This window comes from Pseudomonas gozinkensis (assembly GCF_014863585.1).
In the GTDB taxonomy this organism is placed as follows: Bacteria; Pseudomonadota; Gammaproteobacteria; order Pseudomonadales; family Pseudomonadaceae; genus Aquipseudomonas; species Aquipseudomonas gozinkensis.
Genome location: NZ_CP062253.1, coordinates 1005515 through 1063061 on the forward strand (window position 1 = coordinate 1005515; position 57547 = coordinate 1063061).

The following is a 57547-nucleotide window of genomic DNA, read 5'->3' on the forward strand; positions in this document are numbered from 1 at the left end:
CACGACGATGTTCTCTTCGATGGTCATGTTCGGGAACAGACCGATCTGCTGAATCACGTAGCCGATGTTGCGACGCAGGGTCACTTCGTCGAGGTCGGTGGTGTCTTCGCCGTTGATCAGGATCTTGCCCGAGGTGGGCTTGATCAGGCGGTTGATCATCTTCAGCGTGGTGCTTTTGCCGCAGCCCGATGGCCCGAGGAACACACAGATTTCGCCTTCATTGACGGTCAGGCTTACCGAGTCCACGGCTTTCACGTCTTTGCCGTTGCTTTGGAAGGTCTTGCTGAGGTTTTGAAGTTCGATCATTTGAGGAGTCCTTTTGGAGTCAGCGAACGTTGCAGCCACTGCAAAATGAGGTCGGCGAAGATCGCCAGAAGACTGACCAGCAGCGCGCCGACGATGAGCATCGACATGTCGCTGCGGCTGATAGAGGCGAGTATCAGCACGCCGAGGCCGCCGGCGCCGATGGTCGCGGCGATGGTCATCACGCCGATGTTCATCACTACCGCGGTGCGCACGCCGGCGAGGATCACCGGCACTGCAATCGGCAACTCGACCATGCGCAGGCGCTGGCCGAAGGTCATGCCGATACCGCGCGCGGCTTCACGGATGCCCGGTTCGACGCCGGTCAGGGCGAGGTAGGTGTTGCGCATGATCGGCAGCAGTGAATAAAGGAACACGGCGGTGATCGCCGGCATCGGGCCGAGGCCCTGGCCGAATTTCGAGTAGAACGGCAGCAGCAGTCCGAACAGCGCAATCGACGGCACGGTCAGCAGCACCGTGGCACTGGCCTGCAAGGGACCGGCGAGACTCGGGAAACGCGTCATCAGGATACCCAGCGGCACGCCGATGAGGATCGCCAGGCTGACGGCGATGCCGACCAGCGTGATGTGCTGCCAGGTCAGGTGCATCACCTGCTGCCAGTCGAGGTGGGAAAAGGCGTTCAGGAATTCCATGACTTTTCCTCCTTTAGTTCAGTGGATGCTGGCGCAGGAAATCGGCAGCGACTTTCGACGGGCTCTCGTGATCGACATCGACCCGTGCGTTGAGCTGGCGCATGGTTTCGTCGTCGAACAGTTCGGCCAGCGGCTTGAGTTGCTCCGCCAGTTGCGGGTGGGCGTCGAGGTAGGCCTGACGTACCACGGGAGCAGCGGTGTAGTCCGGGAAGTAATGCTTGTCGTCTTCCAGCAGCTTCAGCCCGAACGCGTTGAGGCGACCGTCGGTGGTGTAGACCAGACCGGCAAACACCTGACCGTTACGCAGGGCGGTGTAGACCAGGCCTGCGTCCATCTGCCGGATGTTCTGGCGGGTCAGGTTCATGTCGTAGAGCTTGACCATGCCGTCCAGACCGTCGGAGCGGTTGGCAAACTCGGTGTCCAGCGCCACCAGGTGAATGGTCTTGGCTTCAGCCTTCAACACGTCGTTCAACTGGCTGATGTTGTGGATTTGCGGGTATTGCTCCGCCACTTTTTTCGGCAGGGCGAGGGCGTAGGTGTTGCTGAATTTCGATGGCGTGAGCCAGACCAGGCCTTTTTTCGCGTCGAGTTCTTTCACCCGGGCGTAGGACTGTGCGCTGTCGAGTTTTTCGGTGACGTGGTTGTAGGCCACCAGCGACACGCCGGTGTATTCCCAGAGCATGTCCAGCTGTCCGGTTTCGTGGGCGCTGCGGGCCAGGTTGCTGCCAAGTCCACCGGTGATCTGCGCGTCGTAACCTTTGCTACGCAGGTATTGCGCGGTGATTTCTGCGAGCAAGGTCTGCTCGGTGAACACCCGGGCGCCGAGGCGAATCACCGGTTTTTCGGCGGCTTGTGCCAACCCTGCGAACAGCAGGACGCAACTCAAGATCAGGCTAAGTCGTTTCATATTCATTCCTTCGCAAAAGCCTTAAGACGGGCGCAAACCGCGTTCCAGCCAGAGACGGCTGGCGAGGGTGACCACGCCATCGAGCAGCAGGGCCAGCAGCGCGGTGCACGCGGCGCCGAGCAGCAGTTGCGGCTGATTGTTCAGGGCGATGCCGGGGAAGATCAGGCTGCCAAGGCTGTTGGCGCCGATCAGGAACGCCAGCGGCGCCGTACCGACGTTGATCGCCAGCGCGACCCGCACACCGCCGACGATGATCGGCACGGCGTTGGGCAACTCGACTTTCCACAGCACCTGACGCGGAGTCATGCCGATGCCGACGGCGGCTTCTTTCAGTGAGCCCTGGACGTTTTTCAGGCCTTCATAGGTGTTGCGCACAATCGGCAACAGCGAGGCGAGGAACAAGGCGAAGATCGCCGGACCGCTGCCGATGCCGAGAATCCCCAGGGCAATCGCGAGCACGGCCAGCGGAGGCACGGTGTTGCCGATGTTGAAGATCTGCATGAAGCGTTCGGCGCGGCCGACCATGGTCGGGCGGCTCAGGAAGATACCGGCGGGAATGCCCACGACCAGGGCGGCCAGCATTGAAGCGAGGACGAGAATCAGATGAGCTTGCAGGTAAAACAACAAATCGTCGCGGTAGTGTTCGATCGTGTTGATGCCGATCCAGTGGACCAGCAGGGCCAGGAGCGCGATCACCACCGCACCTCCCATCAGCCCTTTGCCATAGCGGATAGCCACAGGCGGACTCCTTTTTTTTAGTCGGCGAACGCAGTCCCGTGTGGCATGCCGTACATGGCTGCCGGGAGAGTCGTTCGCGAGAAGCAGCTTTTTTTCAGCCCGGCAAAAGCGGTCTGAAAGCGAGCCATGAGCGCAGCCTCGTCAGGCTAACTTGCTGATTTTTCAGCCCCCGACGAATTGTCGTAACAGGGGATGGACGTCTCCGTGCTTTAAAAGGTTCCCATCTGAGGCAGCATTTGGCCACCCTTAATGTGCTCAACGGTTCGGTTATTGAATCGAGTTGGGCTATAATCGCCGCCCTTTTTTGAATCACCGCCAGGCGATTTCCCATGACCAGACAGGCCGCCGAAGTCGCGAAACGCCGCACTTTCGCCATTATTTCCCACCCCGATGCCGGTAAAACCACCATCACCGAAAAGCTCTTGCTGATGGGCAAGGCGATTGCTGTGGCCGGTACGGTGAAATCCCGTAAATCCGACCGCCACGCGACATCCGACTGGATGGAGATGGAAAAGCAGCGGGGCATCTCGATCACCACGTCGGTCATGCAGTTCCCGTATCGCGAACACATGATCAACCTGCTCGACACCCCGGGCCACGAAGACTTCTCCGAAGACACCTACCGTACCCTGACTGCGGTTGACTCGGCATTGATGGTTCTCGACGGCGGTAAAGGTGTTGAGCCACGTACCATCGCGCTGATGGACGTCTGCCGTCTGCGTGACACGCCGATCGTCAGCTTCATCAACAAACTCGACCGTGACATCCGCGACCCGATCGAACTGCTCGACGAAATCGAAGCCGTCCTGAAGATCAAGGCTGCGCCGATCACCTGGCCGATCGGTTGCTACCGCGACTTCAAGGGCGTGTACCACCTGGCGGACGACTACATCATCGTCTACACCGCCGGTCACGGTCACGAACGCACCGAAACCAAGATCATCGAGAAGCTCGATTCCGACGAAGCCCGCGCTCATCTGGGCGACGAGTACGATCGTTTCCTCGAGCAGCTGGAACTGGTGCAGGGCGCCTGCCACGAGTTCAACCAGCAGGAGTTCATCGACGGTCAACTGACCCCGGTGTTCTTCGGTACCGCACTGGGCAACTTCGGTGTCGATCACGTCCTCGACGCCGTGGTCGACTGGGCCCCGCGCCCGCTGCCACGCGTAGCCAACGAGCGCACCGTGGAGCCGGTGGAAGAGAAGTTCTCGGGCTTCATCTTCAAGATCCAGGCGAACATGGACCCGAAACACCGCGACCGCATCGCCTTCATGCGTATCTGCTCCGGCAAGTACGAGAAAGGCATGAAGATGCGCCACGTGCGTACCGGCAAGGACGTGCGCATCGGCGATGCCCTGACGTTCTTCTCCTCCGAGCGTGAACAGCTGGAAGAGGCCTACGCCGGCGACATCATCGGTCTGCACAACCACGGCACGATCCAGATCGGCGACACCTTCAGCGAAGGCGAAACCCTGGGCTTCACCGGTATCCCGCACTTCGCCCCGGAACTGTTCCGCCGCGTACGCCTGCGCGATCCGCTGAAATCCAAGCAACTGCGCCAAGGCCTGCAACAGCTGGCCGAAGAAGGCGCGACCCAGGTGTTCTTCCCGGAACGCAGCAACGACATCATCCTCGGCGCCGTCGGTGTGCTGCAGTTCGATGTGGTCGCCAGCCGCCTGAAAGAGGAATACAAGGTCGAGTGCTCCTACGAGCCGATCACCGTGTACTCCGCGCGCTGGATCGAATGCAGCGACAAGAAGAAGCTGGAGGAATTCTCCAACAAGGCTGTGGAAAACCTGGCACTGGACGGCGGCGGTCACCTGACCTACCTCGCGCCGACCCGCGTCAACCTGGCCCTGATGGAAGAGCGCTGGCCTGACGTGAAATTCCGTGCGACGCGCGAGCATCACTAAGCGCTGAAATGTATACGAAAGGGCGAAGCTGTTATGGCTTCGCCCTTTTTTTTGCCTTGGATTTTTCTGGAAAGGTATGAGCGTCATTTAATTCTTTGAAAGAATTTTCGTAATTATTGATTAGTAGGTCCGGCGACTTTTCTGTTTCAGATAAGCGGTAGCATTTTTCGTATTTACCTGTCAGTTCTGATAGTAGATGTCATGGTAAGTGTGGGTATATAACTCGACGGTGTTTGTGTTTTCACTTGGGTCGGTCATGGAAGAAGCTATGGAATCTTTATACTTTGCCGTCTTGCTGAATATTTTGGGTGGGTTTGTTATTTTCTTCAGGTTCTACTTTAAAGAAATATCGGACTTGTTCTGGGCGTGCACATGGTTGGCATCCTCCATGTTGGCGGCCTTATTAGTATGGTCGATAACAGGAGAAGCAGTAGACGTTGCAACGCTGCTGGTCGGGGGGCTATTAGTGGGGAGTTGTATTCGCCTGCTTGTGCCCTATTTCAAGCTGTTCGGCATTGGCTTGTTGATGTGCCGGTTCAGCATGCCGATCGCCCTGGTATTGTTTATCGATGGGGTTTTGGAAACTGTCCAGTTCCCCATGGTTTTGTGGGGAGTCTGGTATTCGATTGTGTTGATGTTTCTGCTTCTGTCCGCAGTGACTCTCATCGGAGAAGCTCTTCTGGATCTGTCGGTATTTACGTTGAATTATCCCCGGCGTGACGGCGCAATAAAATATATTGAGTCAGATGATGGGAGTTTTTATCCGAAGGTTTCCATCCATGTCCCTTGTTATGCAGAGCCGCCAGATTTAGTGATTGCCACGTTGGATGCGATAGATAAGTTGAATTATGATAACTATGAAGTGATTGTTGTTGATAATAATACCCAGGATCCCGATCTCTGGCGTCCCGTAGCTGAGCACTGTAAAAAATTAGGCGAGCGGTATTGTTTTTTTCACGTTGATCCGCTGAGCGGAGCGAAGGCTGGAGCGGTCAATTTCGCGCTGCGCCATACATCACCGGATTCGGAAATCATAGCGGTGATAGATGCTGACTATCTTACAGATGCAGATTTTCTGAATCGGTATGTGCCATTGTTTAAAGAAAAGACCACAGCGTTCGTACAAACCAGTCATGATTACCGTGACTGGCGAGATAATCCGTTTCTCTCCGGTACTTACTTTCATTACATTGTTTCACATAAGACGATGCACCCTGCACTGAGTGAATATGGCACAGGTTATCTGGTCGGCACAATGTGCCTGATCAGGCGTCATTTAGTTGAGCAGGTCGGGGGCTGGGCAGAATGGGCCTTGACCGAAGATCTGGAATTATCCATGAGCATAATGGCACATGGATATACTGGTTATGTGTTCTCTGATACTTTGGGAGTGGGCCTCATTCCTGAGACAATGGATGGTGTAAAAAAACAGCAGTTTCGTTGGTGGGCGGGGGCGAACCAGGAGTTTATATATAATTGGCGTCGATATCTGGGTATTTCCCCTTGCGAGCATTTGACATGGGTGCAAAGGGCTTTTCGTTTTTATGCCGTGCTGAAAGATATGATGAGTGCAAGTTTATTTATTTTTGATTCGTTGATTGTTATTGTCTGTGTCTATCTGGTGTTGAATAAAATGGTTGTGATTGTTCCTGGCGCCCTGCTTGCAGCCATTGCATCAAGCTCGGGGATGGCGTTGCTGATTGGCTGGATTGGCGTGAGGGAGTTGGGCGGGCGGAAAATCAAGGATTACTTTTTAATGGGTATGATGAAAAGTGCGTTGAGATGGGTGGGTATCAAAGCAGTTTTTATACCTTTTTTAAAGTTGAAAATGACTTGGGTTCGAACGGATAAGTTTAAGCAGTCCAGTAGCTTTCATCGGGCGTTATCTTCGTCTTTTGTCGAGACAGTTATTGCGTTGGCGTACTTGATGGCGGGTTCAGTTATGTATTTGTTTGCGGATTTCAGACGTTTTGATTTTTTAGCTCTGGTAAGTTTATGGTGGCTGCTTCAGGGAGTAAGTTTTACTTGCACCTTTATCATGGCGGTTGTCAGTGAAATGGCCTTGGTTGGACAGCAGTTCACTCCTGAGCTGGAAGTCGTCGAAGAAAAACAATGAGTAAGTCTCTCTGCAGGCTCTCTGTGATTCTTTTCTTCAGACGTCGTGGTTCGGCTTTGATTTTTCAATAGCACTTCTATGGCCAGAGACAATTCGATGGTTCATGTCTACTGTCCGGGTAAATGGTTTTCCCGCTAAAGAAACATTGGAATCAATGGCGTGATTGCTAATTTGACGCGTCTCATTCGGCTGGCCGACTACTTCAGTCCGATGGCATGGATGCTCGCTGTTTTGCTGTTCATCAATCGCCTCAGCAGCATGGTCAAGCTGTAAATGGTGCTGTATCTGCATCTGGAACCAGGCTTCGCCATCGAGACCGTTGGCTGGTGTTGGCGGCTTACGATGTCGGGGTTCTATGCTGGGCGGCTTGCATATTCCCATGTCGCACTGGGGGGAACGCTGGGGCGCGCGTCGGCCGTTGATCGGCGATTGTGCTGAGTGATCAGGCAAACCGCATTCGAGCCATACAAGGCGCAGACGCTTAGCCGATCCGGTTATGAGAGTTATTCGAAAGCGGTCTGTCCACGCATGGCATTTCCGGGCATGGGTTAGCGTCCTATCTGGTGAACCCGGCGGATCGGAACTAGATTTCAATCAGCGTCAGGTCAGCATGAATTTCTCACCTGGAACAGGATGGACTCGGCTATGAAAAACAGGTTGCTACGCGTTTTGCTGCTGTTGAAAGTGATGGTGATGCTGTCCCTCGGCACCGCGACGGCCTGGGCCGAGTGCGAGGATCACGATACCCAGGCCTCCAGTGGGCAGGCGGGGCACAGCGCTCTGATGCTGGCCAAGTCCGAGTCCGAGCCGGGCGATCAGGGCCAGGGGGGCAGCGCCGACGATGACGACTCGACCACCGATGAGCCGGACAGTGACGATGCGGATGAAGGTGACAGCCAGACGTAGATTCCGGGCAAAAGAAAACCCCTTCTTTCCCGATCGATGCGCAATCGGGGCAGAAGGGGTTTGGTCAACGCTTCAATTCAGAGAACAACCCAATCCTTGTGGGAGCGAGCTTGCTCGCGATTGCGGTGTGTCAGTTGACCTATATGTCGACTGATCCAGTGCTTTCGTCGGATCGCCGCCCGGAGCAAGCTCGCTCCCACAGTATTTTGTGTCGATCTCCAAATCTGCTCAGGCCGCGCCGTCGAGGAACTGCTCGGCGTAGTGGCACGCCACCTGACGGGTGTCGAGCTGGCGCAGGGCCGGCTCTTCGCTGCTGCAACGCGCGGTGGCGTATGGGCAGCGCTTGTGGAACGCGCAGCCAGGTGGCGGGTTCAGCGGGTTGGGCAACTCGCCGACGATCTTGATTTTCGGCTTGTCCGGATCCGGGTGGATGGTCGGGGTCGCCGACAACAGCGCCTGGGTGTACGGGTGCAGAGGACGGGCGTAGATGTCGTGCTTCGGACCGATTTCCACCGGGCGACCGAGGTACATCACCATCACGTCATCGGCCACGTGCTGCACCACCGCCAGGTTGTGCGAGATGAACACGTAACCCGTGTTGAACTCCTGCTGCATGTCCATGAACAGGTTCAGCACCTGCGCCTGGATCGACACGTCCAGCGCCGAGGTCGGTTCGTCCGCCACCAGCACTTTCGGTTGCAGCATCATGGCGCGAGCCAGCGCGATACGCTGACGCTGACCGCCGGAGAACATGTGCGGATAACGCTGGTAGTGCTCGGGACGCAAGCCGACCTGCTTCATCATCGCCTGGACTTTCTCGCGACGCTCGGCAGCCGAGAGGTTGGTGTTGATCAGCAGCGGCTCGGCCAGTTGATCACCGATTTTCTGCCGTGGGTTCAACGACGCATACGGGCTCTGGAACACCATCTGCACGTCTTTGCGCAGTTGCATGCGCTGGGCCTTGTCGGCGCCGGCCACTTCCTGGCCGGCGATTTTCAGGGAGCCGGACGACGGCTCCTCGATCAGGGTCAGGGCGCGGGCGAGGGTGGATTTGCCGCAGCCCGATTCACCGACGACGGCGAGGGTCTTGCCGGCTTCCAGCTCGAACGACACGCCGTTGAGGGCGCGTACGGTCGCATGGCCCTTGAACAGGCCACGGGAGACTTCGTAGTGACGGGTCAGGTCGCGGGCGGTAAGTACGACGGCCATTACGCCACCTCCTGGTTCAACGGATAGAAGCAGCGGGCGAGGCTGTGGCTTTTCGGGTCAAGGGTCGGACGCTGCGCGCGGCAGCTGTCCTGCACGTACGGGCAGCGCGGCGACAGCAGGCAGCCTTGCGGGCGGTCGTAACGGCCGGGCACGATGCCGGGCAGGGTCGCCAGACGCTCGGCACCCTGGCTGTGTTCCGGAATCGCCTTGAGCAGCGCTTCGCTGTACGGGTGGGCCGGGATGTCGAACAGTTGCGGCACCTGGCCGACTTCAACGGCTTGACCGGCGTACATCACGCACACGCGCTGGGCGGTTTCGGCGACCACGGCGAGGTCGTGGGTGATCAGCACCAGGCCCATGTTCTGCTCTTTCTGCAACGCCAGCAGCAGGTCCATGATCTGCGCCTGGATCGTCACGTCGAGTGCCGTGGTCGGCTCGTCCGCGATCAGCAGTTTCGGCTCGCCGGCAATCGCCATGGCAATCGCCACACGCTGGCTCATACCGCCGGACAGCTGGTGCGGGTAGGCGTCCATACGGCTGGCGGCGCCCGGGATTTCGACTTTTTCCAGCAGTTCGATCGCACGTTTGCGCGCTTGCTTGCCGGACATTTTCAGGTGCAGGCGCAGCACTTCTTCGATCTGGAAACCCACGGTGTAGCTCGGGTTCAGCGCGGTCATCGGGTCCTGGAACACCATCGCCAGGTCTTTGCCGACGATCTGCCGACGCTGGCGGTTGTTCAGCTTGAGCATGTTCTTGCCATCGAAGCTCAGCGCGTCGGCGGTGACGATGCCCGGGTGCTCGATCAGGCCCATCAGCGCCATCATGGTCACGGACTTGCCGGAACCCGACTCGCCCACGATCGCCAGGACTTCGCCCTTGTCGACTTTCAGGTCGAGGCCGTCGACGACCGGGGTAGCGTTCTTGTCGCCGAAGCGAACGTTGAGATTCTTGATTTCTAACAGTGACATGGGAATCTCCTCAGGCGGCGTTCTTGAGTTTCGGGTCCAGCGCATCGCGCAGGCCGTCGCCCATCAAGTTGATTGCCAGCACGCTGAGCAAAATGGTCAAACCAGGCAGACTCACCACCCACCAGGCGCGTTCGATGTAGTCGCGGGCCGAAGCCAGCATGGTGCCCCACTCAGGGGTTGGCGGCTGGACACCGAGGCCGAGGAAGCCCAGGGCGGCGGCATCGAGGATCGCCGAGGAGAAGCTCAGGGTCGCCTGAACGATCAGCGGCGCCATGCAGTTCGGCAGCACGGTGATGAACATCAGGCGTGGCAGGCCGGCACCGGCCAGGCGCGCGGCGGTCACGTAGTCGCGGTTCAGCTCACCCATCACGGCGGCACGGGTCAGACGCACGTAGGACGGCAGCGAAACCACGGCAATCGCGATCACGGTGTTGATCAGGCCAGGGCCGAGGATGGCAACGATCGCCACAGCCAGCAGCAGCGACGGCAGGGCCAGCATGATGTCCATCAGACGCATGATGGTCGGGCCGATCATTTTCGGGAAGAAACCGGCGAACAGACCCAGCAGGATCCCCGGAATCAGCGACATCACCACCGACGACAGACCGATCAGCAGCGACAGACGCGAACCCTGGATCAGGCGCGACAGCAGATCGCGGCCCAGTTCATCGGTGCCGAGCAGGAATTGCATCTGCCCGCCTTCGAGCCACGCCGGCGGCGTCAGCAGGAAGTCACGGTATTGCTCGCTCGGGTTATGCGGCGCGACCCAAGGGGCAAACAGCGCGCAGAAAATCACCAGCAGCATGAACAGCAGGCCGGCGACGGCGCCTTTGTTCTTGGCGAAAGCCTGCCAGAACTCTTTGTACGGTGACGGGTACAGCAGACTTTGATCCACGGCGGTGGCAGCGGTGGCTACTGAGGAAGTTGGAGTGCTCATGGGTATTGACCTCAGCGCTGATGACGGATGCGTGGGTTGGCAAAGCCGTAGAGGATGTCCACCACGAAGTTGACCAGAATCACCAGGCAGGCGATTAACAGGATGCCGTTTTGCACAACCGGGTAGTCCCGGGCGCCGATGGCTTCGATCAGCCATTTGCCGATGCCGGGCCAGGAAAAGATGGTTTCGGTCAGGACCGCGCCGGCCAGCAGGGTGCCGACTTGCAGGCCGACCACGGTCAGTACCGGAATCAGCGCGTTGCGCAGACCGTGCACGAACACCACGCGCGACGGCGACAGGCCTTTGGCCCTGGCGGTACGGATGTAGTCTTCACGCAGCACTTCGAGCATCGACGAGCGGGTCATCCGCGCGATCACCGCCAGCGGAATGGTACCCAGCACGATGGCCGGCAGGATCAGGTGGTGCAGGGCATCGAGGAACGCGCCCATGTCATCGGCCAGCAGGGTGTCGATCAGCATGAAGCCGGTGCGCGGCTCGATGTCGTAGAGCAGGTCGATCCGCCCGGATACCGGGGTCCAGCCCAGGCTTACCGAGAAGAACATGATGAGAATCAGGCCCCACCAGAAAATCGGCATCGAGTAACCCGCGAGGGAGATGCCCATCACCCCGTGGTCGAACAGGGATCCTCGCTTGAGGGCCGCAATCACCCCGGCCAGAAGGCCCAGGATACCGGCGAACAGCAGGGCGGCCATGGACAGTTCCAGGGTCGCCGGGAAGAGGGAGGTGAACTCGGTCCATACGCTCTCACGGGTGCGCAGGGATTCGCCGAGGTCGCCGTGGGCCAGTTTGCCGATGTAGTCCAGGTACTGGGCGTACAGCGGTTTGTTCAGACCGAGGCGTTCCATTGCCTGAGCGTGCATTTCGGGGTCGACCCGACGTTCGCCCATCATCACTTCCACGGGGTCGCCGGGAATCATGCGAATCAACGCGAAAGTCAGCAAGGTGATGCCGAAAAACGTGGGGATCAACAACCCCAGTCGGCGGGCAATAAAACTAAACATCGTGTGTGGTACCTCATCAGCCGGTTAGGCGTGCCCGGCGACCCTGGGGTCAGGGGCGCCGGGAGTTTCTTATCTACTTCACCTGGGTGGTGGCGAAGTTATTGGTTGTCAGAGGGCTGATGTGATAACCCTCTACGTTGTTGCGCATTGCGGTGAACATGCGGGTGTGGGCCATGCTGATCCACGGTTGGTCCTGATTGAAGATGACTTGCGCTTCTTCATACAGTTTGGCGCGTTCGGCCGGATCTACTTTAGCCCGTGCTTCGTCGAGCAGGGTCTGGAATTTCTCGTTGCACCAGCGAGCGTAGTTTTCGCCGTTCTTGGCCGCTTCGCAACTGAGCATAGGCGTCAGGAAGTTATCCGGGTCGCCGTTGTCGCCCGCCCATCCGGCCGAGACCATGTCGTGCTCGCCGGCCTTGGCGCGTTTGAGCATCTCGCCCCATTCCATCACGCGGATGTCGATCTTGATCCCGACTTTCGCCAGGTCAGCCTGCATCATCTGTGCGCCGAGCATCGGGTTCGGGTTGGTCGGGCCGCCGCCGTTGCGGGTGAACAGGGTGAATGTGGTGCCTTCCGGTACACCGGCTTCCTTGAGCAGGGCACGGGCCTTGTCGAGGTCACGTGGCGGGTTCTTCAGGTCGTGGTTGTAGCCCAGCAGGGTCGGCGGGTACGGGTTGACCGCAACGGTCGCGTTACCCTTGCCGAACAGCGCGTTGACATAGGCTTCCTTGTCGAAGGCGATGTCGATCGCTTTGCGCACCCGCACGTCGCTGATGTACTTGTGCTGGGTGTTCATGGCGATGTAGGAGACGGTCATCGCGTCCATTTCATCGACTTTCAGGTTGCTGTCTTTTTTGATGCTCGGGATGTCATCCGGTTTCGGATACAGCGCGATCTGGCACTCATTGGCCTTGAGCTTCTGCAAACGCACGTTGTTGTCGGTGGCAATCGCCAGGATCAGCGCGTCAGCCGGGGCCTTGCCACGGAAGTAATCCGGGTTGGCCTTGAAGCGAACCTGGGCGTCCTTGGCATAACGCTGGAAGATGAACGGGCCGGTGCCCACCGGTTTGCTGTTCAGGTCGCCGGTCTTGTTGGTCTTTAGCAACTGGTCGGCGTATTCGGCCGGGTAGATCGAGGAGAAGGCCATGGCGATGTCGGCCAGGAATGGCGCTTCGCGACGGGTCAGGGTGAACTTGACGGTGTTGTCGTCGACTTTCTCGACGCTTTTGAGCAGTTCCTTGAAGCCCATGCTTTCAAAGTACGGGAAGCCCACGCTCGACAGTTTGTGCCACGGGTGATTCGGGTCCAGCTGACGCTGGAAACTCCAGACCACATCGTCGGCATTCATGTCGCGGGTCGGCTTGAAATATTCGGTGGTGTGAAACTTGACGCCTTTGCGCAGGTGGAACGTGTAGGTCAGGCCGTCTTCGCTGATGTCCCAGGATTCGGCCAGCGCCGGAATCACTTCGGTGGTGCCGGGCTTGAAGTCCGCCAGACGGTTGAAGATGGTTTCGGCCACCGCGTCGGCAGTGACTGCAGTCGTGTACTGGACCATATCGAAGCCTTCCGGGCTGGCTTCGGTGCAGACCACCAAGGGTTTGGCCGAGACGCCGACAGCGACACTCAGCAACGCAGCCGCGATGGCTGCACGTAGGGGAAGCATTTTCATCAAGAACCCTCTGCAATCGGTTGAAGACAAAAAGCCGAACGGCCAACTCGTCACTGAGTCAGCCGTCGGCGTGCGGTTTTACAGGATGTTGAATGGAACGGTGGTCACCAGACGGAACTCGTTGATGCTGCCGTCAGCCTGGTTTTCGCTCGCACGGTGCGCGGTGTAGGTTGCGCGAACGGTGGTGGCTTTCAGAGGACCGCTTTGTACGGCATAAGAGGCGCCGATGCCGTATTCGTAATGGTGCTCGCCGTCCATCGACTGCACGCCATCGTAGCCGCCACCCTTGTAGTGAGTGCCGTCGATGCCCCAGCCGCGGGCCTGGTAGATGTTGAACTTCAGGCCTGGCACGCCGTATTCGGCCATGTTCAGACCGTAGGCCACCTGGAAGGATTTCTCGTTCGGGCCGTTGAAGTCCGACAGCAGGGAGTTGGCCAGGTAGATGCCGTTGGTTTCGTGCAGGTAGTCGAAGTACTCGTTACCGTTCACTTCCTGGTAGGAGAAGGTCAGGGTATGGGCCTGGTGAGTCAGGCCGAACGACAGGGAGTAGGTGTCGTTGTCGATCTCACCCAGTTTTTTCTTACCTTCGTCCACGGTCTTGTAGTAGTTCAGACCGGTGGTCAGAGCCAGAACCGAGCTGTCACCCAGCACGTGGGTGGCGCCGAAGTAGTACTGGTTCCACAGGTCTTCGGCCTGGGTGCCCCACAGGCTGGTGGTCAGGCTGGCGAACGGCTGGTACGAAATGCCGCCGGTGTGAACGTGGTCGGCTTCGGCATCGATCGCGCCGTATTCGGAGCGAAACTTGCTCAGGCTTTCTTCGGTACGCGGCGAAACGCGGTCGAACGTGGCCAGATCGAAGGACAGGTTGTTCAGTTCTTCACTGTGGATCGCGAGACCTTCGAAGCTCGATGGCAGCGGACGGTTGCCGATCACGTCGACCTGCGGGCTGCTGAAGTTCATGCGGCCGGCGGTCAGGGTGGTGTTGGAGATGCGCGCCTTGACGTTGGCCAGGCCGACTTTGCTCCACTGGCCCTGGGCTTCGCCGCCTTCACGGGTCAGGGTACGGTTGTTGCCTGCGCCTGGACGGGTGCCCGGTGCGCCACCGTTGTTGGACGCCAGGTTCTCGCGGTCACGCTCCAGCGCGATGGCGTTGTACGCCGCCACTTCGGTGCTGAAACCGACGGTGCCTTCGGTGAAGCCCGAGTTGTACTTGACGATGGTGCCTTGCACCCAGTTGATACGGCGGTCGGTCGGGGTGGCCACGCCATCCTTGCGATAGGTGAACTTGCCGCCGCGTTTCAGTTGTTCGTTGGCGTACCAGTTACGGGTCGAGCCACTGATCGACTGACCTTCGAGGAAGCCGGTGGCTTCGGCCTGGGCGCTCTTTTCATTGACGGTCACCGGGGTGAACGCCTGGCTTTGGGTTTCCGCGTAAGCCGTGGCGGTGATGCTGCTGATGGCCAGGGCCAATATCGCGGTATTGCTCAGTTTCATGGGTGAAGCTCCTTTACTTTCTTTTTATGCCGGCTTTTTTGGGTTGGCCGGTTATTGGTTTAGAACTCATTCACACATCGCAAACGTTTGCAAAAGGCCTGATTGGCGAATTTCGGCAAAGCGCTTGCGTGAGGGGGTAGACGGCCCCCTCAGCATTGCGGCTAATCGGTTTTTTGTTTAATCGATGCTGACACCCGAAAACACGTTGCGACCGAACGGGCTCACCTTGAACCCTTCGACTTTGGCGCTCAGCGGCTGGTTGACCGTCGAGTGAGCGACAGGCGTGATCGGCACTTGCTGCTTGAGCAGTTGCTGGGCCTGTTTGTAGAGCACGGTGCGCTGGTCGCGGTCGGTGACGACCTTGGCCTGCTTGATCAGCTTGTCGTAAGCCGGATCGCACCACATGGAATAGTTGTTGCCGCCGATCGCATCGCAGCTGTACAGCGTGCCCAGCCAGTTGTCCGGGTCACCGTTGTCACCGGTCCAGCCGATCAGGCTGATGTCGTGTTCGCCATTCTTGGTGCGCTTGATGTACTCGCCCCATTCGTAGCTGACGATCTTCACTTTCAGACCGATCTTGGCCCAGTCGGACTGGAGCATTTCGGCCATCAGTTTGGCGTTCGGGTTGTACGGACGTTGTACCGGCATTGCCCAGAGGGTGATCTCGGTGCCTTCCTTGACGCCGGCAGCCTTGAGCAGCTCTTTGGCTTTCTCCGGGTTGTAGGCGGCGTCTTTGATGGTGTCGTCGTAGGACCATTGGGTCGGCGGCATGGCATTGACGGCCAGTTGGCCGGCGCCTTGATAAACAGCGTTGAGAATTCCCTGTTTATTCACTGCCATGTCCAGCGCCTGGCGCACTTCAAGCTGGTCGAACGGCTTGTGGCGGACGTTGTAGGCGATATAACCGAGGTTGAAGCCCGGCTTCTCGATCAATTGCAGTTTCGGATCGTTCTTCAGCGCCGGCACATCGGCCGGGCGCGGGTGCAGGGTGATCTGGCATTCGCCGGCCTTGAGCTTCTGCACGCGCACCGAAGCGTCGGTATTGATCGCGAAAATCAGGTTCTTCAGCTTCACGCGGCTCGGATCCCAGTAGTGCGGGTTGCCGGTGTAACGGATGTTCGAGTCTTTCTGGTAGCTCTTGAATACGAACGGCCCGGTGCCGATCGGCTTCTGGTTGATGTCGCTCGGCTTGCCTTCGGCCAGCAGTTTGTCGGCGTATTCGGCAGACAGAATGGCGGCGAAGCTCATGGCGATGTTTTGGATGAACGCGGCGTCGACGCTGTTGAGCGTGAACTGCACGGTCAGCGGTCCGGTCTTCTCGACCTTGGCGATGTTCTTGTTGAGGCTCATCCCGTTGAAGTACGGGAATTCGGTTGGATAAGCCTTACGGAAAGGCTGTTGCGGATCGAGCATGCGGTTAAACGTGAACAGCACATCGTCGGCGTTGAAATCGCGCGTAGGTTTGAAGTACGGCGTTGTATGAAATTTCACCCCTTCACGCAGGTGAAAGGTGTACTTGAGACCATCCTCGGAAATATCCCAGCTGGTTGCCAGGCCCGGTACGACATTGGTCGCGCCTTTTTCGAACTCGGCCAGTCGGTTGTACAGCGGTTCGGCGGCGTCGTTATCGGTCGCCGTCGTGTACTGCGCGGTATCGAAACCGGCCGGACTGCCTTCGGAGCAGAACACCAGACTGTTGCTGGCGGCGAAACTGGCGGACGTGGCGGCCAACAGGCCGGCGCCCAGCAATGCGGAAAAAACCAAGGTATGGCGCATGACGCTCCCTCTTTTTTTAGTGTTTTTCAATGCGCCGCGTTCCCGTCCAGGGACGTTGTGGCTGCATCGAGCTCAAACCGAAACGAACAGCAAAACCGAAAGCCCGCGCCGTCACTGGTCAGAACCCGACGGTAGGGGCCGTGGGTCTGGCAGTAAATGCGCAGAGTCCTAAAGACTCGTAGGAAAAGGCGACACGTCCTAAACCATCCCGGTCAGACGGGCTGGAAAAGGTTGTAGGCAAATTCCTAACTTCTCGGCAAAAAAACAGCGGCGACGCTGAAAACGTCGCCGCTGCCTCTTTTATTTGCTGACGCTGACGCCGTAGAAGGAGTTCAAGCCGAATGGGCTGATCTTGAAGTCCTGCACGTTGGCGCGCATGGGTTGATACACCGTCGAGTGAGCGATAGGTGTCATGGGGACTGCATCTTTGAGGACGTGCTGCGCCTCTTTGTAGAGTTCGGTGCGCTTGGCCTGATCAGTGGTGCGCTTGGCTTCTTTCACGAGGCCGTCGAATTTCTTGTCGCACCATTTGGAGAAGTTGTTGCCACTCAGGGAGTCGCAACCAAACAACACGTTGAGCCAGTTGTCCGGATCACCATTGTCACCGCTCCAGCCGATCAGCATGCCCTGGTTCTCGCCACCCTTGGAGCGCTTGATGTACTCGCCCCACTCGTAGCTCTGAATCTTCACTTTCAGGCCGATCTTCGCCCAGTCGGACTGAAGCATCTCGGCCATCAGCTTGGCGTTCGGGTTGTACGGACGCTGAACCGGCATCGCCCACAGGACGATTTCGGTACCTTCCTTGACGCCGGCTTCCTTGAGCAGCTCTTTGGCTTTCTCAGGATCGTACTTGGCGTCCTTGATGGTGGTGTCGTAGGACCACTGGGTCGGTGGCATGGCGTTGACGGCCAGTTGGCCTGCGCCCTGGTAAACCGAGTCGATGATCTGTGGCTTGTTCACAGCCATGTCCAGTGCCTGGCGAACGCGCAGGTCGGCCAGCGGGTTTTTCTCGTCGCTGCCCTTGACCTTGTCCATCACGTTGTAGGCGATGTAACCCAGGTTGAAGCCGGCCTGGTCAGGCATCTTCAGCGTTTTGTCTTCTTTCAGCGCTTTCAGATCAGCCGGACGCGGGAACAGAGTGACCTGGCACTCGTTCTTTTTCAGCTTCTGGATACGTACCGACGGGTCGGTGGTGATGGCGAAGATCAGGTTGTCGATCTTCACGTCTTCAGGCTTCCAGTAGTCCTTGTTCCCGGTGTAGCGGATGTTGGAATCTTTCTGGTAGCTCTTGAACACGAACGGGCCAGTGCCGATCGGCTTCTGGTTGATGTCGGCAGCCTTGCCTTCCTTCAGCAGTTGCGCTGCGTATTCGGCTGACTGGATCGAAGCGAAGCTCATGGCCATGTTCTGGATGAACGCGGCGTCGACTTCTTTCAGAGTGAACTTGACGGTGTGGTCGTCGACTTTATCGATCTTGGTGATGTTGGTGTCCATCCCCATGTCGGTGAAGTACGGGAATTCGGTCGGGTATGCCTTACGGAACGGGTCATCCTTGTTGATCATGCGATTGAAGGTGAACAGCACGTCGTCGGCGTTGAACTCACGAGTCGGCTTGAAATACGGGGTAGTGTGGAACTTGACGCCTTCACGCAGGTGGAAGGTGTAAGTCAGGCCGTCATCCGAGATGTCCCACTTGGTCGCCAGCCCAGGAATCACGGCGGTACCGCCACGCTCGAACTGGGTCAGACGGTTGAACATGGTTTCGGCTGAGGCGTCGAAGTCGGTTCCGGTGGTGTATTGGCCTGGATCGAAACCGGCCGGGCTGCCTTCGGAGCAGAACACCAGGTTAGTCGCAGCGGTGGCGAAAGGTGCGGAGGCTAACAAGCCTGCGCCGACTAAAAACGGAATGACCGCGTGTTTAAGCATGTTGGCCTCATGATTTGTTGTCATTTTTTAGTAGTGAGGTACGACCTCGTGAGTCGTGCCTGCGGATACTTATGCAGGGCCCATACCCAATGCAAGATCCAGAGCGCTCGGCGGCGTCAAAGCGTGGCACGAACGTACCTTAATGTCGCATCCGTATAACTTCTGACGCATTTGACCGTTTGCGGCCGGTTTTTACGGTGCAAATGAAGCCCCAAAACGGTGCGCTGGTCACGATGTGCGCGCCGGATTGGGGCCGGGTGTTACTTATTTATACCCACGCCATAGAAGGGGGTTAGACCGAACGGACTGATCTTGAAGTCGGTGACTTCCTTGCGCAGCGGCTGGAACACCGTGGAGTTGGCGATCGGCGTGATCGGCACCTGCTGTTTCAGGATCAGTTGCGCCTGTTGATACAGTTTTACCCGTTGCGATTTATCCGTGGACACCTTGGCCTGTTGCACCAGCTTGTCGTAGGCCGGATCGCACCATTTGGCGTAGTTGCTGCCTTTTACCGCCGCGCAGCTGTAAAGCACGCCCAGCCAGTTGTCCGGGTCGCCGTTGTCACCGGTCCAGCCATAGATCATCGCGTCGTGCTCGCCGTTCTTGGCGCGCTTGATGTACTCGCCCCATTCGTAACTGACGATGTTGGCCTTGATACCGATCTTCTCCCAATCCTGCTGGATCATCTGTGCCGACATCCGCGCATTCGGGTTCGAGGCGCGCTGCACGGTCATGGCCCACAGGTTGATGGTTGTACCGGGTGCAACCCCGGCTTCCTTGAGTAGCGCCCTGGCTTTTACGGGGTCGTGTGGCGCGTCTTTAATGTTCGGATCGAACGACCATTGCGCTGGCGGCAAGGCGTTCTGCGCCAACTGCCCGGCACTCTGGTAAACCGCTTTGATAATCGCCGGTTTGTCGATGGCCATGTCCAGGGCCTGGCGCACTTTGAGCTGATCCAGCGGCGGGTGAGTGGTGTTGTAGGCGAGGAAGCCGAGGTTGAAACCGGCTTGCTTCAACACCCGCAGATTCGGGTCTTTTTCCATCACTTCGATGTCGGCCGGGCGGGGGTAGCCGCTGACCTGGCATTCGCCGGTCTTGAGCTTTTGCAGGCGTACGGCGGCGTCCGGGGTGATCGAGAACACCAGGTTATCGAGCTTCACGTCCTCGGGCCTCCAGTAGTCCTTGTTCGCCACGTAGCGGATCTGCGCATCCTTCTGGTAGCGCTTGAACACGAACGGGCCGGTACCGACCGGTTTCTGGTTGAGGTCGGCGGCGTGGCCTTCCTTCAGCAGTTGGGCGCCGTATTCGGCCGATTGCACCGAGGCGAAGCTCATGGCGAGGTTTTGCACGAAGGCGGCGTCGACGTTGTTCAGGTTGAAGCGCACGGTGTTTTCGTCGAGCTTTTCCACGGACCTGATCGTGGTGTTCAGGCCCATGTCGTTGAAGTACGGGGATTCGGCGGGGTAGGCCTTGCGAAAGGTGTTGTCCGGGTCGAGCAGGCGCTGGAAGGTGAACAGCACGTCGTCGGCGTTGAAGGTGCGGGTTGGGGTGAAGTAGTCGGTGGTGTGGAATTTTACGTTCTGGCGCAGGTGGAAGGTGTATTGGAGGCCGTCCGGGCTTACGTCCCAATTGGTCGCCAGGCCGGGTTCGACTTCGGTGCCGCCGCGTTTGAATTGGGTGAGGCGGTTGAAGACGGTTTCGGCGGAGGCGTCGAAGTCGGTGCCGCTGGTGTATTGGCTGGGGTCGAAGCCGGCGGGGCTGGCTTCGGAACAGTAGACCAAGGTCGTTGCTGCGTTTGCGAGTGGGGTTATGGCGGTCAGGGCCAGGGTGATCAAGAGTGGTTTGAGGGTGGATCTTTGCATGTCTGGCCCGTGGGTCTGGAGGTGGTTGTTCCTTGAGGTTAGCGGGGATTTGGGGGTGTTCGGAAATATCGTTTTTTGAGGGGATGCGTCTATCTCGGTATATCTGGGGGGATTGTGTACATATCCGTTGCTGCGGTAACGGCTTCTTATGGTTCCGCTTTTACAGCGGGTCACTTTGGCAAACGCCCCAAAGTAACCAAAGGTCTTGGGCCCCGGCGTTCGGCCCCTCGCTGGGGCTCGGGGTTCCTTCGTTCCGGGATTCATCCGGGGGCATCGCCTACGGTTTGCTTCGCTGCACCTCCTCTCGATGTGTTTGGCTTCGCCAAACGGTCGCTGCGCTCCCACCCCCGGATGAATCCCTCCACTCAGCCTGCCGATGGGGCCAAAAGATCAAGAGCTTCACTCGAGCTAACGCTCATCGTGTTGAGTGGTGGGAAGCAGAAAAGCGGAAAGTGGAAAGCAGAAGGTAGAAAGCAGAAAGCAACTGCGGACTGCTTGATCGTTCCCACGCTCCGCGTGGGAATGCAGCCCGGGACGCTCCGCGTTCCATTTTCGAATGTTTAAAGATGTGTGGAATTCACCGAACATTCCCACGAGGTTTTCAGGTTGTCCGTCGGAAGCACGCTCTCTAGTCTTTGGTTGTCGCAGAAAACTCTGTGATTGGGTGTGAGAACCCAGGCAAGCGAGTGTTATTCAAACGTCAGTCCGACCATAATTGCCGCCAGCATTCCTGCTGCCTGTAATTGATTTATGGCGGCTGTGTGCGGGCAGACTTCGGTCTGGCCGGAATCTCCTTGCCCGGTTTCTCACCCCGCACATAGCTGCCACCTCTTCGCCGCGTGAGAACGGCATTTGGTGGCTTCAAGTCAGCAAGGAGTTAATCAATGAACAAGGTTGTCCCCGATCCACCCCTCGAATCACCCACCCCCCTCGAAGAAGCCATGCGCGCCGAAGACCTCGCCCGCAACCGCGAAGCCATCAAACGCGCCCTCGATTTCTATCTCTGCCCCAACCTTTCCAAACCGCGCCCGCCGAGCACGATGTACATGGTCACGCCCAACGTCGACACCGAAAGCCTGCTGGCCAACGCCTGCGAATCCCTGGCGTCGGCCAGTACGATGACCAGCAATTTCGCCAATGAGCTCACCGGCCCGCAGCGCAGTACCGCGCTCGGCATCCAGCAGATCATCATGCTGGCCGAGCTTGCGGTGAACCGCGCGCTGGATCGAGTTGATCCGCGGACTTGAGACCGTGTCACCGTTCATCGCGGGCAAGCCCGCTCCCACAGGGTCGTGCACGATTTCAATAAATCCGCAGAACCGGTGGGAGCTGGCTTGCCAGCGATGACGGCAGAGTTGACAGCACAAAATTCAGGCACAAAAAAACCGGCGATCATCACGGATCGCCGGTTTTTCATTCAGCCGTCACTCAATCACTGCATCAACACTTCGATCGAGCCGTCGGCGGTCAGGCTGACCTGGCTGGTGCCTGCTTCGACTTCAGGCGTCACTGGCGCAGCGTCCATGCCGGCAGCGGCTTTCATCATCATCGGGGCGCGCATGTAGGGTTGCGGGAAGCCGTTGCTGTTGAGGTTCAGATTGACAATTTTGTAGCCCTTGCCGCCCAGGGCGTCGGTGGCCAGTTGGGCGCGGGCCTTGAAGGCGGTGACGGCTTCTTTCAGCAGTTTGTCTTCGCTGGCCTTGCGGGTCGGGTCGGCGATGGCGAAGTCCATGCCGCCCATTTTCAGGTCGGTCAGCAGTTCGCCGGTGAGTTTGGACAGGGCGGCGAAGTCGGCGCTTTCCAGGCGCAGTTCGGCGCGTTCACGCCAGCCGGTGATTTTCTGGCCCTTGGTGTCGTAGATCGGGTAGCTGTTGCGGCTGCCCTGGCGCAGGGTGATGTCTTTGACTTGCTTGGCCTGGGCCAGTGCCTTGTTCATGGTGGTGCTGACGTCGGCGGCGAGTTTGGCCGGGTCAGTGTTTTGCTCTTCGGTGTAGAGGGTCACGATCATCAGGTCGCGGGCCACTTCCTGGCTGACTTCGGCGCGCAGGGAAATCTGGTTGTAGTGCAGCTCATCGGCGGCCAGGGCCGGAAGGCTGGCGACGCTGCCGACGGTCAGGGCGAGAAGGGCGGCGCTGCGGCGAAATGTGTGCATGAAGGCTCCTTGATGAGGGCGCAGGTGATGGTTCGGGGGCCTGCGTGAAACCATCAGACTCTAGCTTTTATGATCCGGTTCGCCCAGTTACAACTTCTATACAGATGTGAGAGTGCGCCGTCCGTCGTATAGGAGGGGATTCCTGTTGGTTCTGACAGTAGACGGATTTCGTCGGCGGATTGAGCATGTTTGTGAGCCGCCATGTCACTCGGCTTCAAACACGACAATTACGAATAAGGAAATCTGAGATGAACGCACAAGAACAGGCCGATGCAAAAAGTCGAGGTTATTCAGTTCAGTTCCAGGAACGGAGTCCCGGCAGTTGGTCGTATTGGGTTTACTTCAATGGCAAACAGACGGATGGGCCCTTTGGCTCAGAGAGTGAAGGGTGGAGTCGCGTGCAGGGATTGATCAATCAACAAACATACGGGATGTGAAATCGACTGATCATGCAAACCGGTAATCAGGAACAGATCGCCGGTTTTTTGAGTATCAGGTCGCCGTGTGCAATGCCGGTGACCACCCTTGGTGAAGGCGCCCTTATAGCCGCAGAAAATCTTTGCGCCATGTGGTCGTTTGCCGCACTTTCGCCTCTCAAGCCCGCGCCTTGGTTATACTCCGTGCGATCCGCCTGGAGCGCTCATCAGGAGAGCTCATGCTCGCCCCCGTACAACTGACTTCCGCCACTCGCCAGAATCTCTGGCGACTGACTTTCATCCGCACCCTGGTGCTCGCCGCACAGGCCGGCTCCGTGGGCCTGGCCTACTGGCTGGATCTGTTGCCGTTGCCGTGGGTGCAACTGGTGATGACCCTCGGCTGTTCGATTCTGCTGTGTGTGTTCACCGCCGTGCGTCTGCGCACTTCGTGGCCGGTCACCGAGCTCGAATACGCGCTGCAACTGGCCTGCGATCTGGTTATCCACAGTGCCTTGCTGTATTTCTCCGGTGGTTCGACCAACCCGTTCGTTTCGTATTATCTGGTGCCGCTGACCATTGCCGCGGTGACGCTGCCATGGCGTTATTCGGTGGTGCTGTCGGGTATTGCGCTGGCCTTGTACACCTTGATGCTGACGCACTTCTATCCGCTGGAAACCCTGCCGGTGGCCCGGGAGAACCTGCAGATCTACGGCATGTGGCTGAGCTTCGCTTTGGCGGCTGCGGTGATTACCTTCTTCGCCGCGCGCATGGCTGAAGAGCTGCGCCGGCAGGAAGAATTGCGTGCGATCCGCCGTGAAGAAGGCCTGCGCGATCAGCAATTGCTGGCCGTGGCGACTCAGGCCGCCGGTGCCGCCCATGAGCTGGGGACGCCGCTGGCGACGATGAGCGTGTTGCTCAATGAAATGCAGCAGGATCATCACGACCCGATGCTCCAGGAAGACCTGAAGGTGTTGAAGGATCAGGTGAAGCTCTGCAAGGAGACCCTGCAGCAGCTGGTGCGTGCCGCCGAGGCCAATCGCCGGATGGCGGTGGAGATGCAGGACGTCACCGAATGGCTCGACGAAGCGCTCAACCGCTGGCACCTGATGCGCCCCGAAGCCAGTTACCGCTTCCAGCGTCTGGGCCAGGGCCCGCTGCCACGTGTGGCGCCGCCGCCGGATCTGACCCAGGCCTTGTTGAATCTGTTGAACAACGCCGCCGACGCCTGTCCGGAAAACCTTCAGGTGACCCTGGACTGGACCGCCGAAGACCTGACCATCAGCATTCGCGATCATGGCGCCGGTGTGCCGCTGGCTATCGCCGAACAGATCGGCAAACCGTTTTTTACCACCAAGGGCAAAGGTTTCGGCCTGGGCCTGTTTTTGAGCAAGGCCAGCGTGACACGCGCCGGCGGCTCAGTGAAACTCTATAGTCATGAGGAAGGCGGCACGCTCACCGAGCTGCGCCTGCCCCACGGCGCCCGAGGAGAGCAACATGAGTGACGAAATCCAAGTAGAAGGCGAAGAACTGCCGCATTTGCTGCTGGTCGATGACGACGCAACCTTCACCCGGGTGATGGCCCGTGCCATGGCCCGCCGTGGTTTCCGCGTCAGCACTGCCGGTTCCGCTGAAGAGGGCCTGACCATCGCCCAGGCCGATCTGCCGGATTACGCCGCGCTGGACCTGAAAATGGACGGCGATTCCGGTCTGGTCCTGCTGCCGAAGCTGCTGGAGCTGGACCCGGAAATGCGCGTGGTGATCCTCACCGGTTACTCGAGCATTGCCACGGCGGTCGAAGCGATCAAGCGCGGCGCCTGCAATTACCTGTGCAAACCGGCTGACGCCGACGACGTGCTGGCGGCGCTGCTGTCCGAACACGCCGACCTCGACAGCCTGGTGCCGGAGAACCCGATGTCGGTGGATCGCCTGCAGTGGGAGCACATCCAGCGCGTGCTGACCGAGCACGAAGGCAACATCTCCGCCACTGCACGCGCCCTGGGCATGCACCGCCGCACGCTGCAGCGCAAACTGCAGAAGCGCCCGGTTCGTCGCTGAACCTGCGCTGAACGACCATCGCCAGCCCTCGCGATAAAGCGCACCGATCATCTATGATCGGTGCGTGTCTGTTCTTTTCTTTATCGAGCCTTTTCCATGAATCAGAACGCTGAATATTCCGCGGTCAACGATACTGTGCGCGGGCAGTTTTTTCGCAAGGTGTGGGCCATGACCACGCCTTACTGGCGCAGCGAAGAGAAGGGCAAGGCCTGGACATTGCTGATTGCCGTGATCGCGCTGACGCTGTTCAGCGTGGCGATCTCGGTGTGGATCAACAGTTGGTACAAGGATTTCTACAACGCCCTGCAAAAGAAAGACGAGGCGGCGTTCTGGCAGTTGATCCTGTATTTCTGCGGCATTGCGGCCGTGGCGATCCTCGGCGCGGTGTATCGCCTGTACCTGACGCAGATGCTGACCATCCGTTGGCGGGCATGGCTCACCGAGAACCATTTCAAGCGCTGGCTCGGGCACAAGAATTACTACCAGCTGGAGCAGGGCGGCTACACCGACAACCCTGACCAGCGTATTTCCGAAGACCTCAATACCTTCACCAGCAACACCTTGAGTCTGGCCCTGGGCCTGATCCGCACGGTGGTCAGCCTGGTGTCGTTCTCGATCATTCTGTGGGGCGTGTCCGGCAGCATCGAGGTGTTCGGCATCGAGATTCCCGGCTACATGTTCTGGTGTGCGCTGCTGTATGCGGCGGTCGGCAGCTGGCTGACGCACCTGATCGGTCGACGCCTGATCGGCCTGAACAACCAACAACAACGCTTCGAAGCCGACTTGCGTTTCTCCATGGTGCGGGTGCGTGAGAACGCCGAAAGCATTGCGTTGTACAACGGCGAACCGAACGAGAATCGTCGTCTGAGCAACCGCTTTGGTCTGGTCTGGCACAACTTCTGGGACATCATGCGCGTGTCCAAACGCCTGACGTTCTTCACCTCGGGCTACGGCCAGATCGCAATCATCTTCCCGTTCATCGTCGCGGCCCCGCGTTACCTGACTGGCAAGATCGAGCTGGGTGAGCTGATGCAGATCAACTCGGCCTTCGGCAACGTGCAGGAGAACTTCAGCTGGTTCATCAACGCCTATGCGGACCTCGCCGCGTGGCGCGCGACGTGTGATCGTCTGCTGAGTTTCCGTCAGGCCATGACCGACAACGAAGAGCGTGCACCGGCCATCGACGTGCAGAATCAGGGCGATGAGCTGAAGGTTCATAACCTTGGTCTGGACCTGGCCGATGGCCGTCACCTGCTGACCAGCGCCGACATGACCGTGGAGCAGGGCGACCGGGTGATGCTCAGCGGCCGCTCCGGCAGCGGCAAGTCGACATTGCTGCGTGCGATGGGCCATTTGTGGCCGGCCGGGCACGGCAGTATTCGTTTGCCGGCCTCGCGTTACCTGTTCCTGCCGCAGAAACCGTATCTGCCGATCGGCACCCTGCGCGATGCCTTGAGTTATCCACAACCGGGCGACACTTACGCGCCTGAGCGCTATGCACAAGTGCTGGAGACTTGTCGTCTGCCGCATCTGGTCGCACGTCTGGACGAAGCCAATCACTGGCAGCGCATGTTGTCGCCGGGTGAACAGCAACGGCTGGCCTTCGCTCGCGCGCTGCTCTACGCGCCGCAATGGCTGTACATGGACGAAGCGACGTCGGCGATGGATGAAGAAGACGAAGCCACGCTGTATCAGGCGTTGATCGACCAGTTGCCGGGGCTGAGCATCGTCAGCGTCGGCCATCGCAGCAGCCTCAAGCGCTTCCATCCACGGCATGTGCGGATCGACGGCGGGCATCTGGTGGAGCAAACCGTGACCGCTTGATATCTCAACGCTTTCCCTGTGGGAGCTGGCTTGCCAGCGATAGCGTCGGTTCAGTCGACATCTTTCTCGACTGATCTGGCCTCATCGCTGGCAAGCCAGCTCCCACAGGATTTGTGTGGAAACGGAAAGTGATCGTACAACCCGCTTGGGCTATGATGCCCCACAAGCCGAATTTTCGAGACCAACGCAGACCATGGAAAACCCGATCGACACCCCGCGCCTCCCTCGCAAGCGCCGCAGCCTGGCTCAGGAACTGGTGACGGTGCTGACCGAACAGATCCGCGATGGTCTGCTCAAGCGTGGCGACAAATTGCCTACCGAGTCGGCGATCATGGACGCCCATGGCGTCAGCCGCACCGTGGTGCGCGAGGCGATTTCACGGCTACAGGCCGCCGGCCAGGTGGAAACCCGTCATGGCATCGGCACTTTCGTTCTGGACACCCCGAGCCCGAGCGGCTTTCGGATCGACCCGGCCACCGTGGTCACTTTGCGTGACGTGCTGGCGATTCTCGAATTCCGCATCAGCCTCGAAGTCGAATCCGCCGGCCTTGCTGCGCAACGTCGCAGCGCCGAGCAACTGGCCGCCATGCGCGCCGCCCTCGATGCGCTGAACGAAAGCGTGGCCCACGCCAGCGATGCGGTGGCGTCGGACTTCCAGTTCCACCTGCAAATCGCCCTGTCCACCGGCAACCGCTACTTCACCGACATCATGACCCATCTGGGCACCAGCATCATTCCGCGCACGCGGCTGAATTCGGCGCGCCTGGCCCATGATGACCAGCAGCACTACATGAATCGCCTGAGCCGCGAGCACGAGGAAATCTACGAGGCCATCGCCCGTCAGGATTCCGATGCCGCCCGCGCGGCCATGCGCCTGCATTTGACGAACAGCCGCGAACGGCTGCGTCAGGCGCATGAAGAGGCGCAGGCGCAGGGGTGAGAAGTCAGGCTTCGACGTAGAGTTTCAATGGTTCGGAACTCGGTTCGAGACTGGCCTCATCAGCAAACTTGTAGCGCAGTTCGACCGTGCTGTTCAGGTACTTTTCCAGCTCGAATCTGGGGATGCTCAATTCAATTCCCGTCATGCCCACCATGTCATCCAGTGCGTCATCCCAGACGCCGGTCGGCTCCGACAAACCCTGCCATTCAGGCTCTTGCGGGTCATCGCCGAGGATCGGGTACACGTCCCAGTTCGGCGGTGTGTTCTGGCCATCGGGTACCTGAACGATCAAGTCGTCATCCAGAGTCGACAGCCGCAGGATGATCGAGTCGCTGGCGTGGTCGGGGAATTGCGGAAGGTGTGCAGCGGCAAACGTCATGCTTCGTTCTCCTTGAAAGATCTGCCGCGATCCTTCGCGGCAGTCGTCGCACTTTACCCGGCGAACTCGTGAGAAGCGCCGGGGCAATCTTGTCCGGGCATTTCAGCTCTGGGGCAGAATCGAACGATCCACCCTGACCGCCAGTTTGCCCGGGCCAGGCCTGACGTCGAACGTTGCCTGGCCATGAGCATCCACAGACGCCCGCGCGATGGCCACGCCGTCGCGCAGCAATTGCAGCGGTGCACCTTTCATCGATTGGCCCGAGGCCAGTTCCACTTTCAATTTAATTGTCATCGAATCGTTCCTTAATTCGTGTTGCCGGTCGGGTGATAGTCCTTGAGCAGCAGGTACGTGCTCCAGCCCCACCAGTCGTCGACGGTGGCGGTGTCGTTGAGGTTGTTGACGTCCTTGCGCCGCAGGACTTTGTTGCCCTGAAGGCGGAACAGTGGCGAGAAGTTGTTGGCCAGACTCATCACGAAAGTCAGATCCGGCAGCCGTTGCAGCGCGTTGAAAGTGGTCGGTACATTGCCGCTGGAGTACGCGGCATAAACCTCGTCCGCCGAATCCTGTACCGCCAGATTCACCTGATTGCGGTTGTCGGCGTCCGTGGCATCGAAGTAGCGCTTGTCACCGAACGCCCGCCATTGCTCGCCGTGTCCGTTGCGTACCTTGAGGCCGAATTTGCTGTCTTCGTCGTGCATGAAGCGCGTAATGAGCGAACCCAGGTCGCTCGGCGTCACTGCGGTGGCCATGGCTTTGCGCGGCACTCGCAAATGCCCGGAGGAGAACAGGTCGGTGAGGTAGTGATCGGCGAATGCGTTCATCGCGTAGGCCCGTTCCAGTTGCAGTTCGTCCTGACTGGCGTGAGCAGCAGCGGCAGTTTGCAGGGCTGCGGTGTGTCCGGCGATGTAGGCCTGGCGGGCCCATTCGCCGAAGTGGTCGGCGTTGTTCGCTGCCAGTTTCAGGTAGCGACCGAGCGGAAACAGCGCCGAGACAAAACTGCCGCCGCCGGTGATTTTGTTCCACTCTTCCGACAACGTATCTCCCAACGCGTCATACGCCTCATGGGGTTGCTTGCCGTCCTTGATCGCCTGTTTAACGGCGTCGATCTCTTTTTGCATGATCGCGAGAATCTGTGGCGCTTCGGCCTTTGATGCCGGCAGGGCAGCGAGGGTGCCGAATGCCGCTGAAAAGCGTTGCAGGCGATCCGCCGGAGTGGCGCCTTCATTGATCGGCCGGTCGACGATTCCGTAGAAATCACCGCCCAGCGCCAGCATCTGGCCGTAGGTCAGCGCCAACCCGTTCGGCAGATGCAGTGGCACGTTTTGAGCGAGCATCGGCTCGGCATTTTCAACGAAGCGCAGCCGGGTGTTGTCGCCGATAGCCGTGTGTTCCGCGCCCTCGAAGCGTAACTGCGGTTTGCCTTTCAAGGCTTGGCCGGGCAGGGCGGTCACGGGTTCGACATCGCTGTGCGAGTCGGCGATGTGCAGCAACAGGTGCGGATTCCCGGCACTGAAGGCGATCCCGCCGGGGGTGAAAAGGTCATCGAATCGGGCGATGACCGGTGTGGGTTTTTCAAGGCATTTTGTTTGTAGACCGGACATTTCTTTCTCCTTGATATGTCGTCGGTGGACGCTTATTTAACTGTATGTATATACAGTTAAATCGAGCCTAGTCGAGAAATCTCCTACGTCAAAAAGAAATCTTGTCCGACAAAAAATGCCTCCCAGCGATGAAATGCAGTTGACGGTTATCTTTTAAGTTGTACGATGACCTACAACTTCGGCGAAGGCTGAACGGTCCACTCACAAAAAAACGTTGCTACCAGGGTGTTCGAATAATGAATCCACAAGAACTGAAGTCCATCCTCTCCGCCGGCCTGCTGTCGTTCCCGGTGACCGATTTCAATGCTCAGGGCGATTTCAACCGCGCTGGCTACATCAAACGCCTGGAATGGCTGGCCCCGTACGGTGCTTCAGCCCTGTTCGCCGCCGGTGGCACCGGTGAATTCTTCTCCCTGGCCGCCAGCGAATACTCGGAAATCATCAAGACTGCCGTCGATACCTGCGCCAGCAGCGTGCCGATCCTCGCCGGTGTCGGTGGTTCGACCCGCCAGGCGATCGAATACGCACAGGAAGCCGAGCGTCTGGGCGCCAAAGGCCTGTTGCTGCTGCCGCACTACCTGACCGAAGCCAGCCAGGACGGCGTCGCCGACCACGTTGAGGCTGTGTGCAAATCGGTCAACATCGGTGTCGTGGTCTACAACCGCAACGTCTGCCGCCTGACCGCGCCGCTGCTGGAACGCCTGGCCGAGCGCTGCCCGAACCTGATCGGTTACAAGGACGGTCTGGGTGATATCGAGCTGATGGTGTCGATCCGTCGTCGCCTCGGTGATCGCTTCAGCTACCTCGGTGGTCTGCCGACCGCTGAAGTCTACGCCGCTGCCTACAAGGCCCTGGGCGTGCCGGTCTACTCCTCGGCGGTGTTCAACTTCATCCCGAAAACCGCGATGGACTTCTACCACGCCATTGCCCGTGAAGATCACGCCACCGTCGGCAAGATCATCGACGACTTCTTCCTGCCGTACCTGGACATCCGCAACCGCAAGGCCGGTTACGCCGTGAGCATCGTCAAGGCAGGCGCCAAGATCGCCGGTTATGACGCAGGCCCGGTGCGCGCGCCGCTGACCGACCTGACCCGCGAAGAGTACGAAATGCTCGCCGCGCTGATCGACAAGCAAGGTGCGCAGTAACACAACCCTATAAACAAGGCCGCTGAGCAATCAGCGGCTTTTTGCGTCAGGAGAATGATTCGTGACCAAGCGCTATGACAACTACATCAACGGTGAATGGGTCGCCGGCAACGATTACTCGGTCAACATCAACCCGTCCGAGCTGAGCGACACCATCGGCGATTACGCCAAGGCTGACCTGGCCCAGGTCAACGCCGCCATCGACGCCGCGCGCGCCGCGTTCCCGGCGTGGTCGACTTCGGGCATTCAGGCCCGCCACGACTCGCTGGACAAAGTCGGCACCGAAATCCTCGCCCGTCGCGAAGAGCTCGGCACCCTGCTGGCCCGGGAAGAGGGCAAGACCCTGCCGGAAGCCATCGGTGAGGTGACCCGCGCCGGCAACATCTTCAAGTTCTTCGCCGGCGAGTGCCTGCGTCTGTCCGGCGACTACGTGCCGTCGGTGCGTCCGGGCGTCAACGTTGAAGTCACCCGCGAAGCCCTTGGGGTGGTTGGCCTGATCACTCCGTGGAACTTCCCGATTGCCATCCCGTCGTGGAAAATCGCCCCGGCCCTGGCCTACGGCAACTGCGTGGTGTTGAAGCCGGCGGATCTGGTGCCGGGTTGCGCCTGGGCGCTGGCCGAAATCATCTCCCGCGCAGGCTTCCCGGCCGGCGTGTTCAACCTGGTGATGGGCAGCGGTCGGGTGGTGGGTGAAGCACTGGTCAACAGCCCGAAAGTCGACGGCATCAGCTTCACCGGCTCCGTCGGTGTGGGGCGTCAGATCGCGGTCAATTGCGTGTCGCGCCAGGCCAAGGTTCAGCTGGAGATGGGCGGCAAGAACCCGCAGATCATTCTCGACGACGCCGACCTTAAGCAAGCGGTCGAGCTGTCGGTGCAGAGCGCGTTCTACTCCACCGGCCAGCGTTGCACCGCGTCGAGCCGACTGATCGTCACCGCCGGGATTCACGACAAGTTCGTCGAAGCCATGGCCGAGCGCATGAAGTCGATCAAGGTCGGCCACGCGCTGAAGGCTGGCACCGACATCGGTCCAGTGGTCTCGCAAGCGCAGCTTGAGCAGGACCTGAAGTACATCGACATCGGCCAGTCCGAAGGTGCGCGCGTAGTCAGTGGCGGCGGTCTGGTGACCTGCGACACCGAAGGCTACTTCCTCGCGCCGACCCTGTTTGCCGACAGCGAAGCATTGATGCGCATCAGCCGCGAAGAGATCTTCGGCCCTGTCGCCAACATCGTTCGCGTGGCCGATTACGAGGCTGCACTGGCCATGGCCAACGACACCGAATTCGGTCTGTCGGCGGGTATCGCCACCACGTCGCTGAAGTACGCCAACCACTTCAAGCGTCATTCCCAGGCCGGGATGGTGATGGTCAACCTGCCGACCGCCGGTGTCGATTACCACGTTCCGTTCGGTGGCCGTAAGGGTTCATCCTATGGCTCACGTGAGCAAGGCCGCTATGCGCAAGAGTTCTACACGGTCGTGAAGACCAGCTACATCGGTTCCTGATCCACGCAATACCTGTGGGAGCTGGCTAGCCAGCGATAGCATCACCGCGGAGTGACTGATACAACGAGTCGCCTGCATCGCTGGCAAGCCAGCTCCCACAACGACCAAAGAAGATCCACCCGCGCATAAAAATAATCAGTGGGAGTACATCTACATGCAATCGTCCAAGCCGACTCACGTCCGCTATTTGATCCTGCTCATGCTGTTCCTGGTGACCACGATCAACTACGCCGACCGCGCCACCATCGCGATCGCCGGTTCCAGTCTGCAAAAAGACCTCGGCATCGACGCGGTCACCCTCGGCTACATCTTCTCTGCTTTCGGTTGGGCCTACGTGGCCGGGCAAATCCCCGGCGGCTGGCTGCTCGACCGCTTCGGCTCGAAAAAAGTCTATGCCCTGAGCATCTTCACCTGGTCGCTGTTCACCGTGCTGCAAGGCTTCGTCGGTGAGTTCGGCATGTCCACGGCCATCGTCGCGCTGTTCATGCTGCGTTTCCTGGTCGGTCTGGCCGAGGCGCCGTCGTTCCCCGGCAACGCGCGCATCGTCGCAGCCTGGTTCCCGACCGCTGAACGTGGCACTGCATCGGCGATCTTCAACTCGGCGCAATATTTCGCCACCGTGTTGTTCGCACCGCTGATGGGCTGGATCGTGTTCACCTTTGGCTGGGAGCACGTGTTCATCGTCATGGGTATTCTGGGCATCGTGTTCTCGCTGGTCTGGCTGAAGGTTATCCACAGCCCGCGCCAACACCCGATGGCCAACGAAGCAGAAGTGAAGTTCATCGCCGACAACGGCGGTATGGTCGATATGGACCAGAAGCAAGGCAAAAAGGCTGACGGCCCGAAATGGGATTACATCCGTCAGTTGCTGACCAACCGCATGATGCTCGGCGTTTATCTGGGCCAGTACTGCATCAACGGCATCACCTATTTCTTCCTGACCTGGTTCCCGGTGTACCTCGTGCAGGAACGCGGCATGACCATCCTCAAGGCCGGTTTCATCGCCTCGTTGCCGGCGATCTGCGGTTTTATCGGTGGCGTGCTCGGTGGGGTGATTTCCGATTACCTGCTGCGCAAGGGCCATTCGCTGACCTTCGCCCGCAAGGCGCCGATCATTGCCGGTCTGCTGGTTTCGAGCAGCATCGTGGCGTGCAACTATGTCGACGTTGAATGGATGGTGGTCGGCTTCATGGCCCTGGCATTCTTCGGCAAAGGCGTGGGCGCACTGGGCTGGGCGGTGGTGTCCGACACCTCGCCGAAACAGATTGCTGGTCTGAGCGGTGGCCTGTTCAACACCTTCGGCAACATCGCGTCGATCACCACCCCGATCGTCATCGGCTACATCATCAGCTCCACCGGTTCGTTCAAATGGGCACTGGTGTTCGTCGGCGCCAACGCGCTGGTGGCGGTGTTCAGCTATCTGGTGATCGTCGGCCCGATCAAACGTGTCGTGCTGAAAGAGCCACCAACCAACGGTGGTTCCGAAGCGACTGGTAAATTGTCTCAAGCGCATTCCTGAGGAGCGGCGTCATGCAGTTGATTGAACATTCCGACTCGCCGCGCTACATCCGCCTGCACGAGCGGGACAACGTAGTGGTAGTGGTGAATGACCAGGGCGTTCCGGCCGGCACCGAATTTGCCGATGGCCTGGTGACGGTGGATTTTGTGCCGCAAAGTCACAAGGTCAGCCTCGTGGATATCCCCGAGGGCGGCACGGTGATTCGCTACGGCCAGATCATCGGCTACGCGTTGCAGCCGATTCCCCGTGGCAGTTGGGTCAAGGAAGATCAACTGCGCATGCCGACCGCGCCACCGCTGGACAGCCTGCCGCTGTCCACCGATGTACCGGCCGCCCAGGCACCGCTGGAAGGCTTCACGTTCGAGGGTTATCGCAACGCCGACGGTACCGTCGGCACGCGCAACATTCTCGGGATCACCACCACCGTGCAATGCGTCACCGGGGTGCTGGATCACGCGGTGAAGCGGATCAAGGATGAACTGCTGCCCAAGTATCCGCACGTCGATGACGTGGTGGCGCTGACTCACAGTTACGGTTGCGGCGTGGCCATCACCGCCACCGACGCCTACATCCCGATCCGTACCGTGCGCAATCTGGCGCGCAACCCGAACCTGGGTGGTGAGGCGCTGGTAATCAGCCTGGGCTGCGAGAAGTTGCAGGCCGGGCAGGTGATGCATGAGGACGATGCGTCGGTGGATCTGAGCGAGCCGTGGCTGTATCGCTTGCAGGATTCCAGTCACGGTTTCACCGAGATGATCGAGCAGATCATGGAGCTGGCCGAAGTCCGCTTGAAGAAACTCGACCAGCGCCGCCGGGAAACCGTGCCGGCGTCCGAGTTGATCCTTGGCATGCAATGCGGTGGCAGCGATGCGTTTTCCGGCATCACCGCCAACCCGGCACTGGGTTACGCCTCGGACTTGCTGCTGCGGGCGGGGGCGACGGTGATGTTTTCCGAAGTCACCGAAGTGCGCGATGCGATCTACCTGCTGACCTCACGGGCCCAGAGCAAAACCGTTGCCGTGGAACTGGTGCGCGAGATGGACTGGTACGACCGTTATCTGGCCAAGGGCGAAGCAGACCGTAGCGCCAATACCACGCCGGGCAACAAGAAAGGCGGGTTGTCGAACATCGTCGAGAAGTCGTTGGGCTCGATCGTGAAGTCCGGCAACAGTGCGATCAGCGGTGTGCTCGGCCCGGGAGAGCGCTTCAAGCAGAAGGGTTTGATTTTCTGTGCGACGCCGGCGAGTGACTTTGTCTGCGGCACTTTGCAACTGGCGGCGGGAATGAACCTGCATGTGTTCACTACCGGTCGTGGTACGCCTTATGGTCTGGCCATGGCGCCAGTGGTGAAGGTCTCGACCCGTACCGAGCTGGCGCAGCGCTGGCCGGATCTGATCGATATCGACGCCGGGCGGATCGCTACCGGTCGCGCGTCCATCGAGGAGTTGGGCTGGGAGTTGTTCCACTACTACCTGGATGTGGCGAGCGGCAAGCAGCAGACGTGGGCGGAGAAGCACAAGCTGCATAACGACATTACGTTGTTCAATCCGGCGCCTATTACTTGAGACCGAGTCGCCTGCATCGCGAGCAAGCTCGCTCCCACAGGGATCTTCTTTGTTACACAAATTGTGTAATCATCAAAGATCAGTGTGGGAGCGAGCTTGCTCGCGATAGCGGTCGACCAGACGCGGGAGAACTTGTGGCTTATCATTAGCCCCCTAACGACGCTCACCTCCAAGGCTCCCCGGCATGTTGGCTATCTTCCTCGAAACCCTGAACATCACCGCGCCGGTGTTTGCCATGCTGTTTCTGGGTGTGCTGCTCAAGCGCATCGACTGGATCAACGACAACTTCATCCATACGGCCTCGTCGCTGGTGTTCAACGTCACCATGCCGGCGCTGCTGTTTCTCGGCATTCTGCATGCCGACCTGCACGCCGCACTGCAACCGGCGCTGCTGATCTATTTCTCACTCGCTACGCTGGTCAGTTTTGCCGTGGCCTGGGGCTGGGCGATTTTGCGCTGCCCGCGCGAGGATCGCGGCATCTACACCCAAGGTGCGTTTCGCGGCAACAACGGGGTGATCGGCCTCGCACTGGCGGCGAGCATGTACGGCGACTACGGGATCTCCCTCGGGGCGATTCTCGCGGCGCTGGTGATCCTGTTCTACAACACCCTGTCGACCATCGTGCTGGCGGTCTATAGCCCGGTGATCAAGTCCGACCCGTGGAGCATCTGCAAAAGCGTGGTCAGCAATCCGCTGATCATCAGCGTGATCGCAGCCGCACCGTTCGCTTATTTCAAGATCGGTCTGCCGGGCTGGCTGGAGACGTCCGGCCAGTACCTGGCGCAAACCACGCTGCCGCTGGCGCTGATCTGCATTGGCGGCACACTGTCGCTGGCGGCGCTGCGCAAGAGCGGCAAGATGGCGCTCAGTTCGAGTCTGGTGAAGATGATCGGTCTGCCGGTGATCGCCACTTTGGGCGCATGGCTGTGGGGCTTTCGCGGGGCGGAGCTGGGGATTCTGTTTCTGTACTTCGGCAGCCCGACCGCCGCCGCCAGTTTTGTCATGGCCCGTGCGGCGCAGGGCAATCATGAACTGGCGGCGGCGATCATCGTACTGACCACGTTGATGGCGGCGATCACCACCAACATCGGGATCTTCTTTTTGCAGTGGGGCGGGTGGATCTGAGACCGGCGCTTATTCAGGCTTCTGGTAACTGTCGATCACTTCCTGCGCCGCACGAAACGCATCGATCGCCGCCGGCACGCCGGCATACACCGCGCAATGCAACAGGGCTTCGCGGATCTCATCGACCGTGCAGCCATTGTTCAACGCGCCGCGCACGTGACCTTTCAATTCCTGCGGGCACTTCAACGCGGTCAGCGCGGCGAGGGTGATCAGGCTGCGGGTTTTCAGCGGCAAACCTTCGCGATTCCACACGCCGCCCCAGGCGTGTTCGTTGACGAAATCCTGCAAGGGTTGGGTGAACTCGGTGGCATTGCCCAGCGCGCGGTCGACAAACACGTCGCCCATTACCTGACGGCGGACTTCAACCCCGGATTTCTTCGATTCGGTCATGGCACATCCCTCTTGTGGTGTTGGCGGCGCCAGGCGCGCACGGACGTGAAAAACAGAAACGTCAGCAGCGTCGGCAGCACATAAAACAGCATCAGTCGCTCGAGTTTGCCGGCCAGTGGCATGCCGGTGGTGAACGACACCACGTGCAACCCGTACGCCAGGTACAAACCTAGCAACAACAAACCTTCGGCCCGGGTCACGCGATAGCCGGAATAGAACACCGGCAGGCACAGCGCCGCGACGCCGAGCATCACCGGCAAGTCGAAATCCAGCGCGTTTGGCGAGATCGACAACGGCGTCGGCGCGATCAGTGCGGTGATGCCCAGCACCCCGAGCAGGTTGAACAGGTTGGCGCCGATCACGTTGCCGACTGCAATGTCCCGCTGACCGCGCAGCGCGGCAATCAGCGAGGTGGCGAGCTCCGGCAGCGAGGTACCGACTGCGACCACGGTCAGGCCGATCACCCGCTCGGAGAATCCCAGGTCAGTGGCGACGACCACGGCTGCACCCAGCAGCAAGTGCCCGGCGAACACCAGCATGCCCAGACCGCCGACAATCATCAGCAGGCTGGTGAACCACGGCGCCTGCGGATCGTGCGGTTGATCGGAATGCGGGCGGGTCGAGTGCCGCGACTGGCGCAGCAACAGACCAAGGTAAAGCGCCAGGGCACCGAGCAGCAGAATGCCGTCGAAGCGCCCGAGTTCTTCATTCCACGCCAGCACGAACACCAGAAGGCTGGCGCCGATCATCAACGGGATGTCGAGGCGCACCAGTTGCCGCGATACCCGCAGCGGAATGATCAGCGCCGACAGGCCGAGGGTGACGAGAATGTTGAAAATGCTGCTGCCGATCACGCTGCTGACGGCGATGTCCGGCGTGTGTGCCTGCACGGCTTGCAGGCTGACGGCCATTTGCGGGGCGCTGCTGCCGAGGGCGACGATGGTCAGGCCGATGATCAGCGGTCGCACATGCAGGCGCGCGGCCAGGCGCACGGCGGCGCGCACCATCAGCTCGGCGCCGACGATCAGCAGGAACAGCCCGCTGAGCAATTCGATCACGCTGATCAGCGGTAAGTCGGTCAGTCCGAAAATGGTGGACGCTCCATCAGTCGTCGAGGGCCTGGATCCGGACCCGGGCGGTTCCACTGCGCAGCATACCGAGCTGTTCGGCCGCAGCACGTGAAACATCGATCAGGCGGCCACGGGTGTGCGGGCCGCGGTCGTTGATGCGGACCACGACGGACTCATCGTTTTTCAGGTTGGTGACCTTCACCCGGGTGCCGAACGGCAACTGGCGGTGGGCGGCGGTCAGGGAATTCTGGTTGAACGCTTCGCCGCTGGCGGTGCGTTTACCGTGGTGTTTGGCACCGTAATAGGAGGCGACGCCGGTCTGGTCATAACCGTGCGGGTCGATGACATCGGTGCTGGCGCAACCGGCCAACAGGGAGAGCAGGGCGCAGCTGATGAATAGACGCTTCATTCAAAGGTTTCCAGAAACCATTGTGGGAGCGAGCTTGCTCGCGATGGCGATCTGACAGTCACTCTTGCTGTGTCTGAAATTGCGCTATCGCGAGCAAGCTCGCTCCCACAGGGATCAGAGCCAGGTTTGAAATCTGGCTCCATTGTGGTCAGCCTTCGAGCTTGCTTTTCAGCAGTTCGTTCACTTGCTGCGGATTGGCCTTGCCTTTGGAAGCTTTCATGGCCTGACCGACGAAGAAGCCGAACATCTTGACGCGCTTGGCTTCGTCTGCCGCGCGGTATTGCTCGACCTGCTCGGCGTTGGCCGCGAGCATTTCGTCCAGCACCGCCGAGATCGCGCCGGTGTCGGTGACTTGCTTCAGGCCGCGCTTTTCGATGATCTCGTCTGCGCTGCCTTCGCCGTTGGCCATCGCTTCGAACACAACCTTGGCGATCTTGCCGGAGATGGTGTTGTCCTTGATGCGCTGCAGCATGCCGCCCAGTTGCTCGGCAGAAACCGGCGAATCCTCGATGTCCAGATTCTGCTTGTTGAGCAGGCTGCCCAACTCGACCATTACCCAGTTAGCTGCCAGTTTGGCGTCGCCGCCGATGGCTGCGACTTTCTCGAAGTAGTCCGCTTGCTCACGGCTGGTGGCCAGCACGTTGGCGTCGTAGGCCGACAGACCGAACGCACTCTGGAAGCGCTCGCGTTTCTGCGGTGGCAGTTCCGGCAGGGTGGCGCGCACGTCGTTGAGGAACGAATCCTCGATGACCACCGGCAGCAGGTCCGGATCGGGGAAGTAACGGTAGTCGTTGGCTTCCTCTTTGCTGCGCATCGGACGGGTTTCGTCCTTGTTCGGATCGTACAGACGGGTCTGCTGGATCACTTTGCCGCCGTCTTCGATCAGGTCGATCTGACGCTGGATCTCGGAGTTGATCGCCTTCTCGATGAAGCGGAACGAGTTGACGTTCTTGATCTCGCAGCGGGTGCCGAATTCAACCTGGCCTTTCGGACGGATCGACACGTTGCAGTCGCAACGCAGCGAGCCTTCGGCCATGTTGCCGTCGCAGATGCCCAGGTAACGTACCAGCGCGTGGATCGCCTTGACGTAGGCCACGGCTTCCTTGGCGCTGCGCATGTCCGGCTCGGAAACGATTTCCAGCAGCGGCGTGCCGGCACGGTTCAGGTCGATGCCGGTGGCACCGCTGAATTCTTCGTGCAGGCTCTTGCCGGCGTCTTCTTCCAGGTGCGCGCGGGTGATGCCGACGCGTTTGACTGTGCCGTCTTCCAGGGCGATGTCCAGGTGGCCCTTACCGACGATCGGCAATTCCATCTGGCTGATCTGGTAGCCCTTCGGCAGGTCCGGGTAGAAGTAGTTTTTACGGGCGAACACGTTGTGCTGACCGATCTCGGCGTCAATCGCCAGACCGAACATCACCGCCATGCGCACCGCTTCCTGGTTCAGCACCGGCAGCACGCCGGGCATACCCAGGTCGATCAGGCTGGCCTGGGTGTTCGGCTCGGAGCCGAACGTGGTGGAACTACCGGAAAAGATTTTCGACCGGGTGGTGAGCTGGGTGTGAATCTCCAGCCCGATCACGACTTCCCATTGCATGTGTGTCTCCTCAGAAGCCGGTTGGGGTGCGGGTGTGCCAGTCAGTGTTCAACTGATACTGGTGCGCAACGTTGAGCAAACGGCCTTCCTGGAAATACGGAGCGAGCAGTTGCACGCCAACCGGCAGACCATCGACAAAACCGGCCGGCATCGACAGGCCCGGCAGGCCCGCGAGGTTGGCGGTGATGGTGTAGACGTCTTCCAGGTAGGCAGCGACCGGGTCGCTGTTCTTGGCGCCGAGTTTCCAGGCCGGGTTTGGCGTGGTCGGGCCGAGGATGATGTCGACTTCATTAAAGGCGGTCATGAAGTCGTTCTTCACCAGGCGGCGGATCTTCTGCGCTTTCAGGTAGTAGGCGTCGTAGTAACCGGCGGACAGCGCGTAGGCACCGACCATGATCCGGCGCTGTACTTCAGGCCCGAAGCCTTCGCCACGGGAGCGCTTGTACAGGTCTTCCAGGTTCTTCGGATCTTCGCAGCGGTGGCCGAAGCGCACGCCGTCGAAACGCGACAGGTTGGAGGAGGCTTCTGCCGGGGCGATCACGTAATACGCAGGAATCGCGTGCTGCATGTTCGGCAGGCTGATTTCCTTGATCACGGCACCGAGCTTCTGCAGCTCCTTGATGCTGTTCTGGATCAGGTCGGCGATGCGCGGGTCGAGACCGGCACCGAAGTATTCCTTCGGCACGCCGATGCGCAGGCCTTGCAGCGAGCCATTCAGACCGGCGGCGTAGTCCGGCACCGGCTCATCGATGCTGGTGGAGTCGTTCGGATCGAAGCCAGCCATACCTTGCAACAAAATCGCGCAGTCTTCGGCGGTGCGAGCCAGGGGGCCGCCCTGATCGAGGCTGGAGGCGTAAGCGATCATGCCCCAGCGCGAAACGCGACCGTAGGTCGGTTTCAGTCCGGTGAGGTTGGTGAACGCGGCCGGCTGACGGATCGAACCGCCGGTGTCGGTGGCCGTTGCGGCAGGCAACAGACGAGCGGCAACCGCCGCCGCCGAACCGCCGGACGAACCGCCTGGGACGTGTTCCAGGTTCCACGGGTTTTTCACCGCGCCGTACCAGCTCGACTCGTTGGCCGAACCCATGGCGAATTCGTCCATGTTGGTCTTGCCCAGGGTTACGGTGCCGGCGGCAGCCAGTTTCGACACCACGGTGGCGTCGTACGGGGCCTTGAAGTTGTCGAGCATCTTCGAGCCGCAGCTGGTGCGAATGCCCTGGGTGCAGAACAGGTCCTTGTGGGCGATCGGCGCGCCAAGCAGCGCGCCGCTCTCACCATTGGCCCGGCGCGCGTCGGCGGCTTTCGCCTGCTCGAGGGCCAGCTCTTCGGTGAGGCTGATGAAACTGTTGAGCTGCGGGTCGAGCTGGGTAATGCGCGCCAGCAGGACTTTGGTCAGCTCTTCGGAAGAAAACTTTTTATCGGCGAGACCGCGGGCGATCTCGGCCAGAGTCAATTGATGCATTGCAGGCTCTTTCCCTTTAGTCGATGACTTTCGGAACCAGGTACAGGCCGTTTTCGACCGCTGGTGCGATGGACTGATAAGCCTCGCGGTTATTGCTTTCGGTCACGACGTCGGCGCGCAGGCGCTGACTGGCTTCCAGCGGGTGGGCCAGCGGCTCGATACCGTCGGTATTGACCGCCTGCATTTCGTCGACCAGCCCGAGAATGCTGTTGAGGGCCGAAGTGATGTGTGGAAGATCGGCGTCATTAAGGCCAAGGCTGGCCAGATGAGCGATTTTTTCCACGTCGGAGCGTTCTAGCGCCATCGGGTTTCTCCAGTGGAAAACAGGACGGACGGCGTCCGTGTGTTAGATTGTCGGAACACTACCGCACTTCTACGGTCATAAGGCCGCGATTGTGGGGCTTGGTGCACAGAAAAGCGGCCAATTTAACATATTGGCGCCTTGCCCAAAATCCCTGTCGTTGTTAGAGTTTGCCGCACTTTTTTACCCACGCGTTGCCTAGGGTCCCTTTCCCATGTTCAAGAAACTGCGTGGCATGTTTTCCAGCGATCTTTCCATTGACCTGGGCACTGCCAACACCCTTATTTACGTGCGCGAGCGCGGTATCGTCCTGAATGAGCCATCGGTTGTGGCCATTCGGACACACGGTAACCAGAAAAGTGTCGTTGCTGTCGGCACCGAGGCCAAGCGCATGCTCGGCCGTACGCCGGGCAACATTGCTGCCATTCGTCCGATGAAGGACGGCGTGATCGCCGACTTCAGCGTCTGCGAAAAGATGCTGCAATACTTTATCAACAAGGTTCACGAAAACAGCTTTCTGCAGCCCAGCCCTCGTGTGCTGATCTGCGTTCCATGCAAGTCCACCCAGGTTGAGCGTCGCGCCATCCGTGAATCGGCCCTTGGCGCCGGTGCCCGTGAAGTGTTCCTGATCGAAGAGCCGATGGCCGCTGCGATCGGTGCCGGCCTGCCGGTTGAAGAAGCACGCGGCTCGATGGTCGTGGATATCGGTGGTGGTACTACCGAAATCGCGCTGATCTCCCTGAATGGTGTGGTCTATGCCGAATCCGTACGCGTTGGCGGCGACCGCTTCGACGAAGCGATCATCACCTACGTGCGCCGCAACTACGGCAGCCTGATCGGCGAATCCACCGCCGAGCGCATCAAGCAGGAAATCGGTACGGCCTACCCGGGCGGCGAAGTTCGCGAAGTCGACGTTCGCGGTCGCAACCTGGCCGAGGGTGTTCCACGCGCATTCACCCTGAACTCCAATGAAGTGCTGGAAGCTCTGCAAGAGTCGCTGGCTACCATCGTTCAGGCCGTGAAAAGCGCTCTGGAGCAATCGCCGCCGGAACTGGCTTCCGACATCGCCGAGCGTGGCCTGGTGCTGACCGGTGGTGGCGCGCTGCTGCGTGACCTCGACAAGCTGCTGGCCCAGGAAACCGGTCTGCCGGTGATCGTTGCCGAAGATCCGCTGACCTGCGTCGCTCGCGGCGGTGGCCGTGCATTGGAAATGATGGACAAGCACACCATGGACCTGCTCTCCAGCGAATAAGTCGCCGGGTGCAATACGTGGGTGAGCGCACAGGCAGCACTTTGCAGTGCTGCCTGTTGGCGTTTATCTTCTGTCAGTCTTCATCCAGGCCGGTTTGATGCCGTATGAATAAACAGAACATTTGCCTGGGAGGAGCGGCTTATTAAACCGCTTTTCGCCAAGGGCCCCTCACTGGGCGTGCGCTTGTTGGTGCTGGCCGTGCTGTCGGTTGCGCTGATGGTCGTTGATGCGCGCTTCAGCCTGCTTAAACCCGTACGCAGCCAGGCCTCTCTGGTGCTGATGGACGCCTACTGGATTACCGACCTGCCCGGACGGTTGTGGGAAGGTATCGCCAGCCAGTTCGGCAGTCGCACCGAGCTCGTCGCCGAAAATGAAAAACTCAAGTCGGAGAACCTGCTGTTGCAGGGGCGCATGCAGAAGCTTGCCGCCCTCACCGAGCAGAACGTCCGTCTGCGTGAGTTGCTCAATTCTTCCGCGCTGGTCAACGAGAAGGTCGAAGTGGCCGAGCTGATCGGCATGGACCCCAACCCTTTCACCCATCGCATCATCATCAATAAAGGTGAGCGTGATGGCGTGGTGCTCGGTCAGCCGGTGCTCGATGCGCGCGGTCTGATGGGGCAGGTGGTCGAATTGATGCCGTACACCTCCCGAGTGTTGCTGCTGACCGACTCCACCCACAGCATTCCCGTGCAGGTGAACCGTAACGGTCTGCGGGCGATTGCCAGCGGCACCGGTAACCCGGAACGCCTCGAGTTGCGTCACGTCGCCGACACCGCCGATATCAAGGAAGGGGACCTGTTGGTCAGCTCCGGTCTCGGCCAGCGTTTCCCGGCCGGTTACCCGGTGGCGACGGTCAAGGAAGTGATCCACGATTCCGGCCAGCCTTTCGCCATCGTTCGCGCCGTGCCGACCGCCGCACTGAACCGCAGCCGTTACCTGCTGCTGGTATTCAGTGACAACCGCACCGCCGAAGAACGCGCCAACGATGCCGCCCAGGCTCAGGAAAACCTCGATGCTTTCGGTGGCGGTCCGGTGATTCCGGCCACGGTGCCGAAAGTCGTCACCCCGCCTGCCGCCGCGACAAGCGCTGCCACGGTGACTCCGTCGGCTGCGCCTGCCGCCAGCACCACGCCGGCCAAACCCGCTGCAAGCAAACCGCCTGCAGCCACACCAGCGGCCAGCAAACCACCGGCGAGTCAGCCTGCTCGACCAGCGGCCAAACCGCCTGTCACTGCGCCGGCCACAACCGGGAGGCAAGAATAATGGTGGGGGCTACCGCATCGCGTAACGGCTGGATTGTCTGGCTGACGTTTATTGTCGGCATACTGCTCAGCGTATCGCCATTGCCCATTTTCATGGAAATCCTGCGCCCGCTCTGGCTGGCCTTGCTCCTGACTTTCTGGGCTTTGTATCTGCCGCATACCGTCGGCATGGTCACGGCGTTCTGCCTGGGACTGGCCGAAGATGTGCTGCAGGGCGATCTGCTCGGTCAGAATGCCTTGATCCTGACCCTGATCACGTTCCTGGTGCTGTCGTTGCAGCAACGCCTGCGAATGTTCCCGATGTGGCAGCAGTGCCTGGTGATTCTGGTGATCTTCGGCCTCGCCCAGCTTGTACAGCTTTGGCTCAGTGCCTTGACCGGCAACCGTCAGCCGACCCTCGCGCTGGTACTGCCGGCACTGGTCAGTGCCTTGCTCTGGCCATGGGTCAGCTTCGCTCTGCGTGGATTGCGCCGGCGCTACAAAATCAACTGATTCGGTCAGGCATTTGCCCGTACCAGTGCCTTGCCTCGCAAATGAGGTTCTTTTTGGGCGAGTGGCTGTTGTTGCCAGACAAGGCGCCGTGACGAGTCATAGCGTGCTATGGCGAGGAGCGGCAACGCAGTATGGCAACAACAGACGCCGACCATAGGGAACAGCATTTGTGAGGCAGGGCACCAAACAGGGAGATGTCTTGATGAAAAAGCTTTACCTCGCCTCAGGATCGCCGCGTCGGCGTGAGTTGCTCACGCAGATCGGCATCCCGTTTACCGCCATCAGCGCGGATATCGATGAAACCCCTCTCGTCAATGAATCCCCATCGGCCTATGTCGAGCGTCTGGCGCGCGGCAAGGCCGAGGCCGGGCGGCGCACCGTCGTTTCCGACGTAGCGTTCTGCGTACTGGGCGCCGACACCGCCGTGGTGCTGGACGGCAAAATTCTTGGCAAACCGGTGGACGAAGCCGATGCATGCGCCATGCTGATGATGTTGTCCGGCAAGGAGCATGAAGTGCTGACGGCGATCGCCGTGCTCGACGGCGAGCGCTGCGAGTCGCGTGTGGTGCGCAGTCTGGTGCGGTTCCGGTCGATCAGCCGCGAAGAAGCCGCCGCCTACTGGGCCAGCGGCGAGCCCCGGGACAAGGCGGGTGGCTATGGCATTCAGGGGCTCGGCGCGGTGTTCGTCGCCGGCCTCAATGGCAGTTACTCGGCGGTCGTCGGCTTGCCGGTGTGCGAAAGCGCAGAACTGCTCGGCCATTTCGGCATACCCTGTTGGCAAACCCTGAACGCGCAATGAGCGTCGAACGGACAAGATGCGGCCATTATCGTGAACATGCCTGAACGAGACCCTGCCATGAGTGAAGAGATTCTGATCAACATCACGCCGATGGAATCGCGCGTGGCGGTGGTCGAAAACGGTGTGCTGCAAGAAGTGCACGTCGAGCGTACGCAAAAACGCGGGATCGTCGGCAACATCTATAAAGGCAAGGTGGTGCGGGTCCTGCCGGGCATGCAGGCGGCATTCGTCGACATCGGCCTGGATCGCGCGGCATTCATTCACGCATCGGAAATTTCCCTGCGCGAAGGCCCGGCGGTGGAAAGCATCAGTTCCCTCGTGCACGAAGGCCAGAGCCTGGTGGTGCAAGTCACCAAGGACCCGATCGGGTCCAAAGGTGCGCGGCTTACCACGCAACTGTCGATCCCTTCGCGCTATCTGGTGTACATGCCGCGCACCGCTCACGTGGGCATTTCCCTGAAGATCGAAGACGAAGCCGAGCGCGAACGCCTCAAGCAGGTAGTCAGCGACTGCGTGGCCAAAGAAGGCATCAAGGAGGCCGGCGGCTTCATTCTGCGCACCGCCGCCGAGGGCGCCGGGGCTGATGAAATCCTGATGGACATCCGCTATCTGCGTCGTCTGTGGGATCAGATCAACGAGCAGATCAAGACCATCGGCGCACCGAGTGTGATCTACGAAGACCTCGGTCTGGCGCTGCGCACCCTGCGCGATCTGGTCAGCCCGAAGATCGAGAAGATTCGCATCGACTCCCGGGAAACCTTCCAGAAAACCACGCAGTTCGTCGCCGAACTGATGCCGGAAATCGCTGATCGTCTGGAGCATTACCCGGGTGAACGACCGATCTTCGACCTGTATGGCGTCGAAGACGAAATCCAGAAAGCCCTGGAACGCAAGGTGCCGCTCAAGTCCGGCGGCTATCTGGTGATCGACCCGGCGGAAGCCATGACCACCATCGACGTGAACACCGGGGCGTTCGTCGGTCATCGCAACCTCGAAGAAACCATCTTCAAGACCAACCTCGAAGCCGCGACTGCGATTGCCCGGCAGATGCGCCTGCGCAATCTGGGCGGGATCATCATCATCGACTTCATCGACATGGAAGACGAAGAGCACCAGCGTCAGGTGCTGCGTACCCTGGAGAAACAACTGGAGCGCGATCACGCCAAGACCAACATCATCGGCATTACCGAGTTGGGCCTGGTGCAGATGACGCGCAAGCGCACCCGCGAAAGCCTTGAGCAAGTGCTGTGCGAACCGTGCAGCAGCTGTCAGGGCCGGGGCAAGCTGAAAACCCCGGAAACCATTTGCTACGAGATTTTCCGCGAGATCCTGCGTGAGGCCCGGGCCTATCAGGCCGAGGGTTATCGGGTGCTGGCGAACCAGAAAGTCGTAGATCGCTTGCTCGATGAAGAGTCCGGTAATGTGGCCGAACTTGAAGGTTTCATCGGGCGCACCATACGCTTCCAGGTAGAAACCATGTATTCCCAGGAACAATATGACGTGGTGCTGCTCTGAACCCCTGCGTCACCCTTTTCCTGAAACGGCTGGCCTCAGCTTTTTGCAGTATTTTTGCCATGGGAGCCAACTGACATGGAACGTCTGACACGCATTTTGGCCGCACTGACCCGCTGGGGTCTGGGCCTGTGCGCGTTGGTTCTGGTATTGATGGCGTTGTACGTCAGTCTCGGCCGGGAACTCACGCCACTGGTGGCCGAATACCGCACCGACATCGAAGACAGGGCCAGTGCGGCCTTGGGCATGCCGCTACAGATCGGCGAACTGGAAGGCAACTGGAGCGGATTCGCCCCGATTCTGCTGGCCCACGACGTGATGGTCGGCAGCGGCGCCAACGCCTTGCGCCTGGATCGGGTACGTGCGGTGCCGGATCTGTGGGCCAGCCTGATGGCCCGCGAAGTGCGCATCGCCCATCTTGAACTCAACGGTCTGAAGATCAGCCTCAAGGAAGGCGAAGACGGCAAGTGGGCGCTTGAAGGGTTGCCGGTGCAGCAGGACCAGCCCATGGATCCCGAACAACTGTTCAACCGCATGCAAATGATTCAGCAACTGTCGGTGCTCGACAGTCAGGTGACCTTACAGCCGCGAGAACAGGCACCGCTGACTCTCACGTATGTCGGCCTCAATCTCAAGACCGGTACCAGCCGTCAGCGTCTCGATGCACGATTGACCCTGCCTGACGGCCAGCCTGTGGCGCTGAGCCTGCGCACGCGGATTCGTCCGAGTCAGTGGCAGAACAGCGAAGTGGAAGGTTATGTCAGCCTGCCGCAGAGCGACTGGTCGAAATGGCTGCCCGAGCGTCTGACCCAGCAATGGAATTTCTCCGAGATCAAGGCCGGTGGCGAGCTGTGGATCAACTGGCGCGAGGGTGCGTTGCAGAGCGCTGCGATCCGTCTCAATGCGCCACAACTGACCGGTGCCTACGCCGAGCGCAAGCCGATCCAGATCAACAATCTAGCGCTCAATGGGTATTTCCAGCGGGGTGCCGAAGGAATTACCGTCACGCTCGATTCGCTGGCGATGAATTTCGGCGAAAACCGCTGGGAATCACATGTCCAGGTCAAACAGACCGCCGCCACTGACAAGTCAGAAGAGCTCTGGCATCTGCAGGCCGACCGTCTCGACCTGACCCCGATCACGCCCTTGCTCAATGCCCTCGGCCCGTTACCCCAAGGTTTCGCCACCGTGGTCGAGCGCCTGAAAGTGACCGGCGGGCTGCGTAACGTGTTGCTGGATTTCCGGCCGAACGCCACCGACGACAGCAAATTCGGCTTCGCCGCCAACCTTGATCAAGTCGGGTTCGACGCCTATCACGGCGCCCCGGCGGCACGGAATGTCAGCGGCAGCTTGAGCGGCAACCTCGGTGGCGGCGAACTGCGCATGGACAGCAAGGACTTCGTCCTGCACCTCGATCCGATTTTTGCCAAGCCATGGCAATACATTCAGGCCAACGCCCGGTTGACCTGGAAGCTCGATAAAGAAGGTTTCACCCTGATCGCGCCGTACCTGAAGGTGCTCGGCGAGGAAGGCAAGATTGCCGGCGACTTCCTGATCCGCCTGCATTTCGACCACAGCCAGGAAGACTACATGGACCTGCGGGTCGGCCTGGTGGACGGCGACGGTCGTTACACCGCCAAGTACCTGCCGCAAGTCCTGAGCCCGGCCCTCGACGAGTGGCTGCGCACGGCGATTCTCAAGGGCGCGGTGGATCAGGGCTTCTTCCAGTATCAGGGGTCGCTGAACAAGAACGCCGGAGAAGCGGATCGCAGCATCAGCCTGTTCTTCAAGGTGCACGACGCCGAGCTGGCGTTTCAGCCGGGCTGGCCGCACGTGAGCAAGGTCAACGGTGACGTGTTCATCGAAGACAGCGGTGTGCGGATTCTCGCCAGCAAGGGCCAGTTGCTCGACACCCAGGTCAGCGACGTCTTCGTCAATATTCCCCATGTGCCGAGCGGCGAGCACAGCCATATGTTTCTCGACGGCACCTTCGCGGGAGGGCTGGGCGATGGCCTGAAGATTCTCCAGGAAGCGCCGATCGGCACCGCCGACACCTTCGCCGGCTGGGAAGGCGAGGGCGATCTGCAGGGCAAGCTCAAACTCGATGTGCCGTTGGCCAAGGGCGATCAGCCGAAAATCCTCGTCGATTTCAAAACCGCCAATGCGCGATTGAAACTGGCGGAGCCGAAGCTCGAACTGAGCCAGCTCAAGGGTGATTTCCGCTTCGACAGCGCCAAGGGCCTGAGCGGGCAGAACATCAGTGCCCGGGCCTTCGACAAGCCGGTCACCGCGCAGATCTTCGCCGACGGCGGCCCCGGCCAACTCAAGACCCGGGTCGCGGCGTCAGGGCAGGTCGAGGTCAAGAAGCTCACCGACTGGCTGGGCGTGACTCAGCCGTTGCCGGTGTCCGGGACCATCCCTTATCAGCTGCAAGTGAACCTGGACGGCGCCGACAGCCAATTGATGGTCAGTTCCAGTCTGAAAGGCGTGGCGGTGGATCTGCCGGCGCCGTTCGGCATGGCGGCCGATGTCGGGCGTGACACGGTGTTCCGCATGACATTGCAGGGACAGGAGCGGCGTTACTGGGTCAATTACGATCAACTGGCCAACTTCACCTTCGCCGCGCCACCGGGCAATTTTGCCGATGGCCGTGGCGAATTGTTCCTCGGTGCCGGCGAAGCCGTGCTACCGGGCAACAAGGGCCTGCGGGTGCGCGGCGTGTTGTCCGAGCTGGACGTCAAACCCTGGCAGGATCTGCTGGACAAGTACGCCGGTCAGGATCCGGGCGGCAACGCGAAGCAGTTGCTCAGCAGCGCGGACTTCAAGATCGGCAAACTCACAGCCTTCGGCACCACGCTGGATCAGGCGGCCGTGCAGGTGAATCGCAAGCCTGGCGCCTGGGCTCTGGCCCTCGACAGTCAGCAGGCCAAAGGCACGGCCGGCATTCCCGACGCCAAGGGCGCGCCGATTGCGGTGAACCTGCAATATGTGCGGTTGCCGGCGCCGGATCCGACGGTGCAGGCCGACGAGAACGCGCCGGATCCACTGGCCTCGGTCGATCCGAGCAAGATCCCGGCGCTGGATATCACCATCAATCAGCTGTTTCAGGGCCAGGACCTGGTCGGCGGCTGGTCGCTCAAGGTTCGGCCGACCGCCAAGGGCATCGCGCTGAACAACCTCGATCTGGGCCTCAAGGGCATTCTTTTGCAGGGCAGTGGCGGCTGGGAAGGAACGCCCGGTGCCACGACCAGTTGGTACAAAGGGCGGATCGGCGGCAAGAACCTCGCCGATGTCCTCAAGGGCTGGGGTTTTGCGCCGAGCGTGACCAGCGAAGAATTCCACATGGATGTCGACGGCCGCTGGCCGGGTTCACCGGCGTGGCTGGCGACCAAGCGCTTCTCCGGCACCCTCGATGCGTCGTTGAACAAAGGCCAGTTTGTTGAAGTGGAGGGCGGCGCTCAGGCATTGCGGGTGTTCGGTCTGCTCAACTTCAACTCCATCGGTCGCCGCCTGCGACTCGATTTCTCTGACCTGTTCGGCAAAGGCTTGAGTTATGACCGGGTCAAGGGATTGCTGGAGGCGACCAACGGCGTGTATGTGACGAAAGAGCCGATCAAGTTGACCGGTCCGTCGAGCAACCTTGAACTGGACGGCACGCTGGATCTGGTGGGCGACAAGGTGGATGCCAAATTGCTGGTGACCTTGCCGGTGACCAACAACCTGCCGATTGCCGCGCTGATTGTCGGCGCGCCGGCAGTCGGCGGCGCTTTGTTCCTGATCGACAAGCTGATCGGTGATCGCGTGGCACGCTTCGCCAGCGTCAAATACACCGTCAAAGGCCCGTGGAAAGAGCCGAAAATCACCTTCGACAAGCCTTTTTGAACAGCCAGCCCTTGAACCGATGGAGTAGCATGGCCGCATACCTCTTGCGGAGTGCGCCATGTCTTTAGCGGTGATTCAAATGGTCAGCCAGAGCGATGTGCTGGCCAATCTGCGCGATGCCCGACGTTTGCTCGAACAGGCAGCCAGCGCCGGTGCGAAGCTGGCCGTGCTGCCGGAAAACTTCGCGGCCATGGGCCGTCGCGACATCGCTGATATCGGCCGTGCCGAAGCGCTCGGCGAAGGCCCGATCCTGCCGTGGTTGAAACAGACCGCCCGCGACCTCAGGTTATGGATTGTGGCCGGCACCTTGCCGTTACCGCCGGTGGGGCAGCCCGAGGCCAAGTCCCATGCCTGCTCGCTGCTGGTGAACGATCAGGGCGAAATCGTTGCACGCTATGACAAGTTGCACCTGTTCGATGTCGACGTGGCGGACAATCGCGGCCGTTACCGCGAATCCGATGACTATGCTTATGGCAGGGGCGTGGTGGTCGCGGACACGCCGGTCGGGCGATTGGGCCTGACGGTGTGCTACGACCTGCGTTTCCCGGAGCTGTACAGCGAATTGCGCGCTGCCGGGGCTGAACTGATTACCGCACCGTCGGCCTTCACCGCAGTGACGGGGGCGGCGCACTGGGATGTACTGATCCGCGCGCGGGCCATTGAAACCCAGTGCTATGTGCTGGCGGCAGCCCAGGGCGGGATGCATCCGGGGCCGCGGGAAACCTTTGGCCACGGGGCGATTGTCGATCCGTGGGGCCGTGTGCTGGCGCAACAGGAGCAAGGCGAGGCCGTGTTGCTGGCCGAACGCGACAGCAACGAACAGGCGTCCATCCGGGCGCGAATGCCGGTGACGGGTCATCGGCGGTTTTTTTCGCAGGGCGCACAGCGACCTGCTTCAGAACACGAATTTAAGGCGTAAAACCTATGAGCGAGTTGTTGTCCTCAGTCAGTGATCACCTGTTGGCGCCCGGCGGCGTGACGATCGAGAGCCTGCAAGGCGTGCTCGGTGATCTGGCGGGTCCAGGCATCGATGCGGCCGACCTGTATTTCCAGGGGCAGATTTCCGAGTCCTGGTCGCTGGAAGACGGCATCGTCAAGGAAGGCAGTTTCAACCTCGACCAGGGTGTTGGCGTGCGAGCGCAGTCCGGTGAGAAAACCGGTTTTGCCTACAGCAACGCGATCACCCTTGAAGCCCTTGGCGCGGCGGCCCGTGCGGCCCGTTCGATTTCCCGTGCCGGGCAGAACGGCACGGTGCAGGCGTTCAGTACGCAGGACGTCGCCCAGTTGTATGCGCCGGATAACCCGCTGGAAGTCCTGAGTCGCGCTGAAAAAGTCGACCTGCTCAAGCGTATCGACGTTGCGACCCGCGCCCTCGACCCGCGTATTCAGCAGGTCAGCGTCAGCATGGCCGGGGTCTGGGAGCGTATTCTGGTGGCTTCGACCGACGGTGGTCTGGCTGCCGATGTGCGTCCGCTGGTGCGCTTCAACGTCAGCGTGATCGTCGAGCAGAACGGCCGTCGCGAGCGTGGCGGTCACGGCGGCGGCGGGCGTACCGACTACCGTTACTTCCTCGCTGAAGACCGCGCCATGGGTTATGCCCGTGAGGCGCTGCGTCAGGCACTGGTGAATCTGGAAGCGATTCCGGCACCGGCCGGCACCTTGCCGGTGGTTCTGGGCTCGGGCTGGTCCGGGGTGCTGCTGCACGAAGCGGTCGGCCACGGTCTGGAAGGCGATTTCAACCGCAAGGGCAGTTCCGCCTACAGCGGTCGCATGGGCGAAATGGTTGCATCCAAGCTTTGCACCATCGTCGATGACGGCACCCTGAGCGGTCGTCGCGGCTCCCTGAGCGTCGACGACGAAGGCACCCCGACCGAGTGCACCACGCTGATCGAAAACGGCGTACTCAAGGGCTACATGCAGGACAAGCTCAACGCGCGGCTGATGGGCGTGGCCCGCACCGGCAACGGTCGTCGCGAATCCTACGCACACTTGCCGATGCCTCGGATGACCAACACCTACATGCTCGGCGGCCAGAGCGATCCGGCTGAAATCATCGCCTCGGTGAAGAAGGGCATCTACTGCGCCAACCTCGGCGGCGGTCAGGTTGACATCACCAGCGGCAAGTTCGTGTTCTCCACCAGCGAGGCGTACCTGATCGAGGACGGCAAGATCACCGCGCCAGTCAAAGGCGCAACATTGATCGGCAACGGCCCGGAAGCGATGAGCCGGGTGTCGATGGTCGGTAACGATCTGGCGCTGGACAGCGGCGTGGGAACATGCGGCAAGGACGGGCAGTCGGTGCCGGTGGGTGTCGGTCAGCCGACGCTGAAAATCGATGCGATCACCGTGGGTGGCACGGGCGCATAAGAAGGGATGGAGCTTCGGGTGGCGCGCAGCGCGGCCACCCGGTGGCGAATATCAGCGCAGACCGCGTTGAGTCTCGTCCAGCTCGCGGATGTACTTGAAGATCTTGCGGCTCGAGGCAGGAGGTTTGTTTTGCGCAACCTCGTGCTGGGCCTGACGGATCAGGGAACGCAGTTGCTGGCGGTCGGCGTCCGGGTAATCGACGACGAATTTCTCCAGCACGGCATCGTCACCGGCGATCAGGCGGTCACGCCAGCGTTCGAGGTTGTGGAAACGCTCGTTGTACTGACGGGTAGAGGCATCGAGTTGATCGAGCAGGGTGAGAATCGCGTCAGTGTCCTGATCGCGCATCAGTTTGCCGATGAACTGCAAGTGCCGTTTACGCGCGATGTTCGCGGTGTGCTTGGGCGCATCGGCCAGAGCCCGGCGCAAAGCGTCGGTCAGTGGCAGTTTTGCCTGCAAGTCGGGCTTGAGCGTTGTAAGGCGCTCGCCAAGGTCAACCAGAGCATGCAGCTCGCGTTTGACCTGGGATTTGCTTTTTTCTCCCGTATCGAGGGAGTCGTCGTAAGAATCAACCATGGTGGCAGTCCGCAAAGAAACGCCGCCATGATAACCAGTCGGGGGCCGCTTGTCCGGCCCGGTCGCTCGAAGGCCCCAGCCGAAAGCAGAATTTGAGTGGAGATGAGCATGAGTGCAGTTGAAAGCGTCGGCCCACAGGCATTGCCGGCACTGCAGGAACAGGTCGAGCAGATCATCGCCGAAGCCAAGCGTCAGGGTGCCAGTGCCTGCGAAGTAGCGGTGTCGCTGGAGCAGGGCCTGTCGACGTCGGTGCGTCAGCGTGAAGTCGAAACGGTCGAGTTCAACCGCGATCAGGGTTTTGGCATCACGCTGTACGTCGGTCAGCGCAAGGGTTCTGCCAGCACTTCCGCCACCGGGCCGGATGCGATTCGCGAGACTGTCGCTGCGGCGCTGGCGATTGCCAAACACACCTCCGAAGACGAAGCCTCGGGCTTGGCCGATGCCGCGCTGATGGCCCGGGATATTCAGGATTTCGATCTGTTCCACCAATGGGATATCACCCCGGAGCAGGCCATCGAGAAGGCGCTGCTCTGCGAAGCCGCCGCGTTTGACGCTGATGCACGCATCAAGAATGCCGATGGCACTACGTTGAGCACTCATCAGGGCTGCCGCGTGTATGGCAACAGCCACGGCTTTATCGGTGGTTACGCTTCGACCCGACACAGCCTGAGCTGCGTGATGATTGCCGAGGCCGAGGGCCAGATGCAGCGCGATTACTGGTACGACGTGAACCGCCAGGGCAGTTTGCTGGCGGATCCGGTGAGCATCGGCCAGCGCGCGGCACAGCGGGCGGCGAGCCGTCTTGGTGCGCGTCCGGTGCCAACCTGCGAAGTACCAGTATTGTTTTCGGCAGAGTTGGCGGGTGGATTGTTCGGCAGCTTCCTGTCGGCGATTTCCGGCGGCAGTCTGTACCGCAAATCGTCGTTCCTCGAAGGCACCCTGGGGCAGAAGCTGTTCCCGGAATGGCTGACCATCGATGAGCGTCCACACCTGATGCGTGCCATGGGCAGTGCGTCGTATGACGGTGACGGTCTGGCGACCTATGCCAAACCGTTCGTCGAGAAAGGCGAGTTGGTCTCGTACATCCTCGGCACTTATTCCGGTCGCAAACTCGGCATGCCAAGCACCGCCAACGCTGGCGGCGTGCATAACCTGTTCGTCACTCATGGCGATGAAGACCAGGCTGCGTTGCTGCGGCGCATGGGCCGTGGACTGTTGGTCACCGAGCTGATGGGCCATGGTCTGAACATGGTGACCGGTGATTACTCGCGCGGTGCGGCGGGTTTCTGGGTCGAGAACGGTGAAATCCAGTTCGCGGTGCAGGAAGTTACCATTGCCGGCAACATGCGCGACATGTTCAAGCAGATCGTCGCGGTTGGTAACGATCTCGAGCTGCGCAGCAACATTCGCACCGGTTCGGTGTTGATCGAGAAGATGACCGTCGCGGGCAGCTAAGCCCCAGGCAGGTACACAAAAGGCGCGTCACCCGATTGGGTGGCGCGCCTTTTTTGTATCCGTAAATTTTCCGGGCAGACGAGGGTAGCTAAAAGCTGCGCTTGTTTTGGTTCTCATTATCATCTAATAATAAATCTCATTATCGGATGAGCCCGAGATCATGAGTTCTGCCTTGCACGAGCAGCCGTACCTCGAAAGCTGGCGCTGGATGAGTCGCCAGATCCGTTGCGCCATGGATCCCGACGAACCACGTCTGATCGAGCATTACTTGGCCGAAGGCCGGTATCTGGCCTGCTGCACGGCGACCTCGCCCTGGACGGTCGCTGAAACTTCTTTCCGCCTGCTGCTCGACACGGCCACCGACATCGCGTTGCCGTGGCACTGGCGCAGCCTCTGTCTCGACCAGGCCTGGCGCCCGTTGCGTGAAATGGAGCGCCTGTCGCTGTGTAAATGCCGGCTCAAACGCTGGCAAAGCTACACCTGGCAGCTCGCCACCTGCGAGTTGCAACCCTCGATTCCTCTTATTGAACTGGTGCAAGGATTTTCAGATGACCAAGACACGTATTGAGCGCGACAGCATGGGCGAACTGCAGGTGCCGGTGGACGCTCTCTACGGCGCGCAGACTCAGCGCGCGGTGGATAACTTCCCGATCAGCGGCAAACCGATGCCGACCCAGTTCATCCGCGCGCTGATTCTGGCCAAGGCGGCCGCCGCTCGCGCCAACGTTGAACTCAACCAGATCAGCGCAGCGCAAGGCAAAGCCATCAGCGACGCTGCTCAAGGTTTGCTGGAAGGCGACTTCATGCAGCATTTCCCGGTGGATATCTTCCAGACCGGTTCCGGTACCAGCTCCAACATGAACGCCAACGAAGTGATCGCCACCCTGGCCAGCCGTTTGCTCGACGAGCCGGTGAACGCCAACGACCACGTCAACTGCGGGCAGAGCAGCAACGACATCATCCCGACCACCATCCACGTCAGTGCCGCGCTGGCCCTGCACGAACAACTGTTGCCAGCGCTGCTGCACCTGGTGCAGGTGATCGAGCGCAAGTCCGAACAAGTCCATCACCACGTCAAGACCGGCCGCACCCATTTGATGGACGCCATGCCGGTGCGCATGAGCCAGGTGCTCAACGGTTGGGCGCAGCAGCTCAAGGCCAATATCGGTCACCTGCAGGACTTGCTGCCAAGCCTGCAATCCCTGGCCCAGGGCGGCACAGCGGTTGGCACCGGGATCAATGCGCATCCGGAATTCGCTGCGCGTTTCAGCCGCCAGCTCAGTCAGTTGACCAACGTCCAGTTCACGCCGGGCAAGGATCTGTTCGCCCTGATCGGTTCGCAAGACACCGCCGTCGCTGTGTCGGGTCAGCTCAAGGCCACCGCCGTCTCGCTGATGAAAATTGCCAACGACCTGCGCTGGATGAACTCCGGCCCGCTCGCCGGTCTCGGTGAAATCGAACTGGAAGGGCTGCAACCGGGCTCGTCGATCATGCCGGGCAAGGTCAATCCGGTGATTCCGGAAGCCACCGCGATGGTGGCCGCGCAAGTGATCGGCAACGATTCGGTGATCACTATCGCCGGGCAGTCGGGCAATTTCGAACTGAACGTGATGCTGCCGATCATCGCCCAGAACCTGCTGAGCAGCATCGAGTTGCTGGCCAACTCCAGCCGACTGCTGGGTGACAAGGCGATTGCCAGCTTCAAGGTCAACGAGTCGCGTCTCAAGGAAGCGCTCTCGCGTAACCCGATTCTGGTCACCGCGCTCAACCCGATCATCGGTTACCAGAAAGCCGCCGAGATCGCCAAGCAGGCCTACAAACAGGGCCGCCCGGTGATCGACGTTGCGCTGGAACATACCGACCTGTCGCGCAGCCAGCTGGAAGAGTTGCTCAATCCCGAGAAACTCACCGCTGGCGGCGTGTAAGCACCGCAACCGCTTTGGAGGTTCACCATGGAGCACTGGAAACGCACGATCGAACGGGCCAATCGCTGCTTCATGCTGGGCGAGCTGATCGATGCCCGCGAGGCCTATCTGCAAGCGCTGGCCCTGGCGCAGGTGTTGTTCGAGCGCTGGGCCGATGCCGACGAAGCGGTG

Annotated in this window: 50 protein-coding genes (2 of these 50 cut by a window edge); 26 read left to right on the top strand and 24 right to left on the bottom strand. The window is 60.1% G+C overall.

The genetic code is table 11. The features are described 5' to 3' along the window. The 4 genes in view from IHQ43_RS04330 to IHQ43_RS04345 are tightly spaced (at most 21 nt apart) and all read right to left on the bottom strand, a layout consistent with a single transcriptional unit that may run on beyond the window. Positions 1-306: the 5' portion of an osmoprotectant ABC transporter ATP-binding protein OsmV gene (locus IHQ43_RS04330; RefSeq protein WP_192563499.1), read on the bottom strand. The gene continues 852 nt to the left of window position 1, outside the view; 306 of the gene's 1158 nt are visible here — the first part of the coding sequence; its start codon is at positions 304-306; its stop codon lies off the left edge, out of view. Then, positions 303-956, bottom strand: a complete 654-nt coding sequence (locus IHQ43_RS04335; RefSeq protein ID WP_007953690.1) for an ABC transporter permease — start codon at positions 954-956, stop codon at positions 303-305. The genes IHQ43_RS04330 and IHQ43_RS04335 overlap by 4 nt, the downstream gene beginning before the upstream one ends. A gap of 13 nt (positions 957-969) precedes the next feature. Next, a complete protein-coding gene (locus IHQ43_RS04340) occupies positions 970-1863 on the bottom strand; it encodes a glycine betaine ABC transporter substrate-binding protein (protein ID WP_192563500.1) in 894 nt (297 codons plus the stop codon). Between the two features lie 21 nt (positions 1864-1884). Further along, positions 1885-2574 carry an ABC transporter permease gene (locus IHQ43_RS04345; RefSeq protein ID WP_172667905.1) on the bottom strand — a complete coding sequence of 230 codons (690 nt, stop codon included), beginning with the start codon at positions 2572-2574 and terminating at the stop codon, positions 1885-1887. 356 nt (positions 2575-2930) lie between these two features. Between IHQ43_RS04345 and IHQ43_RS04350 the strand changes: the two genes are divergently transcribed. The 3 genes from IHQ43_RS04350 to IHQ43_RS04360 all read left to right on the top strand — a co-directional run bounded on the left by IHQ43_RS04350 (position 2931) and on the right by IHQ43_RS04360 (position 7536). Then, entirely contained in the window at positions 2931-4514 is a 1584-nt protein-coding gene (locus IHQ43_RS04350; protein WP_085608055.1) for a peptide chain release factor 3, read from the top strand. A 268-nt stretch (positions 4515-4782) separates the two neighbouring features. Then, positions 4783-6630: a glycosyltransferase gene (locus IHQ43_RS04355; RefSeq protein ID WP_192563501.1), complete on the top strand. Its 1848-nt coding sequence runs from the start codon at positions 4783-4785 to the stop codon at positions 6628-6630. Positions 6631-7275: 645 nt separating this feature from the next. Then, positions 7276-7536, top strand: a complete 261-nt coding sequence (locus IHQ43_RS04360; protein ID WP_192563502.1) for a hypothetical protein — start codon at positions 7276-7278, stop codon at positions 7534-7536. A gap of 228 nt (positions 7537-7764) precedes the next feature. Here the strand turns inward: IHQ43_RS04360 and IHQ43_RS04365 are convergent, their stop codons facing one another. From IHQ43_RS04365 to IHQ43_RS04405, 9 genes are all read right to left on the bottom strand, one after another. Then, complete coding sequence (locus IHQ43_RS04365; RefSeq protein ID WP_192563503.1) at positions 7765-8745, bottom strand: peptide ABC transporter ATP-binding protein; 981 nt, start codon at positions 8743-8745, stop codon at positions 7765-7767. Continuing rightward, complete coding sequence (locus tag IHQ43_RS04370; RefSeq protein WP_064382563.1) at positions 8745-9713, bottom strand: ABC transporter ATP-binding protein; 969 nt, start codon at positions 9711-9713, stop codon at positions 8745-8747. Before IHQ43_RS04370 ends, IHQ43_RS04365 begins: the two co-directional genes overlap by 1 nt. Positions 9714-9723: 10 nt before the next feature. After that, positions 9724-10650, bottom strand: coding sequence for an ABC transporter permease subunit (locus IHQ43_RS04375; RefSeq protein WP_192563504.1), 927 nt, complete (start codon positions 10648-10650; stop codon positions 9724-9726). Between the two features lie 11 nt (positions 10651-10661). Next, positions 10662-11672, bottom strand: a complete 1011-nt coding sequence (locus IHQ43_RS04380; RefSeq protein ID WP_047597886.1) for an ABC transporter permease subunit — start codon at positions 11670-11672, stop codon at positions 10662-10664. A gap of 73 nt (positions 11673-11745) precedes the next feature. Beyond that, entirely contained in the window at positions 11746-13341 is a 1596-nt protein-coding gene (locus tag IHQ43_RS04385; protein WP_192563505.1) for an ABC transporter substrate-binding protein, read from the bottom strand. Between the two features lie 78 nt (positions 13342-13419). Then, complete coding sequence (locus tag IHQ43_RS04390) at positions 13420-14835, bottom strand: OprD family porin (RefSeq protein ID WP_192563506.1); 1416 nt, start codon at positions 14833-14835, stop codon at positions 13420-13422. Between the two features lie 177 nt (positions 14836-15012). After that, entirely contained in the window at positions 15013-16611 is a 1599-nt protein-coding gene (locus IHQ43_RS04395) for an ABC transporter substrate-binding protein (RefSeq protein ID WP_192563507.1), read from the bottom strand. 300 nt (positions 16612-16911) lie between these two features. Further along, entirely contained in the window at positions 16912-18537 is a 1626-nt protein-coding gene (locus IHQ43_RS04400) for an ABC transporter substrate-binding protein (protein WP_192563508.1), read from the bottom strand. A gap of 260 nt (positions 18538-18797) precedes the next feature. Then, positions 18798-20399 (bottom strand): ABC transporter substrate-binding protein, encoded by a 1602-nt coding sequence (locus IHQ43_RS04405; protein ID WP_192563509.1) that lies wholly within the window; start codon positions 20397-20399, stop codon positions 18798-18800. A gap of 884 nt (positions 20400-21283) precedes the next feature. Between IHQ43_RS04405 and IHQ43_RS04410 the strand changes: the two genes are divergently transcribed. Then, on the top strand, positions 21284-21646 hold the full coding sequence (locus IHQ43_RS04410) for a DUF6124 family protein (protein ID WP_192563510.1): 363 nt from the start codon (positions 21284-21286) through the stop codon (positions 21644-21646). Positions 21647-21831: 185 nt separating this feature from the next. Here the strand turns inward: IHQ43_RS04410 and IHQ43_RS04415 are convergent, their stop codons facing one another. Next, positions 21832-22551 carry an SIMPL domain-containing protein gene (locus IHQ43_RS04415; protein WP_192563511.1) on the bottom strand — a complete coding sequence of 240 codons (720 nt, stop codon included), beginning with the start codon at positions 22549-22551 and terminating at the stop codon, positions 21832-21834. A gap of 248 nt (positions 22552-22799) precedes the next feature. On the opposite strand from IHQ43_RS04415, the gene IHQ43_RS04420 reads away from it, so the two are divergent. The 5 genes from IHQ43_RS04420 (at position 22800) to IHQ43_RS04440 (ending at position 27786) form a co-directional block, all read left to right on the top strand. Beyond that, positions 22800-22988, top strand: coding sequence for a hypothetical protein (locus IHQ43_RS04420; RefSeq protein ID WP_192563512.1), 189 nt, complete (start codon positions 22800-22802; stop codon positions 22986-22988). A 218-nt stretch (positions 22989-23206) separates the two neighbouring features. Then, positions 23207-24469, top strand: a complete 1263-nt coding sequence (locus tag IHQ43_RS04425; RefSeq protein ID WP_011332442.1) for an ATP-binding protein — start codon at positions 23207-23209, stop codon at positions 24467-24469. After that, positions 24462-25022, top strand: a complete 561-nt coding sequence (locus IHQ43_RS04430; protein WP_003221630.1) for a response regulator transcription factor — start codon at positions 24462-24464, stop codon at positions 25020-25022. The genes IHQ43_RS04425 and IHQ43_RS04430 overlap by 8 nt, the downstream gene beginning before the upstream one ends. A 96-nt stretch (positions 25023-25118) precedes the next feature. After that, positions 25119-26846, top strand: a complete 1728-nt coding sequence (locus IHQ43_RS04435; protein ID WP_085685681.1) for an ABC transporter ATP-binding protein/permease — start codon at positions 25119-25121, stop codon at positions 26844-26846. Between the two features lie 193 nt (positions 26847-27039). Beyond that, positions 27040-27786 (top strand): FadR/GntR family transcriptional regulator, encoded by a 747-nt coding sequence (locus IHQ43_RS04440; protein WP_192563513.1) that lies wholly within the window; start codon positions 27040-27042, stop codon positions 27784-27786. Between the two features lie 4 nt (positions 27787-27790). Here the strand turns inward: IHQ43_RS04440 and IHQ43_RS04445 are convergent, their stop codons facing one another. The 3 genes from IHQ43_RS04445 to IHQ43_RS04455 all read right to left on the bottom strand — a co-directional run bounded on the left by IHQ43_RS04445 (position 27791) and on the right by IHQ43_RS04455 (position 29769). Beyond that, positions 27791-28165, bottom strand: a complete 375-nt coding sequence (locus IHQ43_RS04445) for a hypothetical protein (RefSeq protein WP_192563514.1) — start codon at positions 28163-28165, stop codon at positions 27791-27793. 102 nt (positions 28166-28267) lie between these two features. After that, complete coding sequence (locus IHQ43_RS04450) at positions 28268-28459, bottom strand: hypothetical protein (protein ID WP_192563515.1); 192 nt, start codon at positions 28457-28459, stop codon at positions 28268-28270. A gap of 11 nt (positions 28460-28470) precedes the next feature. Then, positions 28471-29769 (bottom strand): phospholipase, encoded by a 1299-nt coding sequence (locus tag IHQ43_RS04455; protein ID WP_192563516.1) that lies wholly within the window; start codon positions 29767-29769, stop codon positions 28471-28473. Between the two features lie 236 nt (positions 29770-30005). Here IHQ43_RS04455 and kdgD point away from each other — a divergent pair, with 236 nt between their 5' ends. From kdgD to IHQ43_RS04480, 5 genes are all read left to right on the top strand, one after another. Continuing rightward, positions 30006-30917 carry a 5-dehydro-4-deoxyglucarate dehydratase gene (gene kdgD / locus IHQ43_RS04460; protein ID WP_192563517.1) on the top strand — a complete coding sequence of 304 codons (912 nt, stop codon included), beginning with the start codon at positions 30006-30008 and terminating at the stop codon, positions 30915-30917. Between the two features lie 61 nt (positions 30918-30978). Continuing rightward, a complete protein-coding gene (locus IHQ43_RS04465; protein WP_192563518.1) occupies positions 30979-32418 on the top strand; it encodes an aldehyde dehydrogenase family protein in 1440 nt (479 codons plus the stop codon). A 154-nt stretch (positions 32419-32572) separates the two neighbouring features. Further along, positions 32573-33937, top strand: a complete 1365-nt coding sequence (locus IHQ43_RS04470) for an MFS transporter (RefSeq protein ID WP_192563519.1) — start codon at positions 32573-32575, stop codon at positions 33935-33937. Positions 33938-33948: 11 nt separating this feature from the next. Further along, positions 33949-35502, top strand: coding sequence for a galactarate dehydratase (gene garD, locus IHQ43_RS04475; protein ID WP_192563520.1), 1554 nt, complete (start codon positions 33949-33951; stop codon positions 35500-35502). 184 nt (positions 35503-35686) lie between these two features. Continuing rightward, positions 35687-36628 carry an AEC family transporter gene (locus IHQ43_RS04480; RefSeq protein WP_192563521.1) on the top strand — a complete coding sequence of 314 codons (942 nt, stop codon included), beginning with the start codon at positions 35687-35689 and terminating at the stop codon, positions 36626-36628. Between the two features lie 9 nt (positions 36629-36637). On the opposite strand, the gene IHQ43_RS04485 is transcribed toward IHQ43_RS04480, so the two are convergent. The 6 genes from IHQ43_RS04485 to gatC form a co-directional block, all read right to left on the bottom strand. Next, positions 36638-37018 (bottom strand): carboxymuconolactone decarboxylase family protein, encoded by a 381-nt coding sequence (locus IHQ43_RS04485; protein WP_192563522.1) that lies wholly within the window; start codon positions 37016-37018, stop codon positions 36638-36640. Beyond that, positions 37015-38076: a calcium/sodium antiporter gene (locus IHQ43_RS04490; RefSeq protein ID WP_192563523.1), complete on the bottom strand. Its 1062-nt coding sequence runs from the start codon at positions 38074-38076 to the stop codon at positions 37015-37017. Before IHQ43_RS04490 ends, IHQ43_RS04485 begins: the two co-directional genes overlap by 4 nt. Positions 38077-38122: 46 nt before the next feature. Further along, positions 38123-38497 (bottom strand): septal ring lytic transglycosylase RlpA family protein, encoded by a 375-nt coding sequence (locus IHQ43_RS04495; RefSeq protein WP_192563524.1) that lies wholly within the window; start codon positions 38495-38497, stop codon positions 38123-38125. Positions 38498-38645: 148 nt separating this feature from the next. After that, positions 38646-40091 carry an Asp-tRNA(Asn)/Glu-tRNA(Gln) amidotransferase subunit GatB gene (gene gatB, locus IHQ43_RS04500; protein ID WP_192563525.1) on the bottom strand — a complete coding sequence of 482 codons (1446 nt, stop codon included), beginning with the start codon at positions 40089-40091 and terminating at the stop codon, positions 38646-38648. A 10-nt stretch (positions 40092-40101) separates the two neighbouring features. Then, the gene (gene gatA, locus IHQ43_RS04505; protein ID WP_192563526.1) at positions 40102-41553 is read right to left on the bottom strand and encodes an Asp-tRNA(Asn)/Glu-tRNA(Gln) amidotransferase subunit GatA; all 1452 of its coding nucleotides are present in this window, start codon (positions 41551-41553) and stop codon (positions 40102-40104) included. A gap of 16 nt (positions 41554-41569) precedes the next feature. Further along, on the bottom strand, positions 41570-41857 hold the full coding sequence (gene gatC, locus IHQ43_RS04510) for an Asp-tRNA(Asn)/Glu-tRNA(Gln) amidotransferase subunit GatC (protein ID WP_007953612.1): 288 nt from the start codon (positions 41855-41857) through the stop codon (positions 41570-41572). Between the two features lie 211 nt (positions 41858-42068). Here gatC and mreB point away from each other — a divergent pair, with 211 nt between their 5' ends. From mreB to tldD, 8 genes are all read left to right on the top strand, one after another. Continuing rightward, complete coding sequence (mreB, locus tag IHQ43_RS04515; protein WP_002555108.1) at positions 42069-43106, top strand: rod shape-determining protein MreB; 1038 nt, start codon at positions 42069-42071, stop codon at positions 43104-43106. A gap of 177 nt (positions 43107-43283) precedes the next feature. Then, positions 43284-44369, top strand: coding sequence for a rod shape-determining protein MreC (gene mreC, locus IHQ43_RS04520; protein ID WP_244142241.1), 1086 nt, complete (start codon positions 43284-43286; stop codon positions 44367-44369). Then, complete coding sequence (gene mreD / locus IHQ43_RS04525; protein WP_064382544.1) at positions 44369-44860, top strand: rod shape-determining protein MreD; 492 nt, start codon at positions 44369-44371, stop codon at positions 44858-44860. The genes mreC and mreD overlap by 1 nt, the downstream gene beginning before the upstream one ends. A gap of 202 nt (positions 44861-45062) precedes the next feature. Beyond that, a complete protein-coding gene (locus IHQ43_RS04530) occupies positions 45063-45659 on the top strand; it encodes a Maf family protein (RefSeq protein WP_192563527.1) in 597 nt (198 codons plus the stop codon). A gap of 57 nt (positions 45660-45716) precedes the next feature. Then, on the top strand, positions 45717-47174 hold the full coding sequence (rng, locus tag IHQ43_RS04535; RefSeq protein ID WP_085685711.1) for a ribonuclease G: 1458 nt from the start codon (positions 45717-45719) through the stop codon (positions 47172-47174). Positions 47175-47249: 75 nt separating this feature from the next. After that, a complete protein-coding gene (locus IHQ43_RS04540) occupies positions 47250-51053 on the top strand; it encodes a YhdP family protein (protein ID WP_192563528.1) in 3804 nt (1267 codons plus the stop codon). Positions 51054-51111: 58 nt separating this feature from the next. Continuing rightward, positions 51112-51972 carry a carbon-nitrogen hydrolase family protein gene (locus IHQ43_RS04545; RefSeq protein WP_192563529.1) on the top strand — a complete coding sequence of 287 codons (861 nt, stop codon included), beginning with the start codon at positions 51112-51114 and terminating at the stop codon, positions 51970-51972. Positions 51973-51977: 5 nt separating this feature from the next. Continuing rightward, the gene (gene tldD / locus IHQ43_RS04550) at positions 51978-53420 is read left to right on the top strand and encodes a metalloprotease TldD (protein ID WP_192563530.1); all 1443 of its coding nucleotides are present in this window, start codon (positions 51978-51980) and stop codon (positions 53418-53420) included. 51 nt (positions 53421-53471) lie between these two features. Here the strand turns inward: tldD and yjgA are convergent, their stop codons facing one another. Beyond that, entirely contained in the window at positions 53472-53996 is a 525-nt protein-coding gene (gene yjgA, locus IHQ43_RS04555; protein ID WP_007953598.1) for a ribosome biogenesis factor YjgA, read from the bottom strand. A 108-nt stretch (positions 53997-54104) separates the two neighbouring features. Between yjgA and pmbA the strand changes: the two genes are divergently transcribed. The 4 genes from pmbA to IHQ43_RS04575 form a co-directional block, all read left to right on the top strand. Continuing rightward, a complete protein-coding gene (pmbA, locus tag IHQ43_RS04560; protein WP_425220291.1) occupies positions 54105-55451 on the top strand; it encodes a metalloprotease PmbA in 1347 nt (448 codons plus the stop codon). A gap of 160 nt (positions 55452-55611) precedes the next feature. Further along, entirely contained in the window at positions 55612-56019 is a 408-nt protein-coding gene (locus IHQ43_RS04565; protein WP_085711791.1) for a FagA protein, read from the top strand. After that, positions 56000-57376 (top strand): class II fumarate hydratase, encoded by a 1377-nt coding sequence (locus IHQ43_RS04570; protein WP_096818950.1) that lies wholly within the window; start codon positions 56000-56002, stop codon positions 57374-57376. The genes IHQ43_RS04565 and IHQ43_RS04570 overlap by 20 nt, the downstream gene beginning before the upstream one ends. Before the next feature lie 27 nt (positions 57377-57403). Beyond that, positions 57404-57547, top strand: partial view of a hypothetical protein gene (locus IHQ43_RS04575; protein ID WP_007953590.1) — the beginning only. The gene runs 297 nt beyond the window's last position; only the first 144 of its 441 coding nucleotides appear in the window; the start codon lies at positions 57404-57406; its stop codon lies beyond the right edge, outside the window.

Coding starts and splice junctions, on each gene's coding strand:
- IHQ43_RS04335 (WP_007953690.1), bottom strand. CDS start 956: ATGGAATTCCTGAACGCCTTTTCCCACCTCGACTGGCAGCAGGTGATG.
- IHQ43_RS04340 (WP_192563500.1), bottom strand. CDS start 1,863: ATGAAACGACTTAGCCTGATCTTGAGTTGCGTCCTGCTGTTCGCAGGG.
- IHQ43_RS04345 (WP_172667905.1), bottom strand. CDS start 2,574: ATGGGAGGTGCGGTGGTGATCGCGCTCCTGGCCCTGCTGGTCCACTGG.
- IHQ43_RS04350 (WP_085608055.1), top strand. CDS start 2,931: ATGACCAGACAGGCCGCCGAAGTCGCGAAACGCCGCACTTTCGCCATT.
- IHQ43_RS04355 (WP_192563501.1), top strand. CDS start 4,783: ATGGAATCTTTATACTTTGCCGTCTTGCTGAATATTTTGGGTGGGTTT.
- IHQ43_RS04360 (WP_192563502.1), top strand. CDS start 7,276: ATGAAAAACAGGTTGCTACGCGTTTTGCTGCTGTTGAAAGTGATGGTG.
- IHQ43_RS04365 (WP_192563503.1), bottom strand. CDS start 8,745: ATGGCCGTCGTACTTACCGCCCGCGACCTGACCCGTCACTACGAAGTC.
- IHQ43_RS04370 (WP_064382563.1), bottom strand. CDS start 9,713: ATGTCACTGTTAGAAATCAAGAATCTCAACGTTCGCTTCGGCGACAAG.
- IHQ43_RS04375 (WP_192563504.1), bottom strand. CDS start 10,650: ATGAGCACTCCAACTTCCTCAGTAGCCACCGCTGCCACCGCCGTGGAT.
- IHQ43_RS04380 (WP_047597886.1), bottom strand. CDS start 11,672: ATGTTTAGTTTTATTGCCCGCCGACTGGGGTTGTTGATCCCCACGTTT.
- IHQ43_RS04385 (WP_192563505.1), bottom strand. CDS start 13,341: ATGAAAATGCTTCCCCTACGTGCAGCCATCGCGGCTGCGTTGCTGAGT.
- IHQ43_RS04390 (WP_192563506.1), bottom strand. CDS start 14,835: ATGAAACTGAGCAATACCGCGATATTGGCCCTGGCCATCAGCAGCATC.
- IHQ43_RS04395 (WP_192563507.1), bottom strand. CDS start 16,611: ATGCGCCATACCTTGGTTTTTTCCGCATTGCTGGGCGCCGGCCTGTTG.
- IHQ43_RS04400 (WP_192563508.1), bottom strand. CDS start 18,537: ATGCTTAAACACGCGGTCATTCCGTTTTTAGTCGGCGCAGGCTTGTTA.
- IHQ43_RS04405 (WP_192563509.1), bottom strand. CDS start 20,399: ATGCAAAGATCCACCCTCAAACCACTCTTGATCACCCTGGCCCTGACC.
- IHQ43_RS04410 (WP_192563510.1), top strand. CDS start 21,284: ATGAACAAGGTTGTCCCCGATCCACCCCTCGAATCACCCACCCCCCTC.
- IHQ43_RS04415 (WP_192563511.1), bottom strand. CDS start 22,551: ATGCACACATTTCGCCGCAGCGCCGCCCTTCTCGCCCTGACCGTCGGC.
- IHQ43_RS04420 (WP_192563512.1), top strand. CDS start 22,800: ATGAACGCACAAGAACAGGCCGATGCAAAAAGTCGAGGTTATTCAGTT.
- IHQ43_RS04425 (WP_011332442.1), top strand. CDS start 23,207: ATGCTCGCCCCCGTACAACTGACTTCCGCCACTCGCCAGAATCTCTGG.
- IHQ43_RS04430 (WP_003221630.1), top strand. CDS start 24,462: ATGAGTGACGAAATCCAAGTAGAAGGCGAAGAACTGCCGCATTTGCTG.
- IHQ43_RS04435 (WP_085685681.1), top strand. CDS start 25,119: ATGAATCAGAACGCTGAATATTCCGCGGTCAACGATACTGTGCGCGGG.
- IHQ43_RS04440 (WP_192563513.1), top strand. CDS start 27,040: ATGGAAAACCCGATCGACACCCCGCGCCTCCCTCGCAAGCGCCGCAGC.
- IHQ43_RS04445 (WP_192563514.1), bottom strand. CDS start 28,165: ATGACGTTTGCCGCTGCACACCTTCCGCAATTCCCCGACCACGCCAGC.
- IHQ43_RS04450 (WP_192563515.1), bottom strand. CDS start 28,459: ATGACAATTAAATTGAAAGTGGAACTGGCCTCGGGCCAATCGATGAAA.
- IHQ43_RS04455 (WP_192563516.1), bottom strand. CDS start 29,769: ATGTCCGGTCTACAAACAAAATGCCTTGAAAAACCCACACCGGTCATC.
- kdgD (WP_192563517.1), top strand. CDS start 30,006: ATGAATCCACAAGAACTGAAGTCCATCCTCTCCGCCGGCCTGCTGTCG.
- IHQ43_RS04470 (WP_192563519.1), top strand. CDS start 32,573: ATGCAATCGTCCAAGCCGACTCACGTCCGCTATTTGATCCTGCTCATG.
- garD (WP_192563520.1), top strand. CDS start 33,949: ATGCAGTTGATTGAACATTCCGACTCGCCGCGCTACATCCGCCTGCAC.
- IHQ43_RS04480 (WP_192563521.1), top strand. CDS start 35,687: ATGTTGGCTATCTTCCTCGAAACCCTGAACATCACCGCGCCGGTGTTT.
- IHQ43_RS04485 (WP_192563522.1), bottom strand. CDS start 37,018: ATGACCGAATCGAAGAAATCCGGGGTTGAAGTCCGCCGTCAGGTAATG.
- IHQ43_RS04495 (WP_192563524.1), bottom strand. CDS start 38,497: ATGAAGCGTCTATTCATCAGCTGCGCCCTGCTCTCCCTGTTGGCCGGT.
- gatB (WP_192563525.1), bottom strand. CDS start 40,091: ATGCAATGGGAAGTCGTGATCGGGCTGGAGATTCACACCCAGCTCACC.
- gatA (WP_192563526.1), bottom strand. CDS start 41,553: ATGCATCAATTGACTCTGGCCGAGATCGCCCGCGGTCTCGCCGATAAA.
- gatC (WP_007953612.1), bottom strand. CDS start 41,857: ATGGCGCTAGAACGCTCCGACGTGGAAAAAATCGCTCATCTGGCCAGC.
- mreB (WP_002555108.1), top strand. CDS start 42,069: ATGTTCAAGAAACTGCGTGGCATGTTTTCCAGCGATCTTTCCATTGAC.
- mreD (WP_064382544.1), top strand. CDS start 44,369: ATGGTGGGGGCTACCGCATCGCGTAACGGCTGGATTGTCTGGCTGACG.
- IHQ43_RS04530 (WP_192563527.1), top strand. CDS start 45,063: ATGAAAAAGCTTTACCTCGCCTCAGGATCGCCGCGTCGGCGTGAGTTG.
- rng (WP_085685711.1), top strand. CDS start 45,717: ATGAGTGAAGAGATTCTGATCAACATCACGCCGATGGAATCGCGCGTG.
- IHQ43_RS04540 (WP_192563528.1), top strand. CDS start 47,250: ATGGAACGTCTGACACGCATTTTGGCCGCACTGACCCGCTGGGGTCTG.
- IHQ43_RS04545 (WP_192563529.1), top strand. CDS start 51,112: ATGTCTTTAGCGGTGATTCAAATGGTCAGCCAGAGCGATGTGCTGGCC.
- tldD (WP_192563530.1), top strand. CDS start 51,978: ATGAGCGAGTTGTTGTCCTCAGTCAGTGATCACCTGTTGGCGCCCGGC.
- yjgA (WP_007953598.1), bottom strand. CDS start 53,996: ATGGTTGATTCTTACGACGACTCCCTCGATACGGGAGAAAAAAGCAAA.
- pmbA (WP_425220291.1), top strand. CDS start 54,105: ATGAGTGCAGTTGAAAGCGTCGGCCCACAGGCATTGCCGGCACTGCAG.
- IHQ43_RS04565 (WP_085711791.1), top strand. CDS start 55,612: ATGAGTTCTGCCTTGCACGAGCAGCCGTACCTCGAAAGCTGGCGCTGG.
- IHQ43_RS04570 (WP_096818950.1), top strand. CDS start 56,000: ATGACCAAGACACGTATTGAGCGCGACAGCATGGGCGAACTGCAGGTG.